Below are 56,844 nucleotides of genomic sequence, written 5' to 3' on the forward strand. Positions count from 1 at the left end.
CGTCCTCGGCCTCGAAGACGATCTGCCAGTCCAGCACCCGCGACCAGAAGCGCGCCTGGGCGGGCAGATCGTGGGCGTCGACGAGGATCTGGTACATGCGAACGGCCATGCCCTCCAGTCTGCCTGGAGGGCATGGCCGTTCGTGTGAGGAAAACGGTCGGACGTCGGAAACGGATCAGACGTTGAACCCGAGCGCGCGCAGCTGCTCGCGGCCGTCGTCCGTGATCTTGTCCGGACCCCACGGCGGCATCCAGACCCAGTTGATCTTCAGCTCGTTGACGATGCCGTCGGTGGCGGCCTTCGCCTGGTCCTCGATCACATCGGTCAGCGGACAGGCCGCCGACGTCAGGGTCATGTCCAGCGTCGCGATGTTCGACTCGTCGATGTGGATGCCGTAGATCAGGCCCAGGTTGACGACGTCGATGCCCAGCTCGGGGTCGACGACGTCGTACAGCGCCTCACGGACTTCTTCCTCGGAGGCCGGCTTCATCGTGGCCTCGGCGTTCTCGGTCATGCCGACTTCCTCTCCGCGTCGCCCAGCGCCTGGGCCGTCGCGTCCTTCCACGCCATCCAGCTGAGCAGCGCGCACTTCACCCGGGCCGGGTACTTGGAGACACCCGCGAACGCGACCGCGTCCTCCAGGATCTCCTCCATCGCGTCGTCCGGCTCGATCTGGCCCTTGGACTGCATCAGCTCCAGGAACGTGCCCTGGATCTTCTGCGCCTCGGCCAGCTCCTTGCCGACGAGCAGCTCGTTCAGGACCGAGGCCGAAGCCTGGCTGATCGAGCAGCCCTGACCCTCGTAACTGACGTCCTCGATCCGCGAGCCGTCGTACTTCACCCGCAGCGTGATCTCGTCGCCGCACGTCGGGTTGACGTGGTGCACCTCGGCGTCGCCGTCCCGAAGACCGCGCCCGTGCGGGTGCTTGTAGTGGTCCAGGATGACGTCCTGGTACATCGAATCCAGCTTCACGAGGTTCCCCTAGCCGAAGAAGTTCCGTACGTGCTCCAGCCCCTCGACCAGCGCGTCGACCTCGCCGGGGGTGGAGTACAGATAGAACGACGCTCGCGTGGTCGCAGGAATTCCGTACCGCAGGCAGACCGGCCGCGCGCAGTGGTGGCCGACCCGGACCGCGATGCCCTGCTCGTCCAGGACCTGGCCCACGTCGTGCGGGTGGATGTCGCCGAGCGTGAAGGAGATCGCCGCGCCGCGGTCCTCGGCCGTGGTGGGGCCGATGATCCGCAGGTCCGGCACCTCCTGGAGGCGGCGGACGGCGTACTCGGTGATCGCGTGCTCGTGGCGCGCGATGTTCTCCATGCCGATCGCCGACAGGTAGTCCACGGCCGCGCCGAGGCCGACGGCCTGGGCGATCGGGGGCGTACCCGCCTCGAACTTGTGCGGAGCCGGCGCGTACGTCGAGGAGTGCATCGAGACGGTCTCGATCATCTCGCCGCCGCCGAGGAACGGAGGCAGGTCCTCCAGGAGCTCCTGCCGTCCCCACAGCACGCCGATGCCGGTCGGACCCACCATCTTGTGGCCGGTGAAGGCCACGAAGTCGGCCTGGAGCGCCTGCACGTCGAGCACCATGTGCGGGGCCGCCTGCGAGGCGTCGATGCAGACCAGCGCACCGACCTCCTGCGCACGCCGGATGATCGTCTCCACCGGGTTGATCGTGCCCAGCAGGTTCGAGACCAGCGTGAACGAGACGATCTTGGTCTTCTCGGTGATGACCTCTTCGATGTTCGAGAGGTCGAGACGGCCGTCGTCGGTGAGGCCGAACCACTTCAGCTTCGCGCCGGTGCGCTGCGAGAGCAGCTGCCACGGCACGATGTTGGAGTGGTGCTCCATCTCCGTGATGGCGATCTCGGTCTCGTGGTCCACGCGGTAGGGCTCGTCGGCCCAGCCCAGCATGTTGGCCACGAGGTTGAGCGACTCGGAGGCGTTCTTGGTGAAGATCACCTCGTCGCGGCTCGGCGCGTTGATGAACGCCGCGACCTTGTCACGGGCGCCCTCGTACAGCGCCGTCGCCTCCTCGGCGACCGTGTAGACGCCGCGGTGGACATTGGCGTTGTGGCGCTCGTAGTAGGTGTTGAGCGCGTCGAGCACCTGGCGCGGCTTCTGCGAGGTCGCCGCGGAGTCCAGGTACACGATCTTCTTGCCGTCGTGGACCACGCGATCCAGGAGCGGGAAGTCCTTGCGGATCGCCTCGGTGTCGAGGAGGCCGGAGAGCCCCTGATGGGCAGATGTCACGCGGATGCGCCACCCTTCACGTACTTGTCGTAGCCCTCGTTCTCCAGCTGGTCGGCGAGCTCGGCGCCGCCGGACTCGGCGATGCGGCCGTTCGCGAAGACGTGCACGAAGTCGGGCTTGATGTAGCGGAGGATCCGCGTGTAGTGCGTGATCAGCAGGGTGCCGACCTCGCCGGTCTCGCGGACGCGGTTGACGCCCTCGGAGACGATGCGAAGGGCGTCGACGTCGAGGCCGGAGTCGGTCTCGTCGAGGATCGCGATCTTCGGCTTCATCAGTTCGAGCTGGAGGATCTCGTGGCGCTTCTTCTCACCGCCGGAGAAGCCCTCGTTGACGTTGCGCTCGGCGAAGGCCGGGTCCATGTGGAGCTTCTCCATGGCCTCCTTGACCTCCTTCACCCAGGTACGCAGCTTGGGCGCCTCGCCGCGGACGGCGGTGGCGGAGGTGCGCAGGAAGTTGGAGACCGAGACGCCGGGGACCTCGACCGGGTACTGCATGGCCAGGAAGACGCCGGCGCGGGCGCGCTCGTCGACCGACATCTCCAGGACGTCCTCGCCGTCCAGGGTCACGGTGCCACCGGTGATCGTGTACTTCGGGTGGCCCGCGAGGGAGTACGCCAGGGTCGACTTGCCGGAGCCGTTGGGGCCCATGATGGCGTGGGTCTCGCCCTGCTTCACGATCAGGTCGACGCCCTTGAGGATCTCCCGGGGGCCGTTCTCGGCCTCGACGGAGACGTGCAGGTCGCGGATTTCAAGCGTTGCCATGGGTGACTCAGGACTCCTGGGTGACGGAGACGAGCACATCGTCCCCTTCGATCTTTACGGGGTATACGGGGACGGGGCGCGTCGCGGGAAGGCCGGACGGCTTGCCGGTGCGGAGGTCGAAGCTGGAGCCGTGCAGCCAGCACTCGATGGAGCAGTCCTCGACCTCGCCCTCCGAGAGGGAGACGTTGGCGTGCGAGCAGATGTCGTTGATCGCGAACACCTCGCCCTCGGTGTGCACGACCGACACCGGCGTGCCGTCGACCTCGACCCGCTTCGGGGTGTCGGCCTCCAGCTCGCTCAGCGCGCAGACGCGGACGAAGTCGGCCATCAGACGGACGCCTCCAGCTCGGCCTCGATCTTGGCGATGAGACGCTCCTGGACGTCCGGCAGACCGATCTGCTGGACCAGTTCGGCGAAGAAGCCACGGACGACGAGGCGGCGGGCCTCGGTCTCCGGGATGCCGCGGGCCATCAGGTAGAACAGCTGCTCGTCGTCGAACCGGCCGGTGGCCGAGGCGTGACCGGCGCCGGCGATCTCGCCGGTCTCGATCTCCAGGTTCGGCACGGAGTCGACCCGGGCGCCGTCCGTCAGGACCAGGTTCCGGTTGAGCTCGTACGTGTCGGTGCCCTCGGCGGCGGCCTGGATCAGGACGTCGCCGATCCAGACGGCGTGCGCGTTCTGGCCCTGCAGCGCGCCCTTGTAGGCCACGTTCGACTTGCAGTGCGGCATGTTGTGGTCGACCAGGAGGCGGTGCTCCTGGTGCTGGCCGCCGTCGGTGAAGTACAGGCCGAAGAGCTCGGCCTCGCCGCCGGTCGCCGCGTACCGGACCCTCGGGTGGAGACGGACGACGTCGCCGCCGAACGTCACCACGACCGACTTGAAGGAGGCGTCGCGGCCGACCAGCGCGTTGTGCTGGGCGACGTGGACGGCCTTCTCGTCCCAGTCCTGGACGGAGACGACGGTGAGCTTGGCGCCGTCGCCGAGCAGGTAGTCGACGTTGGAGGCGAGCACCGCGTCACCGGTGTGGTCGATGACCACGACGGCCTCGGCGAAGGCGCCGAGCTCGATGACCTGGTGGCCGAAGGCGACCCCGCCCTCGCCGTGGACCGCGATGCGGATCGGCTCGCTGAGGACGGTCTCCTTGGCGACGGTGACGACCGAGGCCTTCTCGAAGGAGGAGTACGCCTGGGCGGCTACGCGGTCGACGGGCGTGCCGGCCTTGCCGAGCCGCGCGTCGTCACGGCCGACGGTCTCCACGGTGACGCCCTCGGGGGCCTCGATCTCGACCTTGACGCCCTCGCCGGTCGCGACGGCGGTGCCGTCGTGCAGACCGCGCAGGCGCTCCAGCGGCGTGAACCGCCATTCCTCCTCGCGGCCGTGCGGGACCGGGAAGTCCGCGACGTCGAAGGACGGGGGCGCGCTCATGCGCGTGGCGACGGTGGACTCGGCGGCCACCGCGATCGAGCCGGCGGTGGTGGAGCCCACCGGGATGTTCTGAGCCTCAGCCATGGCTGTCGTCTTGCTCTCTTCCTACGTTTCGATCCTCGGCCCGCCGCGTGGGGCGGGCCGCTAGCTGGTGGTGGGACGTCGGTGCGTCAGCCGACGGACCCTTCCATCTGCAGCTCGATCAGCCGGTTCAGCTCGAGCGCGTACTCCATCGGGAGTTCCTTGGCGATCGGCTCGACGAAGCCGCGCACGATCATCGCCATCGCCTCGAACTCGGTCATGCCGCGGCTCATCAGGTAGAAGAGCTGGTCCTCGGAGACCTTGGAGACCGTGGCCTCGTGACCCATGGAGACGTCGTCCTCGCGGACGTCGACGTACGGGTACGTGTCCGAGCGGGAGATGGTGTCGACGAGCAGCGCGTCGCAGAGCACGTTCGACTTGGCACCCGGGGCGCCCTCGCCGATCTCGATGAGACCGCGGTAGGAGGTGCGGCCGCCGCCTCGCGCCACCGACTTGGAGACGATGTTCGAGGAGGTGTTCGGGGCCATGTGGACCATCTTGGCGCCGGCGTCCTGGTGCTGGCCCTCGCCCGCGAAGGCGATGGAGAGGGTCTCGCCCCTGGCGTGCTCGCCCATCAGGTAGACGGCCGGGTACTTCATCGTGACCTTGGAGCCGATGTTGCCGTCGACCCACTCCATGGTCGCGCCCTCGTAGGCCACAGCGCGCTTGGTGACCAGGTTGTAGACGTTGTTCGACCAGTTCTGGATCGTCGTGTAGCGGCAGCGGCCGCCCTTCTTCACGATGATCTCGACGACCGCGGAGTGCAGCGAGTCGGAGGAGTAGATCGGGGCGGTGCAGCCCTCGACGTAGTGGACGTAGGCGTCCTCGTCGACGATGATCAGCGTCCGCTCGAACTGGCCCATGTTCTCCGTGTTGATACGGAAGTAGGCCTGCAGCGGGATCTCGACGTGCACGCCCTTCGGCACGTAGATGAACGATCCGCCGGACCAGACGGCCGTGTTCAGCGAGGCGAACTTGTTGTCGCCGACCGGGATGACCGTGCCGAAGTACTCGCGGAAGAGCTCCTCGTGCTCCTTCAGCGCGGTGTCGGTGTCGACGAAGATGACGCCCTGCTCCTCCAGGTCCTCGCGGATCTGGTGGTAGACGACCTCGGACTCGTACTGGGCCGCGACACCGGCGACGAGGCGCTGCTTCTCCGCCTCGGGGATGCCGAGCTTGTCGTACGTGTTCTTGATGTCCTCGGGCAGTTCCTCCCAGGAAGCGGCCTGCTTCTCGGTGGAGCGCACGAAGTACTTGATGTTGTCGAAGTCGATGCCCGACAGGTCGGAGCCCCAGCTCGGCATGGGCTTCTTGTCGAAGAGGCGCAGACCCTTCAGCCGCAGCTTCAGCATCCACTCGGGCTCGTTCTTCTTCGAGGAGATGTCGCGGACGACGTCCTCGTTCAGACCGCGCTTGGCGGCGGAGCCTGCCGCGTCGGAGTCGGCCCAGCCGTACTCGTACCGACCCAGGCCCTCGAGCTCGGGGTGGCTGATCTCGGTGGTCATGCGGGGTTCCTCCCGGCCGTACTTGCGGATGCTTCTGATGGGGTGGTCTGTGGGGCGCTGTGCGGGATGAACGTCGTGCAGACGCCGTCACCATGGGCGATGGTGGCGAGACGCTGGACATGCGTTCCCAAGAGGCGGGAGAAGATCTCCGTCTCCGCCTCGCACAGCTGGGGGTACTGCTCGGCCACATGGGCGACCGGGCAGTGGTGCTGGCAGAGCTGCTCGCCGACCGGCGCGTTCCGCGCAGTGGCAGCGTACCCGTCCGCACTCAGCGCCTTGGCAAGCGCCTCGGTGCGGTGCTCGGGGTCCGCCGACTCGACGGCCTCGCGGTACGCCTCCGCCTGGTGTTCGAGACGGTCGCGGGCGAACGCCGCGACGGCGGCTTCCCCTCCCGCATTCTTCTCGATCCAGCGCAGCGCGTCGACGGCGAGGGAGTCGTACGACTGGTCGAAGGCGTCCCGGCCGCAGTCGGTCAGTGCGAAGACCTTGGCGGGGCGGCCGCGGGTGCGCGCTCCGTAGACGCGCTTCTCCCGGGCTTCGACGACATTGTCGCTGACGAGCGAATCCAGATGCCGGCGCACGGCCGCCTGGGTGAGGCCGAGCCGTGTCGCCAGATCGGAGACGGTCGACGGGCCGTGATCCAGGATGGACCGCGCGACACGGTTGCGCGTGGAACGCTCACCGGTCGCGAGTTCCTCCACGGGAGCCTCGCCGACGTTTTTCACAACGCCATTGTTGCGTAATTCCTTCGAGAGTGACAAGCGACCCCCGGGTGGGGTCGCGGTGCCGTGCATCACGTAGGTAAGGCTTACCTGACCTGCGGAAACGATCTCCGGAGCCTCCGACGGCCGCGCCCTGGAAGGGCGCGGCCGCGGTCGTCCGGGAGGGGCTCAGAGACCCTGACCGGCCTCTCCGGAGCCCCTGTGACCTCGCACGATCACCTTCACCGGGAGGTCGATCACGGGCCCGCGGCCGCTGTCCGAACGGACCCGCAATGTCCCTTTCAGTACCGTGCCGGGGGCCACGCCCGTGGTGTCGACGGTGATCGTCACCGCCGTCCGGTCGTGCGGCTCCTGTCCGGCGCCCTCCAGGCCTCCGGCGGCCGGGGAGACGGTGAGCCAGTCCTGCCCGTCCTTCTCGGCCACCGTGTACGCGGTAGGGATGCCGCCCGCGTTGGTCAGGGTGAGCGTCCGGGTGCGCCGGGAGTCCGCCGGGGCCTTCACCGTCAGGGACCGCTTGTCGGCGGTGACACGGCCGGTGCCGAGCTCGCCGTTCACGAGGCGGACCGCGCCGGGGACGGCGGTGACCGTGATCCGGTCGCCCCAGTAGTACGGGGCGTCGAGGACGACGTCGTAGTCCTGCCGGTCCGCCGGGACCTGGAACAGGTAGGCGCCGTCGGCGTCGGCGGAGCCGGACGGCCCCAGGCCCCCGCTGTAGGCGCCGACCCGGGCGCCGGCGACCGGGAGCTGGTCGTTGGCGTCGACGACCCGGCCGAGGATCACGGCGGTCCTCGTCTGGCGCAGGGCGATCACCGTCCCGTCGCGGAGCGTGCCCTCGTCCCGCGAGTAGATCAGGGCGCCCGCCCCGGTGTGGCTCTCCGTGCCGATCGTGGCGGACGAACCGTTCTCCCGTCCGGTACCGGAGAGGTCCCGGTAGTGCAGGGAGGCGGTGCCGTCCTCGCCGATCACGGCGGCGAAGGTGATCCGCTCACCGGTCGCCGGCCCGGCCGTCCTCACGTTCCGCCACTCGACGACGATCTTCCGGTGCGGGGCGGTGCCGGTGGCGGCCCAGTACACACCCGACCGGCCGTCGACGGCGAGGTCGTCCCCGAAGGCGTGGAGCGTGCCGTCGGCCGTCTGCCCGCCGGGCGTGACGAAGGAGAGCGTGCCGTCGACGGAGGCGGTCAGCGAGCGGTACGCGTGGCCGTAGAAGGGCACCGGGAACGGCAGTGCGAGGTCCGCTGTGCCGGAGGCCCGGTCGGCGAAGCGGAGCCGCTGCGTTCCGGCCGGGAACTCGGCGGCGGTGGTGACCGAGCAGGCGGTGCCGAACGCGTCGGTACGGGGTGCGAGCGCGACGTCCTCGACCCCGCCGGAGGCGGTGACCTCGACCTGGACGGTGGCGGGCGAGGCGCAGCGGTGGGCGGGGGCGACGGCGAGTCCGTACCCGCCGGCGGCGGGAAGCCGCAGGGTGTAGCGGCCGTCCGCGCCGGTCGTCGCGGTGGCGCCGGACGGCGAGGCGGTGACGACCGCGCCCGCCTCGGCGCCGGTGGCGCCGGTCACGATGCCGGTGAGGTCGATCGTGGCGGTGTCGGCCTGCGCGGGGGCGGCGGCCAGCGCCAGGGGCAGCGCGAGTGCGGCGGCGGTGAGCGCGGCGAGGGTTCTCCGTCGGTCACGTCGGTGCGATCGGGCCAGGTGCACGGACTCTCCTTCACGGAAGGTGCGACATTTGTTCGCACGATCACCCGATCGTGGAGGAGAGGTGTGCTCGGCGTGGCGCCTTTCGCCCAATGTTTTCGGCCATTCCCGGGGTGTGGAGGCGGCCGGTTCTCCCCGCCGACCGGAGTATCCGGACGGCTCTCTAGACTTCCGGGCATGAAGAACGAGTCCGTCGTCCAGGTCCGGGGCCTGGTCAAGCGGTACGGGAACAAGACCGCCGTCGACGGCCTCGACCTCGACGTCCGGGCGGGCACCGTGACCGCCGTCCTCGGCCCGAACGGGGCCGGGAAGACCACCACGATCGAGACCTGTGAGGGCTACCGGAAGGCCGACGCGGGCACCGTCCGCGTGCTCGGCCTCGACCCGGTCGCCGACGCGGGCCGGCTGCGCCCCCGGATCGGCGTGATGCTCCAGTCGGGCGGCGTCTACTCCGGCGCGCGGGCCGACGAGATGCTCCGCCACATGGCGAGACTGCACGCCCACCCGCTGGACGTGGACGCCCTGATCGAGCGCCTCGGGCTCGGCTCCTGCGGCCGGACCACCTACCGCCGGCTCTCCGGCGGCCAGCAGCAGCGCCTCGCGCTGGCGATGGCCGTCGTCGGCCGTCCCGAGCTGGTCTTCCTCGACGAGCCGACCGCCGGACTTGACCCGCAGGCCCGCCGCGCCACCTGGGACCTCGTCCGCGAGCTGCGCGCCGACGGCGCCACCGTCGTCCTCACCACCCACTTCATGCACGAGGCCGAGGAACTGGCGGACGACGTGGCCATCGTCGACGCCGGCCGGGTCGCCGCCCAGGGCAGCCCCGAGGCGCTCTGCCGCGGCGGCGCCGAGAACACCCTGCGCTTCACCGGCCGCCCCGGTCTCGACCTCGGCTCGCTGCTCAAGGCGCTGCCCGACGGCACCCAGGCCGCCGAGCCGACACCGGGGACGTACCGGATCAGCGGCGAGGTGGGCCCCCAGCTGCTCGCCACCGTGACCACCTGGTGCGCGCAGCACGGTGTGATGCCGGACGGCATCGCGGTCGAGCGCCACACCCTCGAAGACGTCTTTCTTGAGCTCACGGGCAAGGAGCTGCGGTCATGAGCACGGGAACCTATGCCCCGAAGCCGGGAGCCGCCCCCGTCGGCCGGATGATCGCGGCGCAGACCGTCCTGGAGACGAAGATGCTGCTGCGCAACGGCGAGCAGCTGCTCCTGACGGTGATCATCCCGTCCCTGCTGCTCGTGCTGTTCTCGACCGTCGACATCGTCGACACGGGCGCCGACAAGGCCGTGGACTTCCTCGCGCCGGGCGTCCTCGCGCTCGCCGTGATGTCCACCGCCTTCACCGGCCAGGCCATCGCCACCGGCTTCGAGCGGCGCTACGGCGTCCTCAAGCGGCTCGGTGCCTCCCCGCTCCCCCGCTGGGCGCTGATGACCTCCAAGACGCTCTCCGTCCTGGTCACCGAGATCCTCCAGGTGGCGCTCCTGACGGCGATCGCGCTCGGGCTCGGCTGGTCTCCGCGGGGCGGCCCCTTCTCGGTCCTGCTGCTGCTCGTCCTCGGCACGGCCGCCTTCTCGGGCCTGGGGCTGCTGATGGCGGGCACCCTGCGCGCCGAGGCGACGCTGGCCGCCGCGAACCTGGTCTTCCTGCTGCTCCTGGTGGGCGGCGGAGTGATCGTGCCGCTGGACAGGTTCCCCGGCGCGGCCCGTACCGCCTTGGAACTGCTGCCGATCTCGGCGCTCTCGGAGGGCCTGCGGGACGTGCTCCAGGGCGGGGCCCCGATGCCGTGGGGCGCGGCCGCGATCCTCGCGGTGTGGGCGGTCCTCGGGCTCGGCGCGGCGGCGAGGTTCTTCCGCTGGGAGTAGCGGTGGTGTGACGTTCCGGGGTGACTTCACCCGTAACGCACCCCTCGTGAACGCATGCACAAGCCCCGTCCTACGATAGGGCCCGTGCTGACCCCCCTCGCCTCCATCGCCCGGCGCTGGACCCCGTCTCCCCGGACCCTCCGGCGCGCCGCGCTCTCCGCCGTCGTGATGAGCGTCCTCATCATCGTCACGGGCGGCGCGGTCCGGCTGACCGGCTCCGGCCTCGGCTGCGACACGTGGCCCAAGTGCACGGACGACAGCCTCATCGTGACGCCCGAACAGGGTTACCGGGGGGTGATCGAGTTCGGCAACCGGATGCTGACGTACGTCCTGTCGGCCGCGGTCGGCTGGGCGATCATCGCCGCGCGTTCGACCAAGCCGTGGCGGCGCGGTCTGACCCGGCTCGGCTGGGCGCAGTTCTGGATCGTCGCCAGCAACGCGGTCATCGGCGGCATCACCGTGTGGATGGGCCTCAACCCGTGGACCGTCGCCGGCCACTTCCTCGCCGCGAACGCGCTCCTGACCGTCGCCGTGATCACCTGGCACCGCACCGGCGAGGGCGACACGGCGCCCCGGCGACGGGTGCCGGGCCCGGTGCGCAAGCTCTCCTGGGCGATCGTCGCGACGGCCGTCGCGCTGATCGTCCTCGGCACGGGCGTCACGGGCTCGGGCAAGCACGCCGGCGACAGCAGCGACGTCCCGCGCATGCCGTGGGACTGGACCACAGCCGCCCACGTCCACGCCATCGCCGCCTGGGTGGTCTGCGCGCTGGCGCTCGCGATGTGGCTGGTGCTGCGGGTGGTCGACGCCCCCGACGACATCCGGGCGCGCGCCCGCGACCTGCTGATCGTGCTGCTCGCCCAGGGCGGGATCGGCTACCTCCAGTACTTCACCGGCGTCCCCGAGATCCTGGTCGGCGCCCACATGCTCGGCTCCGCGCTGATGTGGATCGCGGTCCTGCGCCTGGCCCTGAGCCTGCGCGAGCGCCCGCTGCCCGCCCCGGAGATCCCGGCCCAGCCCGACGCGGCCCTGGCGAAGGCGTGACCCCGCGGCCCCTGTCGGACCGCGCTCAGGCCAGCCCGTAGATCCTGCGGGCGTTGCCCGAGGCGATCATGGTCGCCACGCGCTGCGCGTCGGCCGGGGACCAGGCACCGTCGGCGACCCATTCGCCGAGCACCCGGCTCAGCGCGCCCCGGAAGACGCTCGCCGCCACCACGTGCAGCTCCGGCAGGGCACGGGCCCCGCTGGAGAAGAGCAGCTTGCCGAAGGGGGCCAGTTCCAGGAGCTCGGCGAGGACGGCCGCCGCCCGGGCGCCGGTCCGGGCGAGGACGGAGCCCAGGTCCGCGTACACATGCGGATGGGCGCCGGTCAGCTGGGCCGTCTGCCGGTGGTACGGATATCCGTGCAGGAGTACGACGTCGGTGCCCAGGCCGCTGGTGGCCGCGGCGAACTCGGCGAGCCCGGCCGGCTCCTCGGCCCCCACGTGGAGCTGGAGCGGCCGCCCCGACGCGACGGCGATCCAGAGCAGATGGCGCAGGAGGACCGGGTCGGTGAGCCGGTCGCCCGCCGCGCGCCGCGTGAGCCAGCGCCCCGCGGCCCCGCGCACCTCGCCGGGCCCCGGCGGCTGCGCGGCCTGGGCGAGGCCCCGGCTCACCCCCGCCACGGAGGTGAAGGCGACAGCGGTCGCGGAGGCGCCGTGGACGGCCTCGGCGAGGTTGGCGAGGAGCGCCTCGACCGAGCCCGAGGTGTCGGCGACCTGCTCGGCGAGCGGTTCGAGCCGGATGACCTCGTGCGCGGCGGCGGCGCCGGCGGAGGCGATCTCGGCGGGTCCCGTCAGATCGCCGGGCAGCCCCGTGTCCACGAGATAGGTGGAGATGCCGGAGGCGCGCAGCAGCCGCCGCCCGGACTCCAGTACGCCCAGTTCGCGGCGGCGGGCGAGGTAGCGGGCCGGCGGGCAGTGCGGCTCCAGGCCGAGCAGCGGCGGACACCAGCGGCGTACCGCGAAGCCGGTCTGGGTGTCGAAGAAGGTGGTGCCGGGCGCGGGCGGCCCGGCCCCTGCGCCGGCGGACCTGCCGAGGTGTGCCTCGAAGGTGCCGAGGCCGAGCTCCGTACGGAGCACCCCGTGGCAGTACTGGTCCACCAGGCTCGGGGTCTCGATCATTCGGGGGGCTCCCTGCGTGGACGTTCTTCCACACGTCCTAACGGGTGAGCCCCGCCCGAGGTTGTTGCCTCGCGCCCCGAAGGGTCAGGCGTTCGAGGGGCCGCCCAGCTGGATGCCGGCCATCCGGGTCCACTCGTACGGGCCGGTGACGACCTTGGCGGCGAACTCGCCGTCGAACTCGTCGTGGAGGGTCAGCTCGGCCTTCTCCGCCGCCTTCTCGGCGATGGAGAAGGTCGGGGCCACCAGGTCGCCCCAGCCGCCGTCCTCGCCGACGAGGACGATCCGGGTGCCTGCCTGTCCGATGTGGGCGATCTGCCCCTCGGCGCCGCCGTGCTCCTTGGAGAACGCCTGGATCTGCTTGGCGAGCTTGGCCGCCTTGCGCTCCGCGTGCTTGTCCGCCTGCTTGGTGTCTGCCATGCGACTGATGCTACCGAGGGGTAGATCCACTGGCGACGGCCGGTGCACGTGGTCTTGCCCACGTGCACCGGCCGTTGGTCAGGGGCTGGAGGGACTACCTCAGGAAGGGGTCGACCGCGACCGCCACGAAGAGCAGCGAGACATAGGTGATCGACCAGTGGAAGAGGCGCATCTCCTTGAGCTTCGCCCCGGTCGCGCCGTTCTTCGCGCGGTTCAGCAGGCCGTGCGCCTCCCAGAGCCACCAGCCGCCGGTGAGCAGGGCCACCGCCATGTAGAACCAGCCGGTGTAGCCGAGCGGCGTCAGCAGCAGCGAGACGGCGACCATCACCCAGCTGTACGCGACGATCTGCTTGGCGACGACCTTGTTGGAGGCGAGGACCGGGAGCATGGGCACGCCCGCGCGGGCGTAGTCGTCCTTCACCTTCATCGACAGCGGCCAGTAGTGCGGCGGCGTCCAGAAGAAGATGACCATGAAGAGGATGATCGCGGCCCAGGACATCGAGTTGGTGACGGACGACCAGCCGATCAGCACCGGCAGGCAGCCGGCGATGCCGCCCCAGACGATGTTCTGCGCGGTGCGGCGCTTCAGGATCATCGTGTAGACCACGACGTAGAAGAGGAGCGCGCCGAGCGAGAGTGCGGCGGAGAGCCAGTTGACCAGGAGGCCGAACCAGAGCGTGGAGACCACGGCGAGGGTGAGGCCGAAGACGAGACCCTCTCGCGGGGTGAGGACCCCGGTGACCAGCGGACGCTGGGACGTGCGGTCCATCAGCGCGTCGATGTCGCGGTCGATGTACATGTTCAGCGCGTTCGCGCCGCCGGCCGAGAGATAGCCTCCGAAACAGGTGGCGAGTACCAGCCACATGTTCGGCACGCCCTGCTCGGCGAGGAACATCACCGGAACGGTCGTGATGAGCAGCAGCTCGATGATCCGCGGCTTGGTCAGCGCCACGAACGCCTTGACGCGGGCCCCGAACGGCCGATGGCCCCCCGGGCTGGGAGTCAAGACGACCCCTGCGGGTCGGGACTCGACGGCCGTCACGCACACCCCTGACAGAGAAATCCCAGCAAGCTCCCCGGAAGAAGACGGGGTGAAGACTTGCGCGTACCACGCCACTGTAGACGTTGCCCAGACGCCGATCTTCGCGGGGGTGGGGTCGTGTTGAGGGGGCTCGTCCCAAGGCGTGGACAGCGCTCGGGAGGCGAAGTGACAGAGTGACCCGCACTCTTGCCGTGTCTTCTGTTTTCCGGGGCGCGCACTCGAAAAGATGGACGTGATGACGGGGGTAGGCTCGACAACGCCGGTACACCCTCAGTCACCGGCTTCCAGTACATGTGGAGAGGAGCCCTGACTCAGGGTGAGCACTAAGCCGACCACCACAGACCTCGAGTGGACCGAATTGGACCAGCGGGCCGTGGACACCGCCCGCATCCTGGCCGCGGACGCCGTACAGAAGGTCGGCAACGGCCATCCCGGTACGGCCATGAGCCTGGCGCCCGCCGCGTACACCCTCTTCCAGAAGGTGATGCGCCACGACCCCGCCGACCCGGAGTGGGTGGGGCGCGACCGATTCGTGCTCTCCGCCGGCCACTCGTCCCTGACCCTCTACACCCAGCTGTACCTGGGGGGCTTCGGGCTCGAGCTGGACGATCTGAAGGCGTTCCGGACCTGGGGCTCGAAGACCCCGGGCCACCCGGAGTACGGTCACACCGCGGGTGTCGAGACGACGACCGGCCCGCTGGGCCAGGGTGTCGCCAACGCCGTGGGCATGGCGATGGCCGCCCGCTTCGAGCGCGGACTGTTCGACCCGGAGGCTGCCCCCGGCACCTCGCCGTTCGACCACCGGATCTACGCGATCGCCGGTGACGGCTGCCTCCAGGAGGGCATCTCCGCCGAGGCGTCCTCGATGGCCGGCCACCAGAAGCTCGGCAACCTGATCCTGCTGTGGGACGACAACCACATCTCGATCGAGGGCGACACCGAGACGGCCGTGTCCGAGGACACGATGAAGCGGTACGAGGCGTACGGCTGGCACGTCCAGCGCGTCGAGCCGCAGGCCAACGGCGACCTGGACCCGGCGGGTCTGTTCGCGGCGATCAAGGCCGCGGAGGCCGAGACCGGGCGTCCGTCGTTCATCGCGATGCGCTCGATCATCGCCTGGCCCGCCCCGAACGCCCAGAACACCGAGGCCGCGCACGGCTCGGCGCTCGGCGACGAGGAGATCGCGGCCACCAAGCGGATCCTCGGCTTCGACCCGGAGCAGACCTTCGAGGTCGCCGACGAGGTCATCGGTCACACCCGCTCGCTGGGCGACCGCGGCCGTGAGTCGCGCGCCGCGTGGGAGAAGTCCCTCGCCGAGTGGCGTACGGCCAACCCGGAGCGGGCGGCCACGTTCGACCGCATCCAGGCGAACGAGCTGCCCGAGGGCTGGGAGTCGAAGATCCCCGTGTTCGAGGCGGGCAAGGGGATCGCCACCCGCGCCGCGTCCGGCAAGGTCCTGCAGTCGCTCGGCGCCGTCATCCCGGAGCTGTGGGGCGGCTCGGCCGACCTGGCCGGCTCGAACAACACGACGATCGACAAGACCTCGTCGTTCCTGCCCGAGGGCAACCCGCTGCCCGAGGCGGACCCGTACGGCCGCACGATCCACTTCGGCATCCGCGAGCACTCCATGGCCGCGGAGATGAACGGCATCGCGCTGCACGGCAACACCCGTGTCTACGGCGGCACCTTCCTGGTGTTCTCCGACTACATGCGCAACGCCGTCCGGCTGTCCGCGCTGATGCACCTGCCGGTGACGTACGTCTGGACCCACGACTCGATCGGTCTGGGCGAGGACGGCCCGACGCACCAGCCGGTGGAGCACCTGGCCTCGCTGCGCGCGATCCCCGGTCTGAACGTCGTCCGCCCGGCGGACGCCAACGAGACGGCCATCGCCTGGCGCGAGATCACCCGGCGCCACACGCGCGTGTTCGGCAAGGGCGCCCCGCACGGCCTCGCGCTGACCCGTCAGGGTGTGCCGACGTACGACTGGAACGACGACGCCGCCAAGGGTGGCTACGTCCTGTTCGAGGCGGACGGCGACGCCCAGGTCGTGCTGATCGGCACCGGCTCCGAGGTGCACGTGGCCGTCGAGGCCCGGGAGCAGCTCCAGGCCGCCGGCATCCCGACCCGTGTGGTCTCGATGCCGTCCGTCGAGTGGTTCGAGGAGCAGGACCAGGCGTACAAGGACTCCGTCCTGCCGCCGTCGGTCAAGGCGCGTGTGGCCGTCGAGGCCGGTGTGGGTCTCACCTGGCACAAGTACGTCGGCGACGCCGGCCGGATCGTCTCGCTGGAGCACTTCGGTGCCTCCGCCGACGCGAAGGTCCTCTTCCGCGAGTTCGGCTTCACGCCGGAGGCCGTCGCGGCCGCCGCGCGGGAATCCGTGACCGCCGCCGCGCGCTGACGTCCATAGACACGAATTTGGAGAACCTCTCATGACAGACGCTCTCAAGCGCCTCTCCGACGAAGGCGTCGCGATCTGGCTCGACGACCTCTCGCGCCAGCGGATCACGTCCGGAAACCTGGCCGAGCTCATCGACCAGCAGCACGTGGTGGGTGTGACCACCAACCCGTCCATCTTCCAGAAGGCGATCTCGGAGGGCCACGGTTACGACCAGCAGCTCGCCGACCTCGCCGCGCGCAAGGTGACCGTGGAAGAAGCCATCCGCATGATCACGACGGCTGACGTGAGGGACGCCGCCGACATCCTGCGCCCGGTCTTCGACTCCACGGACGGCCAGGACGGCCGGGTGTCGATCGAGGTCGACCCCCGTCTGGCGCACAACACGGCGGCCACCATCGCCGAGGCCAAGCAGCTGGCCTGGCTGGTGGACCGTCCCAACACGCTCATCAAGATCCCGGCCACCAAGGCGGGTCTGCCGGCGATCACCGAGGTCATCGGCCTCGGCATCAGCGTCAACGTGACGCTGATCTTCTCGCTGGAGCGCTACCGCGCGGTCATGGACGCCTACCTGGCCGGCCTGGAGAAGGCCCGCGAGCGCGGCCTCGACCTCTCCAAGATCCACTCGGTGGCCTCCTTCTTCGTCTCCCGTGTGGACTCGGAGATCGACAAGCGCCTGAACGCCGTCGGCACGGACGAGGCCAAGGCGCTCAAGGGCAAGGCGGCGCTCGCCAACGCCCGACTGGCCTACGAGGCGTTCGAAGAGGTGTTCTCCGGCGACCGCTGGGCCGCCCTGGACAAGGCGCAGGCCAACAAGCAGCGTCCGCTGTGGGCCTCGACCGGCGTCAAGGACCCGGCGTACAAGGACACCCTGTACGTGGTGGACCTGGTCGCGCCCGGCACGGTCAACACCATGCCCGAGGCGACCATGGAGGCCACCGCCGACCACGGCGAGGTCACCGGCGACACCGTGCGCGGCACCTACGAGCAGTCCCGCGCCGAGCTGGAGGCCGTCGAGAAGCTCGGCATCAGCTACGACGACGTGGTACAGCTGCTTGAGGACGAGGGCGTCGAGAAGTTCGAGGCGTCCTGGAACGACCTGCTCAAGTCGACCGAGGCGGAGCTTCAGCGCCTCGCACCTTCGGAGGCGTAAGCACTTTGAGCGCAGTCCACGGAGCCAACCCGCTCCGTGACGCCGCAGACCGACGGCTCCCGCGTATCGCGGGGCCGTCGGGTCTGGTGATCTTCGGTGTCACGGGCGATTTGTCCCGTAAGAAGCTGATGCCTGCCGTCTACGACCTGGCCAACCGCGGCCTGCTGCCGCCGGGCTTCTCGCTCATCGGCTTCGCCCGCCGCGAGTGGCAGGACGAGGACTTCGCGCAGGAGGTCTACGAGGCCGTCAAGCAGCACGCCCGCACCCCGTTCCGCGAGGAGGTGTGGCAGCAGCTGATCCAGGGGATGCGCTTCGTCCAGGGCGACTTCGACGACGACGACGCCTTCGACCAGCTGAAGACCACCATCGAGGAGCTGGACAAGGCGCAGGGCACGGGCGGAAACTTCGCGTTCTACCTCTCCGTGCCGCCGAAGTTCTTCCCGCTCGTCGTCCAGCAGCTGAAGAAGCACGGCCTGGCCGACCAGAAGAACGGCTCCTGGCGCCGTGCGGTCATCGAGAAGCCCTTCGGGCACGACCTGGTCTCCGCCAAGGAGCTCAACGAGGTCGTCCACGAGGTCTTCCCGCCCGACGCGGTCTTCCGGATCGACCACTACCTGGGCAAGGAGACCGTCCAGAACATCCTGGCGCTCCGCTTCGCCAACACCCTCTTCGAGCCGATCTGGAACCGGTCGTACGTCGACCACGTGCAGATCACCATGGCCGAGGACATCGGCATCGGCGGCCGTGCCGGCTACTACGACGGCATCGGCGCCGCCCGTGACGTCATCCAGAACCACCTCCTCCAGCTGCTCGCGCTGACCGCGATGGAGGAGCCCGCCTCCTTCGACGCGGACGCGCTCGCGGCCGAGAAGACCAAGGTGCTCGGCGCGGTGAAGCTGCCGAAGGACCTGGGTGCCTCGACCGTGCGCGGCCAGTACGCACCGGGATGGCAGGGCGGCGCCAAGGCCGTCGGCTATCTGCAGGAGGACGGGATCGACCCCAAGTCGAAGACCGACACCTTCGCGGCCATCAAGGTGGAGATCGACAACCGCCGCTGGGCGGGCGTCCCCTTCTACCTCCGTACGGGCAAGCGGCTCGGCCGCCGCGTCACCGAGATCGCGGTGGTCTTCCAGCGCGCGCCCCACTCCCCGTTCGACAAGACGGCGACGGAGGAGCTGGGCCAGAACGCCCTGGTCATCCGTGTCCAGCCGGACGAGGGCGTGACCATGCGGTTCGGCTCCAAGGTGCCGGGCACCTCGATGGAGGTCCGGGACGTGTCGATGGACTTCGCCTACGGCGAGTCCTTCACGGAGTCCAGCCCCGAGGCGTACGAGCGGCTCATCCTCGATGTGCTGCTCGGCGACTCGAACCTCTTCCCGCGCGTCGAGGAGGTCGAGCTGTCCTGGAAGATCCTCGACCCGATCGAGCAGTACTGGGACCAGCACGGCAAGCCCGCGCAGTACCAGTCCGGGACCTGGGGTCCGGTCGAGGCGGACGAAATGCTCGCACGAGACGGACGGAGCTGGCGCCGGCCATGAAGACCGACCTCACGGACACCACGTCCAGCAAGATCAACAAGGCGCTGGTGCTCGGGCGGCGTGCCATCGGCACGCCCGCCGTCGGCATGGTGCTCACCCTCGTCATCGTCACCGACGAGGAGAACGCCTACGACGCGCTCAAGGCGGCCAACGACGCGTCCCGCGAGCACCCCTCGCGGACGCTGGTCGTCATCAAGCGGGTCTCGCGTTCGCCGCGCGACCGCGCCAAGGCCAGGCTCGACGCCGAGGTCCGCCTCGGCGCCGACGCCAGCACGGGCGAAACGGTTGTCCTCCGGCTGTACGGCGAGGTCGTCGACCATGCCCAGTCGGTGGTCCTCCCCCTGCTCCTGCCGGACGCGCCCGTCGTCGTCTGGTGGCCGGTCAACGCCCCGTCCGACCCGGCGAACGACCCGCTGGGCGCCCTCGCCCAGCGCCGGGTGACCGACACGTACTCCGCCGAACAGCCGATACACGAGCTGACCGGTCGGGCGGACAACTACACCCCGGGCGACACGGATCTGGCCTGGACCCGGATCACCCCGTGGCGTTCGATGCTCGCCGCCGCGCTCGACCAGGTCGTGTGCGAGGTCACCTCGGCCGAGGTGGAGGGCGAGGAGTTCAACCCGAGCGTCGAACTGCTCGCCATGTGGCTGGCGGACCGGCTGAAGGTTCCGGTGCGCCGGTCCGTGTCGGCGGGTCCCGGGCTCACCTCCGTACGGATGGAGTCCTCGTTCGGACCGATCGTCCTCGACCGGCCCGACGGCTCGCTGGCGACGCTCTCCATCCAGGGGCAGCCGGACCGTGGCGTGGCGCTCAAGCGCCGCGAGACGGCCGAGCTGATCGCGGAGGAGCTGCGTCGGCTCGACCCGGACGACACCTACGCCTCGGCGCTGCGGTACGGGGTCGACCGGCTGGACGAGGAGGCCGCGTTGACGGCCCCCGCGGCGGCGGCCCCGGCCGCCGACGAGGCGAAGGCGGCGCCCGTCGCGGCGGCCGAGCCCGCCGCTCGCGCCCCGAAGAAGGCCCCGGCCAAGAAGGCGGCGGCCAAGTGAGCGCTCCCCAGCTCGTCGTCCACCGCGACAAGGAGCTGATGGCCCAGGCCGCGGCGGCCCGGCTGATCACGCGGATCGTGGACGCCCAGGCCGCCCGCGGCACGGCGTCCGTGGTCCTCACGGGCGGCCGCAACGGCAACGGGCTGCTCGCGGCGCTCCGTTCGGCCCCCGCGCGGGACGCGATCGACTGGTCGCGGCTCGATCTGTGGTGGAGCGACGAGCGTTTCCTGCCCGAGGGCGACCCGGAGCGCAATGTCACCCAGGCCCGCGAGGCGCTGCTCGACAGCGTCCCGCTGGACCCGGCGCGGGTGCACGCGATGCCGGCTTCGGGCGGGCGGTTCGGCAGCGACGTCGACGCAGCCGCGGCCTCCTACGCGGCCGAACTGGCCGCTGCCGCCGGTCCGGAGGACCATGCCGCGGTGCCGAGCTTCGACGTGCTCATGCTGGGCGTCGGGCCGGACACGCACGTGGCCTCGCTCTTCCCGGAGCTCCCGGCCGTCCGCGAGACCGAGCGCACGGTGGTGGGGGTGCACGGCGCGCCCAAGCCGCCGCCGACCCGCGTCTCGCTGACGCTGCCGGCGATCCGTGCCGCGCGTGAGGTCTGGCTGCTCGCGGCCGGCGAGGACAAGGCGAAGGCCGCGGCGATGGCGCTGTCGGGGGCGGGCGAGATCCAGGCCCCGGCGGCGGGCGCCTACGGTCGCTCGCGCACGCTGTGGCTGCTCGACGCCGCGGCGGCCTCGGAGCTGCCGCGCGATCTGTATCCGCCGGCCTCGGCCTGACGGACGCCTGACGAGGCCCGGTTCACCGCACGGTGGACCGGGCCTCCGGCGTCTGCCGTACGCCTTCCAGGAAGGGAGCGAGCAGGTCAGGCACCGCGTCGGCGGCGAAGGTCAGCCCCTCGTCCTGCCCGGCGTCGTGGACGGCGTACGCGCCCGTGCCCGCCGCGGTCGTCGCGGTGAGCGTCAACAGGCCGGCGCGGCGCTGGAAGTACGACTGCTTGACCGTCCATCCGATGACGCCGCCGCGCTGGAGGGCGACCGTGGTCCGGCGGACCGTGCCGGACCGGGCCACCAGGTAGTCGCCGATGACGCCGTGTCCGAGGTTGCGGTGGGCATCGAGCGCGAACACCACGGCGAGCGGGCCGAGGACGAGGGCGCAGCCGGCGGCCACGTACAGCAGGACGGGCGTGAGCAGGGCTCCGAGGAGGGCGAGGACCGCGGTGGGCGTGAGGGCGCTCCACAGCGCCCAGCGCAGCCGCCGGGTGCGGGCGGCGCGGGGGTGGACGGTGAGCGGCGCGCTCGTCGGGGGCTCGGGCTCCCGGAGCACCTGCGCGGCGACCCGGTCGGCGACCTCGCGGGGCGCCGCGGGCAGCAGGGTCTTGTGGTCGGCGTGCTCGTCCTCCTCGCCCTCGGCGATGCCGGTGGCGACGGCGTCGACGCGGGCGGCGCGGCACATCCGTACGCCCAGCGGCTCGACCAGTTCGACACCGCGCAGGCGGCGTTCCTCGATGGAGATCGAGCGGGCGGTGAACAGTCCGCGGCGGACCCTGAGAGTGCCGCCCGGCTCGCGCTCCAGGCGGTAGTTCCACCACATCTCGACCCAGAGGCCGAGCGCGCCGACGGTGCCGGCGAGGGCGGCCAGCGCGGTGAGGACGAGGATCATGGAGAGGATCGAGGTGTCCTCGAAGCGGTCCCCTATCCAGTCGATGACCTCCCGCTGGGCGCCGAACCACTCGCTGACCTGCATCACGGCGCCGGCCGCCGCGCCGCCGAAGACCACGGCGACGAAGGAGACCGGGGCGTAGCGGATCCAGCGCGGGTCGAGTTCGGCGAGCGAGCCGTCGTGGCGGGTGTCCTCGGCGCCGGCCGGCGTCCGGTCGAGCAGTTCGCGGCGGAGCCGTTCCCCCTCGGCCCGGGAGACCGGGTCGAGTTCGAGGGCGGACTCGCCGCCGGCGTGGTGCTCGCCGGTGCCGATGCGGACCTTGACCAGGCCGAGGAGGCGCAGCAGCGGGTGGGCGGTCAGGTCGACGCTGCGGATGCGTTCGCGGGCCAGCGAGCGGCGTTTGACCAGCAGGAGCCCGGTGTGGAGTTCGGCGCGCTCGGCGCCGATGCGGTAGCGGGTGCGCCGCCAGCGGACGTGGTCGGCCGCCGAGCCGCCGCCGATGACGAGGGCCGCCCCGGCGAGGATCCAGCCGGCGGCCCGCACGGCGGGCATGCTGTCGCTCAGGGCGAAGAAGGCGGGCAGGGCGCCGCCCCCGGCGACGCCGGCCAGGACGACGGCGGTGACGAGGACCGTACGGCGGTCCAGGCGACGCCAGTCCTCGCTCATGTGGCGTCGCCCGGGGTGGCCTGGGTGATGCGGGTGAGCTTCTCGGCGAGATCCGCGGCGAGTTCGTGGTCGAGGCCCTCGACGCGGATCGCGCCCTTGGAGGAGGCGGTGGTCACGGTGACCGTGGCGAGCCGGAAGAGCTGCTCCAGCGGCCCCCTGACCGTGTCGACCGTCTGGATCCGGGACATGGGCGCGATCCGCCACTCCTGCCAGAAGACCCCGGTGCGGACGTAGACGGCGTCCTCGGTGACCTCCCAGCGGTGGACCCGGAACCACCAGTGGGGGAAGAACGCGGTACAGGCGAGGCCGCCGGCCGCCAGGACGGCGGCGGGCAGCCAGAGCCAGAAGCGGGCCGGCGCGATGAACGCCCCGAGCACGGCGAGGACCGTCACCGGCACGGCGGTGGTCACCAGCCACTGGGTGCGCCACCAGCCGACGGCCCGTTCGTTCAGCGTGTTGTTCGGCGGCCGCAGCCGCACCGCGTTCTCCCCCGTCATCGGTCAGCGGCCCCGGAGCGCCCGGTACGTGCCGACGAGCGCGGCGGTCGAGCCGTCGAGCTCCTCGCCGCCGCTGCCCTCGGTGAGCACGGGCTCGATCTTCCTGGCGAGGACCTTGCCGAGCTCGACACCCCACTGGTCGAAGGAGTCGATGTTCCAGATGGCGCCCTGGACGAACACCTTGTGCTCGTAGAGCGCGATGAGCTGGCCGAGGACGAAGGGGGTGAGTTCCTTGGCCAGGATCGTCGTCGTGGGGTGGTTGCCCTTGAAGGTCTTGTGCGGGACGAGCTCCTCGGCGACGCCCTCGGCCCGTACCTCCTCGGGCGTCTTGCCGAAGGCCAGCGCCTGCGTCTGGGCGAAGAAGTTGGCCATCAGGAGGTCGTGCTGGGCGACGAGACCCGGGGTCAGGTCGGCGACGGGCTCGGCGAAGCCGATGAAGTCGGCCGGGATGACCTTGGTGCCCTGGTGGATCAACTGGTAGTACGCGTGCTGCCCGTTGGTGCCCGGGGTACCCCAGACGACGGGTCCGGTCTGCCAGTCGACGGGCCTGCCGTCGCGGTCCACGGACTTGCCGTTGGACTCCATGTCGAGCTGCTGGAGGTAGGCGGTGAACTTCGACAGGTAGTGCGAGTACGGCAGGACGGCGTGCGACTGGGCGTCGAAGAACGCGCCGTACCAGACGCCGAGGAGGCCGAGGAGCAGCGGTGCGTTCTCCTCAGCGGGGGCGGTGCGGAAGTGCTCGTCGATCAGGTGGAAGCCGTCGAGCATCTCGCGGAACCGCTCCGGGCCGACGGCGATCATCAGGGAGAGGCCGATGGCGGAGTCGTAGGAGTACCGTCCGCCGACCCAGTCCCAGAACTCGAACATGTTGGCCGTGTCGATGCCGAAGCCCTCCACCTTCTCGGCGTTGGTCGACAGGGCCACGAAGTGCCGGGCGACCGCCTCCTGGCCGGCCCCGAGACCGGCGAGCAGCCAGTCGCGGGCGGAGGTGGCGTTGGTGACGGTCTCGATGGTGGTGAAAGTCTTCGAGGCGACGATGAAGAGCGTCTCGGCCGGGTCGAGGTCGCGGACGGCCTCGTGGAGGTCGGCGCCGTCGACGTTGGAGACGAAGCGGAACGTCAGATCCCGCTGGGTGTAGGCGCGCAGGGCCTCGTACGCCATGGCGGGGCCGAGGTCCGAGCCGCCGATGCCGATGTTCACGACGTTCCTGATCGGCCTGTCGGTGTGACCGGTCCACTCGCCGGCGCGGACCTTGTCCGCGAAGGCGGCCATCTTGTCGAGGACGGCGTGGACGGCCGGGACGACGTTCTCCCCGTCGACCTCGACGACGGCGCCGCGCGGGGCGCGCAGCGCGGTGTGCAGGACCGCGCGGTCCTCGGTGGTGTTGATCTTCTCGCCGCGGAACATGGCGTCGCGCAGCTCGGCCACACCGGTCGCGGCGGCCAGCTCGCGCAGGAGCGCGAGCGTCTCGTCGGTCACCAGGTTCTTGGAGTAGTCCAGGTACAGGTCGCCGACGCGCAGCGTGTACGCGGTGCCGCGATCCGGGTCGGCGGCGAACAGTTCGCGCAGATGGGTCTCCCCCAGCTGCTCGCGGTGCTTGCCGAGGGCGGCCCACTCGGGGAGCTGGTTGAGCCTGGTTCCTGCTGCGTTCATCTCGGACATCGCCTACTTCTTCTCTTCCTGCCTGCTTGCCCCGCTGCGACTCCAACCTAATTGATCGCAGGGGCGGAAGGCGCGCGGCGACTCAGTGGCCGCCGCGATGCAGTCGGCCCGCGTAACGGGCCTCCAGGACGGCGTTGCGCTCATGGCCGCCGGGGACGTTGGCGGAGACGTACACCGGCGGCTCATGGCCCTCGGCAAGGAGCAGGGCGACGGCCTCGGCGACCACCATCTGCACGAGGAGGGAGGACGTGAGGGTGGAGACCCCGCACAGCGCCGCGCCGTCGGGGAGGGGGAGCAGGGCGTCGCCGGTGGGGGCGACGTTGTCGAGGACCGCGTCGGCGATCTCGGCGAGCCGCTTCCCGCTCGTGTGCAGGGCGGGGACGGCGTGGGTGTGTGCGAGCGAGGTGAGCGCGACGAGGGGGTGCCCGGCTCCGGTCACCTTGAGCGCGAGGTCGACGACGGCGTTGTTCACACCGGAGTTGGAGATGATGACGAAGAGGTCCTGCGGGCGGGGCGTGGCCAGGGCGTAGAGCCGGTCGGCCAGGCCCGGGGCGCGCTCCAGGAGGGGGTCGGCGAGGACGGCGGGGTCCTCGCCGCCGCGCAGGACGAGGTCGGCGAGGGCGATCCGGCTGGTGGGCACGAGCCCTCCGGCGCGGCCGGCGATCTCCAGGGCGGCGGCCTGGGAGTGTCCGGTTCCGAAGGCGTGGATCACCCCGTCTGCGGCGACACAGTCGGCGAAGAGCCGGGCGGCCTCGGCGACCGAGCCCTTGTTGGCCGCGACGGCCCGCTCGAAGGACTCCCGTGCATGGTCGGCGAACAGGGCGGCACCGAGGGCGGGTTGGGGCATGGCCGAGCCTCCGTTGGTTCGATGAACCGGATTCTGACGAGCACTCCGATTTAATGAACCAGCCCGCCCGGGATCGGTCAAGGGCGCCGGGGCGGCCGCCTACCGGACCGGTTCCCCCGTGCCCGCCGCAGCGGTCCCGCCGCCGAACACCTCCTCCACGAGCGCCTGCTGCGCCTTCTGGAACGCCGCGGCCGTGGCGGCGAAGTCGAGTTCGGCGTCCCCCGTGGTCAGCGAGGCGGTCAGGGTCCTGCCGCCGTCGGGCGTGCTGTACATCAGCGCCGCCCAGCCGAAGAAGCCGCCGTTGTGATGGAGGAGGGTGCCGTGGTCCGTCTCCTCCACGAACAGCCCGAGGCCGTAGCCGAGCTTGGGGTGCGGCGTACGCATCTCGGCCAGCAGCGGGGCCGGCAGCAGCCTGCCGCTCATCAGCGCGGAGAAGAACGTGTGCAGGTCCCGGGTGGTCGAGATCATGTCGCCTGCGGCGGAGATCCAGGAGACGTCGAAGCGGGTGACGTCGACGAGCTTCCACTGGCCGGCGTGCTCGTACCGGTAGTAGCCGTGAGCGTGCGGCTCGGGAATCTCCGGGGAGGCGCCGGGCACCACGGTGCCCGTCAGTCCCAGCGGCCGCAGGATCAGCCGCTCCGTCTCCTCCGCGAGCGAGCGGCCGGTGACCGCCTCGACCAGCAACTTGGCCAGGACGTAGTTGGTGTTGGAGTAGCTCCAGTCCGCCCCCGGCTCGAACCGTGCCGGCTTGGACAGGGCGAGCCGTACCAACTCCTCCGGCGGGTACGTGTGGAACTGGTTGTCCACGTACTCCTGGCCCTGCCAGGGGATCCCCGGCTCGACCGTCCCGTCGTCGCCGTACTCGCCGGTGTGGTTGAACAGCCCGCTGGTGTGCTGGAGCAGCATCCGCACCGTGATCCGCCGATCGAGGCCGAACCCGGGCAGGTGGTCGTCGACCGGGCCGTCCAGCGCGATCCTGCCCTCGGCGACCAGGCGCAGCACCACGGTCGCGGTGAAGGTCTTGGTGGTGCTGCCGATCCGGAACCGGCCGTCGGTGGCCGGCTCGGCGCTCTCGCCCAGCCTGCTCACCCCGGCACTGCCGACCCACTCGCCCCGCTCGTCGTTCACGCGCAGCTGGATCCCGGCGAAGCCGGAGTCGACGATCTCCTGGATGGCCTTCCGCAGCTCCGGGCGGTCCCGCCCGGCGGCGCGCGCCTCCGGGGCGCCGTCCGCGGCGGTACGCGGGGTGGACTTGTCCTGCTCGGTCGGGGTGAGGGACATGGTGTGGGCTCCTTGGTCTCCGGTGGCGGCGGTGGTTCAGAGGCTGCGGGCGGTGATGTCGCCGTAGGCGGTGGTCGCGTGGATGTTCAGGGCGGCGGCTGCGCCCTCGGTGTTCTGGAGCGCGTTGTGGATCCGGCCGTAGGCGGTACCGGCGTCCAGCGAGGCGGAGACCCCGCGGGCGGCGCCGACCGACACGTCTCCGGCCTCGGTGCGCAGCGTCACGGTGCCGCGCACGGCCTCGGTGACGCGGAGGTCGCCCTTCTGGGTGCTGATCTCCGCCGCACCGCCCAGGCGGCCGACCGAGACGTCACCGGCGAGGAGCGTGAGGCGGGCACTGCCGGTCTCGTCGAGCTTGACCGCGCCCTGCGCGACGTCGAACGTGACGTCACCGAGCCGTCCGACACCACGGAGTTCGGCGTCGGCGCCCCTCGCCTCGACGCGGGAGCCGGCGGGCAGCTGGACGGTGACCTCGACGTATCCGGAAGCGCCGAGGATCTGGTTCTTCGCCGGCGGGGCCTGGACCCTCAGGACGCCCTCGTGGTAGTCGACCGCGGTCCGCTCCGCCGCCTCCACGTCCCGGCCCTTCGAGGGGTTCGCGGGCCGGACCTCGACCGTGGTGTCGGCCCGGTCCGCGGCGATGAGCCGGATGTGGCCCGCGGGGATGTCCAGGACGGCGAGGACCGGGGCGGGGGTCTCGAACTTCTGCATGACACTCTCCTTCTTCAGCAGCGGGCGCTCCGTCGGCCCGCTGTTTCTGATGATGGAAAGCTACGTTGCGTTCATGAAGTTGGCAACATCTTCGTTGCACTCCAACACCATATTCGCAGCTAGAAGCATCGAAATCGTTGCAACGATTCGAAGTGCAACGCAACGCGCCAGGCGCCATTCGTTGCAATGAAGGAGAGATGAACGCTATGCTCGCATCCTCTGCGGACCCTGAAGGAGACCTCGATGCCCGGAGGCAGGCTCACCCAGCCCGAACGCCAGCAGATCGCGCTGGGACTGGCCGACGGCCTCGCCTACGCCGAGATCGCCAGACGCCTCGACCGGCCGACCTCGACGATCACGCGTGAGGTGATGCGCAACGGCGGCCCCACCGCCTACCGCGCCGACCTGGCCCACCGCGCCACCGAACGCCGCGCCCACCGCCGCAGGCAGGCAGCGCCGTCGGAGGCACCCGCCCAGGCCCACGGACGCGACGCCGAGGCCGTGCACGAGTACGAGGAGGTGTTCACCACCGTCATGATGCAGTCGGGCATGCCCAAGATGATGTCCAGGGTGATGACCTGCCTCTGTCTCGCCGACACGGGCAGCCTCACCGCCTCCGAACTCGCCGCGCGGCTCCAGGTCAGCCCGGCGTCCGTCTCCAAGGCGGTCTCGTTCCTCGACGGCCAGGGCATGATCCGCCGGGAACGCGACGAACGCCGGCGCGAGCGCTACGTCGTCGACGACGACGTCTGGTACCAGGCGATGATGGCCAGCGCCCGTTCCACCGCCCACATAAGCGAGATCGCACGGCAGGGCGTCGGCGTCCTCGGCCCCGCCACCCCCGTCGGCACCCGCCTGGAGAACATCGCCCGCTTCCTCGACTTCGTCTCCGAGAGCACCGCCCGCGCCGCGGAGCAGGCCCGCGACATCCTGCACACGAAGCCCGAAGCGGCCCCGGACGGCACCTCCTGAGCCATCCACGGAGCGTCAGTGCGCAAGCCGGGCCAGCGCCACCGCGCCCGAGACGCCGTCCGGCACCGGGGACGGGGTGAGGCCCCACGCCCCGACCCGCTCGGCGAGGCGGGGCAGCAGCGGCCCGCCCGGGCCGATCAGACCGCCGGTGGCGACCAGCGGCTCCCCCGGTCCGGGCGTCAACGCACCGACGATGGCGGCGAGTTCGTCCGTCGCCCGGTCGAGGAGCGAGCGGGCGACCTCGTCCCCGGACCGCTCCGCGTCCACCACGAGCGGGCTGAGCGCCGCGAGCCGGACCGGATGGCCGGTGTATCCGTACCGGACGACGGCCTCCTTGCTCAGACCCCCGCACAGCTCCCCCACCGCACGGGCGAGGCTGGTGGCCGGGCCGCGGCCGTCCAGAGAGCGCAGCACCGCCCGCAGCGCCTCGCGCCCCAGCCAGAACCCGCTGCCCGCGTCGCCGAGGAGCCAGCCGTCCCCGTCCACGACCCGTACCGCCCTGCGCCGCTCCACCCGCGCGCCGGCCGCGCCCGTGCCCGCGATCAGCACGAGCCCGTCCGCCGGGGTGCCCGGGCCGGCGGCGAAGGCGATGTCCGCGTCCCCGAGGACCTCGACCCGGGCCGGTGAGGCGCCGGACCCGGCCAGGGCCTCCACGAGGGCGGCGCGGGCGTTCGCCACGCCACCGCCCGGCCCGCCGCCGGCGAAGCCGGCCACCACGGAGACGAGCGCGCCCGCCCGGCCGCGCGGCACGGCACCCCGCAGGGCGTCCGCCAGATTCCGTACGAGATCGGCGGAGGCGACACTCAGCGCGTTCCCCGGCCCGCCCGCGCCCTCCGCGAGCACGGCGCCCGTCGCCGCGTCGGCCAGCCGCGCCCTGATCCGCGTACCCCCGGCGTCGATCCCGAGCACGCACCTGTGAATCCCGGATTCGCTCATCAGCCCGCATGATGGTTGATAGATTCACCGCGCGACAAGACCCGCGCGTCTGGCAGGGCAGGAGGGAAGGCCACCGTGATCACCGCCCTGATCCGCTCCGAGCTGCCCCGCATGTCCGGTTCCCTGCGCAAGGTCGGCACCTGGGTCCTCGACGATCCGGGCCGCGTGCCCGGGGTCTCCGCCGCGGAGCTGGGACGCCGCACCGGCACGTCCCAGGCCACCGTGACCCGCTTCTGCCGTGCCCTCGGCCTCCACTCGTACCAGGAGCTGCTGCTCGCCCTCGCGCAGGAGCGGGGCGAGAGCGAACGCACCGGTGAGCAGCGGCCCCTCGGGCCGGACATCGGGCCCGACGACCCGCTCGACCAGGTCGTCGCCGCCGTCGCTCAGGCCGATCTGCACGCCCTGCGCCGGACCGCCGAGCAGCTGGACCTCGACGCGCTGGAGCGGGCCGCCCGGGCCCTGGCCGAGGCCCGCCGTATCGACGTCTACGGCGTCGGCGCCTCCGGCGTGGTGGCCCTGGAGACCGAGGCGCGGCTCTTCACCATCGGCTGCGACGCCCGCGGTTGGACGGAGGTGCACGCCGCGGAGACCTCGGCGGCGCTGCTCACCCCCGCGGACGTAGTCGTGGCGCTCTCCCACTCCGGGGCGACCCGCGAGGTGCTCTCCCCGCTGCGGCTCGCGGCCGAACGGGGCGCCCGGACGGTCGCGGTGACCGGTGACCCCCGCTCCCCCGTCGCCCGGGCCGCCTCCGTCCACCTGACGGCGACCTCGGCCGAGACCGGCTTCCGGCGCGGCGGTTTCGGGACCCGGCACTCGGTGCTGCTGATCCTGGACTGCCTCTACGCGCGCGTGGCGCAGCTGACGTACGCGCGGGCGACCGCCACGATGGCGCTCACCGCACACATTCCGGACAACCACCGCTAGGCCGACGGGGTCTGGAGGGGGCGTACGCGAACGGGCCCTGCCCACGAACCGAGTTCGCGGGCAGGGCCCGTTCGTCACACTGTCACACCACGCTCAGATCTCGCCGCGCAGTTTGGCGAGCGCCTCCGCGAGGATCGCCTCGCCGTCCGCGTCGCTGCGCCGCTCCCGTACGTACGCGAGGTGCGTCTTGTACGGCTCGGTGCGCGGCGGGTCCGGCGGGTTGTCCCGGTCCTGACCGGCCGGGAAGCCGCAACGCGGGCAGTCCCACGTCTCCGGAACCTGTGCGTCACTGGCGAAGCTCGGCTGCGTCTCGTGCCCGTTCGAGCACCAGAAGGAGATGCGGAGGCGCGGCGCCGACTCGCCCCGCTCGGCCTCCCCCATCGGCCCCGCTCCGACCCGGCTTCCCCGGATCGCGTTGCCACTTGCCACGGTCGTAACTCCCTGCGTGATGGTGCTCGAAGATGCCCCAGTCTACGTAAGGCCCAACGCGCGTCCAGTGATTGGAGTTACACGTCCAACTTCATCAGAAGCGCAAGTACGACAATGCACGCGAACCAGAGCAGACCGACCACGACGGTGATGCGGTCCAGGTTGCGCTCGGCGACCGAGGAGCCGCCGACGGACGACTGCATACCGCCACCGAACATGTCGGAGAGACCGCCGCCCTTCCCCTTGTGCATCAGCACCAGCAGCATCAGCAGGCCGCTGAAGACGATCAGGGCGATCGAGAACCCCATAACCACGGCTGGACCAACTTCCTCGGATCTCATACGGACGGGGGTCGGGCAGGTCCTGCCCGACCCCCGCAAGGGTACGACGGATCGTCGCTGCCGCCTACTCGCTGATCACATCACTGGTCGCGGAAGCGGACGATCTTGACGAACTCGTCGGAGTCCAGCGCCGCGCCGCCGACCAGGGCACCGTCGACGTCGGGCTGCGCCATGATCGCGGCCACGTTGCCGGCCTTGACCGAGCCGCCGTACTGGATGCGGACCTTGTCGGCCAGCTCCTGCGAGTACAGCTCCGCGAGACGGCCGCGGATCGCCCCGCAGACCTCCTGCGCGTCCTCGGGGGTGGCGACCTCGCCGGTGCCGATGGCCCACACCGGCTCGTAGGCGATGACAATGGACTCGGCCTGCTCGGCCGGGAGGTCCTTCAGGCCGCCGTCGAGCTGGTTCAGGGTGTGCTCGACCTGCCGGCCGGCCTTGCGGACGTCCAGGCCCTCGCCCACGCAGAGGATCGGGGTGATCCCGTGCTTGTAGGCGGCCTTGACCTTGGCGTTGCAGACCTCGTCCGTCTCGGCGTGGTACTGCCGGCGCTCGGAGTGGCCCACGGCGACGTAGGTGCACTTCAGCTTGGACAGCATGAGCCCCGAGATCTCGCCGGTGTACGCACCGGAGTCGTGCGCCGAGATGTCCTGGGCGCCGTACTTGATCTTGAGCTTGTCGCCGTCGACCAGGGTCTGGACGGACCGCAGGTCGGTGAAGGGCGGCAGGACCGCGACCTCGACGGCGTCGTGGTCCTTTTCGGTCAGCGCGAAGGCGAGCTTCTGGACATGGGCGATGGCCTCGAGGTGGTTGAGGTTCATCTTCCAGTTGCCCGCCATCAGCGGGGTGCGGGTGCTGCTCACAGGTGTTCAGTCCTCCAGTGCGGCGAGGCCGGGGAGCGTCTTGCCCTCGAGGTACTCGAGGGAGGCGCCGCCGCCGGTCGAAATGTGGCCGAAGGCATTCTCGTCGAAGCCCAGGATCCGGACGGCGGCGGCACTGTCGCCGCCGCCCACGACGGTGAAGCCGGGGCTGTCGAGCAGGGCCTGCGCGATGGCCTTGGTTCCGTTGGCGTAGTCGGGGTGCTCGAAGACACCCAGGGGGCCGTTCCAGAAGACGGTCTCGGCGTCGGCGAGCTTCGACGCGTACAGCTCACGCGTCCTCGGGCCGATGTCGAGGCCCTCCTTCGTCGACGGGATCTTGTCCGCGTCGACGGTCTCGAAGTCGGCCGGGGCCTTGGTCTTCAGGTCCGGGAACTCCGAGGAGACGAGCACGTCGACCGGGAGGACCAGCTCGACGCCGTTCTCCTCGGCACGCTTCATGTACTCCTTGACGACCTCCACCTGGTCCTTCTGGAGCAGGGAGATGCCGACCTCGTACCCCTTGGCGTAGAGGAAGGTGTACGCCATGCCGCCGCCGATCAGGAGGCGGTCGGCCTTGCCGAGCAGCTCGTCGATGACGGCGAGCTTGTCGGAGACCTTGGCGCCGCCCAGGACGACCACGTACGGACGCTTGACCTCGGCGGTCAGCTTCTTCAGGACGCCGACCTCGGTGGCGATGAGGTAGCCGGCGGCGTGCGGCAGCCGGGCCGGGAGGTCGAAGACCGAGGCGTGCTTGCGGTGCACGGCGCCGAAGCCGTCGCCGACGTAGACGTCGGCGAGGGCGGCGAGCTGGTCGGCGAACGCGCCGCGCTCGGCGTCGTCCTTGGAGGTCTCGCCGGCGTTGAAGCGGAGGTTCTCGATGACGGCCACCTGGCCGTCGGCGAGGCCCGCGACGGTCGCCCGGGCGGACTCGCCGACCGTGTCGGTCGCGAACGCCACGTCGGCGCCGAGCAGTTCACCGAGGCGCGCGGCGGCCGGGGCGAGGGAGAACGCCGGGTCCGGGGCGCCCTTCGGGCGGCCCAGGTGCGAGGCGACGACGACGCGGGCCCCGGCCGCGGCCAGCGCCTCGACCGTGGGGGCGACGGCGCGGATGCGGCCGTCGTCGGTGATGGTGGTGCCGTCCAGCGGCACGTTGAGATCGGCGCGGACGAATACGCGCTTGCCGGCGACGCCTTCGGCGAGAAGCTCGTCGATGGTCTTCATCTTCTACTGACTCCTTGGTACGCGGTGAAGCACACGAGACAGGGCTCGCACAGCGCATCATCGCGCTGTCCGAGCCCTGTACTCACATCGAGGTGCCGGTTCCGGAGGCTTTAGAGCTGGTCGCCGACGAAGACGGTGAGGTCGACGAGGCGGTTGGAGTAGCCCCACTCGTTGTCGTACCAGCCGAGGATCTTCACCGACTTGCCCTCCTGGACCATGGTCAGCGAGGAGTCGAAGGTGCACGACGCCGGGTCGCCGACGATGTCCGAGGAGACGATCGCGTCCTCGGTGTAGGAGAGGAAGCCCTTGAGGGCGCCGTCGTCGGCGGCCTTCTTGAACGCGGCGTTGACCTCGTCCTTGGTGACCTCGCGCTGCAGCTCGACGACCAGGTCGGTGGCCGAACCGGTCGGGACCGGGACGCGCATGGCGATGCCGTCCAGCTTGCCCTTGAGCTGCGGAAGGACCAGGGCGGTGGCCTTGGCGGCACCCGTCGTGGTCGGGATGATGTTCTCCGCGGCGGCGCGGGCGCGGCGCAGGTCGGAGTGCGGGAAGTCCAGGATGCGCTGGTCGTTGGTGTACGCGTGGACCGTCGTCATCAGACCCTTGACGATGCCGAAGTTCTCGTCGAGGACCTTGGCCATCGGCGCCACACAGTTGGTGGTGCAGGAGGCGTTCGAGATGACGTGGTGGTTCGCCGGCTCGTACTTGTCCTGGTTGACGCCCATGACGATGGTGATGTCCTCGTCCTTGGCCGGAGCCGAGATGAGGACCTTCTTCGCGCCACCGGCGATGTGCTTCTCGGCGTCGGCCTTCTTGGTGAAGATGCCGGTCGACTCGATGACGATGTCGACGCCCAGCTCACCCCAGGGGATGTCGGCCGGGTTGCGCTCGGAGAGCACCTTGATGGTGTGGCCGTCGACGGTGATGGTGTCGGCGGTGTGGGTGACCTCGGCCTTGAGGCGTCCCAGGATCGTGTCGTACTTCAGCAGGTGAGCAGTGGTCGCGGTGTCACCCAGGTCGTTGACAGCCACGATCTCGATGTCGGCACCCTGCTCAAGGAGCGCGCGGAAGTAGTTGCGACCGATGCGGCCAAAGCCGTTGATGCCTACGCGGATCGTCACGAACCGATCTCCTCGTTAGGTACGCCGGGTTTCGACGCCGGCGAGATTCTTTTAGGGATGTCCCCGACCGCTTACGACCCTACCTCTCTCATCGGCTCAGAGTGACATCGCGTGCGGCCGGAATGCCTCGTGAATGCACCGTGGCCCGTTATTACCGGCGGGTTCGAGCCACGGTGCCCATTTCGTCCCGATCACTGACTGTGATCAAAGGTGCGGGTGTCCGCTCAGCCGTGCAGCACGCCGAGCGCCTTGCGGATCAGTGACGTGCGCTGCGCCGCGTTCGTGACGTGTTCCAGGCCGAAACCGAGCAGAACGGTGTCACGTGTGGTGACCGCGGCCTGCGAGTGGAAGAGCCCGGCGGACCGGGTCCACTCGGTGCCGTTGCCGGGGCTGCCGGCCGGCGGCCCCGGTACGGACCAGGCGCCCAGCGAGGTCTCGAAGCCCTCGTGCCCGCCCGGCGTGCCGGCGACGACGAGCGCGGTGTCGTCGACGAAGGCACCCATCTCGCCGGTCCCCGGGTCGGAGATGTACGAGATCGACAGCTCGACCTGCCTGCCCGCGTAGGCGCTCAGGTCGACGGAGGCCTGCCGCCAGCCGTTGGAGGGGCCGGTGAAGGCGTTCCAGGAGCCGGTGGTGCCGGTGGTCGCGCAGCCGTCCTCGCCGACGGTCAGGTAGTGGCCGAGGAAGGGGTGGCCCTGGACGTAGTAGCCCTCGCCGCAGTCGGCCGGTGCGGCGGTGGAGGTGCCGCCGTTGGCGTCGGGAAGCGTGGTCCAGTCGTCCTGGCCGACGGTGTGGGCCTCGACGACGAGGTTGTCGTAGCCGGGCTCGGTGTCGTAGCTGACCTGGAAGCGCAGGCTCGGTGCGTCCGCCGCGGCGACGCCGGTGAGGTCGACGGTGCGGCTGAGGCGCGTCCAGGTGTCGTCGGCGTGCCGTACGGCGGCGAAGGACGCGCCCTCGTACGGCTCGAACGGGGTACGGACGCCGGGATAGTCGCCGGCGGAGCGGCTGCTGCCGAACTGCGGGAACCGCCGGGGCTCCAGGGTGTCCGAGGTGACGGTGTACGCACCGGCGTTGTCCAGCGGGTTCCCCGCCGCGGCGCCGAGGGTGCCGGTGGCACCGCCGAAGCCGCCGGATCCGGCGAAGGCGGGCGGGCCGTTCAGCCCGGCACGGTGGTAGGCGCCGAGGTAGTACTGGGCGAAGTCGTTGGACGTCGCCCGGCCGATGTCGACGAGGCCGCCGGACTTCTCACCGGCGTTGACCAGCTTGCCGCCCTCGCTGAGGTAGTCCCGTACGGCCAGCATGACGGGCCCCGAGGGCTCCTCCGCGCCGGTGTACCAGACGACCGTACGGAAGTGGCTCAGCACGCCGAGGGGGTCGGGCACCCCCTGCGTGGCGACGTCCCAGACGGCGGCCCCGCGGCCGTTGTCGGCGAGCGCCTTCCGGTAGACGGCGGTGTGCCGCGCGGCGGCGGTTCCTCCCTCCTCGGCGAGGACGAGCACGTCCCCGCGCGGCCGGTCGGCCACGGTGTAGGTGAAGGGGGCGGACCTGGTCGCCTTGCCCCGGTGGGTACGGGCCGTGAACCAGACCTCGACGGTGTCGCCGGGATCGGCGTCCTCCACCTCCGCCCGGTACTGGTCGAAGTAGAGGTTGTCCTCGCCGCCGTAGGTCTCACCGCCCTTCCAGGCCCGCAGCCGCTCGGAGTGCGTACGTCCGCCGTTGACGCGGTACTTCAGCTCCTTGTCGCGCAGCGACGCGCGGACCGTGACCGAGACCTCCTGGTCTCCGCCGCGGGCGTAGGAGGTGGCGAAGGTGTGCGGGGTGAAGTCGGGAGCCTCCAGGCCGGTGACGGAGACGGGCCGGTCCGGGTGGGCGGCGGTCTCGGCCACGGCGAGCGCGAAGGGGACGTTCTTGGCGAACTCCGCCTGGATCAGCTTCTCGTCGTCGGGGAAGGTGAAGACGGAGGCGCAGTCGGCGGCCTCCCAGGGGTCGTTCGGGTCGACACGGGAGGCGGTGGCACAGGTCGACATCTCGGGGGTGAACATCTGCATCCCGTTGACGTTCGCCGCGTGTCCGTCGGCCTCGCCGTTGGTGGTGTAGAGCTCGGAGGAGACCTGCGGGCGGTAGCCGGGGACGGCGGACTTCTCCGGGGTGCCGGCCAGCGACCTGAGCGCCACGTCGTCGGGGGTGTCGGTGGCGACCTGCCAGCCGACGCCGTAGAGCAGCAGCTGGGCGGCGGAGTGGTAGTTGATGCCGTACCGGAAGCCGATGCGCCTCTGGAAGGCGTCGAGCGCCTTCGTCTCGGGCTCGGACATCGGGCCGGTGCCGCGGTAGGTCTCGTCCGCCGGGTCGGGTGACGAACCCTCGTTGTCGTAGCCCCACTTGTAGGCGAAGTTACGGTTGAGGTCGACACCGTCGCCGGACTCGACGCGGCCGTCGCCGTCGTTGTCACGGAGGTTCTTGCGCCACTGGCGGTTGTCGGGGTCGGCGTGGGTGAAGTCGTAGCCGTCCGGGTTGGCGGAGAGCACGAACCAGAGCTCGGTGGTGTCGACGATCTTCGTGATCCGCGGGTCCGTGCCGTAACCGTCGAGGTAGTGGTGGAGCAGCCGGCGCGTCATCTCGGGGGTGATCCACTCCCGGGCATGCTGGTTGGACATGTACAGCGTGGCGGGCCGGGTGCCGTCCTTGGCCTTCTTGGCGCCCTTGGTGAGCTTGAGGGCGAGGATGTCCTGGCCCTTCACCGTCCTGCCGATGGAGACGACCTTGGTGAGGTCGGGGTGGGCCTGGGCGGTGGCCAGGATCTCCTGCTTGAGCCCGCCCGCGCCGCCGTACGGACGGAAGACGCCGTCCCCGGACCCGGCGACCCGCTGCTCGGCCCGGGCGGTGAGGGTGTGCTCGGCGAGCTCGACGCCCTTGCCGCGCAGCCCGGCGGCCTGCTTGTCGGTGAGGTACAGCTCCAGGGTGGCGGAGCCCTTCTCGGGCACCTGCTCCGTCAGCTCGTGGCCGTCGGTGCCGGCTTCGAGGAGCAGGGGCACCTGGTCCTTGGTGACCTTCGCGCGCCATACGGAGAGGGCGTCGCCACCGGCGTCGCCGCTCCTGCCCTGAGGTTCCGCTCCGGCGACGGGTGCCGCCGCCAGTCCCGCGATCAGCAGTGAAGCCGCGGCGAGGATCGCTCCCGCTCTGCGTCTCATAAGCCCCCCTTGCTGTTGTCTGCCACGAAAGTGAACAGACGCCAGGCTGATCACCGTTCATGATCATGTCAAGGGTGCCATGCGGGCCGAACGGGTGCTGCCGGTGCCTCAGAAAGGCACCGGCAGCGGTGGGTTGGCAGGGTTGGCCGGATCGGGTCAGCCGACGAGGCTGTCGTCCAGCTCCTCCGTCAGGTTGGACTCGGTCCCCGGGATGCCCAGGTCCTGTGCCCGCTTGTCGGCCATGGCGAGCAGACGGCGGATCCGGCCCGCGACCGCGTCCTTGGTCAGCGGCGGCTCCGCGAGCGCGCCCAGCTCCTCCAGGGAGGCCTGCTTGTGCTCCATGCGCAGCCGGCCCGCGGCGGCGAGGTGCTCGGGCACCTCCTCGCCGAGGATCTCCAGGGCGCGCTGCACGCGGGCGCCGGCGGCGACCGCCGCGCGCGCCGAGCGGCGCAGGTTGGCGTCGTCGAAGTTGGCCAGCCGGTTCGCCGTGGCCCGGACCTCGCGGCGCATCCGCCGCTCCTCCCAGGCCAGCACCGACTCGTGGGCGCCGAGCCGGGTCAGCAGGGCGCCGATGGCATCGCCGTCCCGGACGACGACCCGGTCCACGCCCCGTACCTCGCGGGCCTTCGCGGCGATGCTCAGCCGACGCGCGGCACCCACCAGGGCGAGCGCGGCCTCCGGTCCGGGGCAGGTCACCTCCAGGGAGGAGGAGCGCCCGGGCTCGGTGAGCGAGCCGTGCGCGAGGAACGCGCCGCGCCAGGCCGCCTCGGCGTCACAGGTGGCACCCGAGACGACCTGCGGGGGCAGGCCGCGGATCGGGCGGCCCCGGCCGTCGACCAGGCCGGTCTGCCGGGCCAGCTGGTCGCCGCCCGCCACCACCCGTACGACGAAGCGGGAGCCGCGCCGCAGACCGCCGGGGGCCATCACGATCAGCTCCGAGCTGTGCCCGAAGATCTCCAGGATGTCCCGCTTGAGCCGACGCGCCGCCATCGCGGTGTCCAGCTCCGCCTCGATCACGATCCGCCCGCTCACCAGGTGCAGGCCGCCGGCGAACCGCAGGATCGACGAGACCTCTGCCTTCCTGCAGCAGGTCCGGGTGACGGGGAGCCGGGAGATCTCGTCCTTCACCGCTGCCGTCATCGCCATGGGCCGATCCTTCCATGCATCCGAAAAATACGGTCGTACGCGGCGGCCAACAGCTCCGGATCATGCTTCGGGAGCCGGTCGGCACGGGCCACCGGCGCCAGCTCGACCGCCGCGCCGAGCCGCTTGGCGGCGTCGGCGAGAGACTCGCGATCGGGCACGGCGGCCTCGTCGGCCAGCACCACGTCCAGGGCGAGTTTAGGGGCGTGTCGTCCCAAAACCTCCAAATGACGCTGCGGAGAGAACCCCTCGGTTTCTCCCGGCTGCGGCGCGAGGTTGAGAGAGAGGACCTTGCGGGCCTTGGTCTCGGTGAGCGCGTCGAGCAGGTCGGGCACGAGCAGGTGCGGAATCACCGAGGAGAACCACGAGCCCGGGCCGAGCACCACCCAGTCGGCGTCCCGGACCGCGGCGACGGCCTCGGGCACGGCGGGCGGGTCGTGCGGGACGACGTGCACCGACTGCACCTCGCCCGGCGTGAGCGCCACCGTGGCCTGGCCGCGGACGGTGTCCACGTCGTCGGGGCGCTCGGGATCGTGCCCCTTGACCAGGGCCTGGAGCTCCAGCGGCACGGCGGACATCGGCAGCACCCGGCCGTGCGCGCCGAGCAGCTTGCCGACCAGGTCCAGGGCGAGGACATGGTCGCCCAGCTGCTCCCAGAGCGCGACGATCAGCAGATTGCCCACCGCGTGCTCGTGCAGATCGCCCTTGGACTGGAAGCGGTGCTGGATGACCCGGGCCCAGGTCTGCCCCCAGTCGTCGTCCCCGCACAGGGCGGCCAGCGCCTTGCGCAGGTCGCCCGGCGGCAGGACGCCCAGCTCCTCCCGGAGCCGGCCGCTGGAGCCGCCGTCGTCGGCGACGGTGACGACGGCGGTCAGATCGCCGGTGATCCGGCGCAGGGCGGCGAGGGAGGCCGACAGACCCATGCCCCCGCCCAGCGCGACGACCTTGGGCTGGGCGCCGCGCCTGCGGAGCGTACGCACCGAAAGGGTGGACGTACGCCGACGGTACGGCTTCACTCGCGCCCCATGTCCCGGTGGACGACGACGGTCTCGACCCCTTCCGCGGCGAGGCGGGCGGCGAGCTTCTCGGACGTGGCGACGGAGCGGTGCTTGCCGCCCGTGCAGCCGACGGCGATGGTCACGTACCGCTTGCCCTCGCGGCGGTAGCCCGCGGCGATCAGCTGGAGCAGCTCGGTGTAGCGGTCGAGGAACTCCTTGGCCCCCGGCTGGTTGAAGACGTAGGCCGAGACCTCCTCGTTGAGGCCGGTGAAGGGCCTCAGCTCGGGGACCCAGTGCGGGTTGGGCAGGAAGCGCATGTCGACGACGAGGTCGGCGTCGACGGGCAGTCCGTACTTGAAGCCGAAGGACATGACCGTGGCCCGCAGCTCCGGCTCCTCGTCCCCGGCGAACTGGGCGTCCATCTTGGCGCGCAGCTCGTGGACGTTGAGGCTGGAGGTGTCGATCACCAGGTCGGCGTCGCCGCGCAGCTCGCGCAGCAGGTCGCGCTCGGCGGCGATACCGTCGGTGATGCGGCCGTCACCCTGGAGCGGGTGCGGCCGGCGGACCGACTCGAAGCGCCTGACCAGGGCCTCGTCGGAGGACTCCAGGAAGACGATCCGCCGCGTGACCTGCTGGGCGTCGAGCGCGGCGAGGGACTCCCGCAGGGCGTCGAAGAACTGCCGGCCGCGGACGTCGACGACGACGGCGATCCGGGCGACGTTGCCCTGGGAACGGGCGCCGAGCTCCACCATGGTGGGGATCAGCGCGGGCGGCAGATTGTCGACGACGAACCAGCCGAGGTCCTCCAGGCACTTCGCCGCGGTGGACCGGCCGGCGCCTGACATGCCGGAGATGATCACCAGCTCGGGGATGGCCGCCGCGTCGGCGGTCTCGCCGGCCTCCTTCGTGCCCGTACTCACGTGTCCTGCTCCGTCTTCTCGGTGCTCTTCTTGCTCTGCTTGTTCTTCTTGCTCTGGTTGACGGTCATGCTCGGTCATGCCGTGGTGCCCCCGTCGTCTTCCATGATCTCTCCTGTTGCCGTATTCACGGCGGGTGCGGCCGGGACCGCCTGGGCGAGAGCCACGGCGACGGCCTCGGCCGTCTTCCTGCCCATGCCGGGCACCTCGCAGATCTGCTCGATTGTCGCTTGCCGGAGCCGCTTCACCGAGCCGAAATGCTTGATCAACGCCTGTTTGCGGGTGTCGCCGAGGCCGGGGATCGCGTCCAGCGGGCTGGTCCTGATGCGCTTGTTCCGCTTCGAGCGCTGGTAGCGGATGGCGAAGTCGTGAGCCGTGTCACGTACCCGCTGGAGGAGGTAGAGACCCTCGCTGGAGCGGGGCAGCACCACCGGGTCGTCGTCGCCGGGCAGCCAGACCTCCTCCAGCCGCTTGGCGAGACCGCAGACGGCGATGTCGTCGATGCCCAGCTCGTCCAGGGCCCGCCGGGCGGCGGCGACCTGGGGCCGCCCGCCGTCGACGACGACGAGCTGCGGCGGGTACGCGAAGCGCTTGGGGCGGCCGTCGTCCACGGGCACCTCACCGGAGCCGTTCACACCATCGGCGGCCAGGCCGTCACCGTGGGTGTCCACCGCGTCGCCGTCGGCGTCGACGGCCACGCCCTCCTGGCCCCACTCCCCCGTCTTCTCCTTCTCGACGAGATAGCGCCTGAACCGGCGGCTGATCACCTCGTGCATGGAGCGGACGTCGTCCTGCCCCTCGAAGCCCTTGATCTGGAAGCGGCGGTACTCGCTCTTGCGCGGCAGCCCGTCCTCGAAGACGACCATGGACGCCACGACGTCCTGCCCCTGGAGGTGCGAGATGTCGAAGCACTCGATCCGCAGCGGCGCGGAGTCGAGGTCCAGAGCCTCGGCGATCTCCTCCAGGGCCCGGGAGCGGGTGGTCAGATCGCTGGCGCGCTTGGTCTTGTGCAGCACGAGCGCCTGCTGGGCGTTGCGCGCGACCGTCTCCATCAGGTCCTTCTTGTCGCCGCGCTGCGGGACCCGGAGGGATACCTGCGAGCCGCGGCGGCCGCTCAGCCACTGGGTGACGGCGTCGGCGTCCTCGGGCACGGCCGGGACGAGGACCTCCTTGGGGACCGCGTCGCCGCGCTCCTCGCCGTAGAGCTGCTGGAGCGCGTGCTCGACCAGGCCGGCCGTGGAGACGGCCTCCACCTTGTCCGTGACCCAGCCGCGCTGACCGCGCACCCGGCCGCCACGGACGTGGAAGATCTGGACGGCGGCCTCCAGCTCGTCCTCGGCGAGGGCGATGAGGTCGGCGTCGGTGGCGTCGGCGAGGACGACGGCGTTCTTCTCCATGGCGCGCCGCAGCGCCCCTATGTCGTCGCGGAGCCTGGCCGCCTTCTCGTACTCCATCTCCTCGGCCGCCTCCGTCATCTGCTGCTCCAGGCGGCGGATGTACGTGCCGGTGCGGCCGGCCATGAAGTCGCAGAACTCGTCGGCCAGTTCGCGGTGCTCCTCGGGGGTGACCCGGCCCACGCAGGGCGCGGAGCACTTGCCGATGTAGCCGAGGAGGCAGGGGCGTCCGGCGGAGGCGGCGTTGCGGAAGACGCCGGCGGAGCACGTACGGACGGGGAAGACGCGGAGCATCAGGTCGACGGTCTCGCGGATGGCCCAGGCGTGGGCGTACGGACCGAAGTAGCGCACGCCCTTCTTCTTGTGGCCGCGCATGACCTGGACGCGCGGGAACTCCTCGTTCAGGGTCACCGCGAGGTAGGGATAGCTCTTGTCGTCCCGGTACTTGACGTTGAACCGGGGGTCGAACTCCTTGATCCAGGAGTACTCCAGCTGGAGCGCCTCGACCTCGGTCGAGACCACGGTCCACTCGACGGAGGCGGCGGTGGTGACCATCGTGGCCGTGCGCGGGTGCAGGCTCACGAGCGGCTGGAAGTAGTTCGCCAGCCGCTGGCGCAGGGACTTCGCCTTCCCGACGTAGATCACCCGGCGGTGCTCGTCGCGGAACTTGTAGACGCCCGGCGAGTCGGGGATCTGCCCCGGCTCGGGGCGGTAGCTGGAGGGGTCGGCCATGCTCCCCACCCTACTGGCGAGGGCCGACACTCAGGCCGGGTGCGCTCGTTGGCCGGGCATGACGACAGAGGCGACGGGACAGGCGACGGGACGGCTCGCGGGCCGGGTGTGCGTGATCACCGGGGCGGCGAGCGGAATCGGGCGGGCGACGGCGCTGCGCTTCGCCCGGGAGGGGGCGCGGGTGGTGGCCGCCGACGTGGACGCGGACCGGCTCGCGACGCTGCGCGACGCCGCGAGCACAGGCGGCGCGGAGGGCGCAGGGGGCACGGGTGGCGCGGAGGGCGCGGGCGGCGAGGTGGTGGCGGTGGTCGGCGACGTCTCGCGGGACGAGGACGCGCGGCGGATGATCGCGACGGCGGTGGACCGGTTCGGCCGGATCGACGTCCTGGTGGCGAATGCCGGGGTGATCCCGCTCTCCGACGTCACGGAGGCGACCGGGGACGACTGGGACCGGGTCATGGCCGTGGACGGCAAGGGCATGTTCCTGACCTGCAAGTACGCGATCGAGGCGATGGCCGGCCAGGAGGGCGGCGGGGCGGTCGTCTGCACCTCCTCGATCTCCGGTGTGGCGGGCCAGGCCCGCCAGGCGGTCTACGGCCCGGCGAAGTTCGTGGCGTCGGGGCTGACGAAGCACCTGGCCGTCGAGTGGGCGGAGCGCGGGATCCGGATCAACGCGGTGGCGCCGGGCACGATCGAGACGGAACGGGTCGCCGCGGCCCGTACGGAGCCGGGCGGCCCGGAGTACCTGGCGGAGATCGTCGACCTCCATCCGATGCGCCGCTTCGGCACCCCCGAGGAGGTGGCGGCGGCGATCCTCTTCCTGGCCTCGGACGAGGCGTCCTTCATCACGGGCGTGGTCCTGCCCGTGGACGGGGGATATCTGGCGCGATGAGGGGGCGGGCGGCGCGCGGGGACGCACCACCCACCCCCCCCGGGTCATCGCGGCGCGGCGCCCGCGCCCCGTGTCAGGCCGTGCGGCGGCGGCGCAGGGCCCGTGCGCCGATCAGGGCCATGGCCAGGACCGCGCCCGCGCCCGCCGTGGCGGCGGCGGCCGTGACGAGAGGCTCCTCGTGGGCCGGGGACCCGGTGTCGTAGCCGCCCGCCGCGCCCTTCCTCGCGTACGCCGACCCGGGCAGTTTCGCCCCGTACGCCTTCACGACCCGGTCCCGGTAGGCGGCCAGGCTCGTCCCGTTCCTGCCCACCGCCCGCACCGCGTCCTCGTCCAGCGGGAGCACCTTCGCGCCCTTCTGGACGTACCACGCGTCGATCTGGGGCTCGCGGAAGACGATCCCGCCGGGCAGCGCCCGCGCGCCCTGGTCCGCGTACCGGATCTCGTCGTCGCCGGTGGCGATGTTCACCACCTGCCAGTCGCCGTCCGCCCGTCGCGCGGTCCACAGGGAGGCGGTCTGCCCGTCCGATGCGACCGCCTTGCTCGCGTGGAACTCGACGCGGGCGACGGGCGCCCCCGCCTTCCCCGCCACGAACTCCGGGGACAGGACCCGTACGGGGACGGAGGCTTCCTCGATGCGGGGCCGCGCCGCCGAGCGGGCGAGGGCTCCGTCGCGGGCGAAGAACCGGGAGAGCGTGTCCAGGGTCGCGGGGGCCGACGCGGCCTTCTCCGGGGTCTGCGCGCGGGGCGGTGCCTCGGCCGCGGTGGCGGGTACGGCACCGAGGGCGACGAGCGCGGCGGCGCTCAGGAATCCGGCGCCGATGGCGCGTGCGGTGGCGTTCATCGTCGTCACGCCCCTATCCGGTAGAGCGAGTGCGTCCAGGAGAACGAGCCGTTCTCCACGTACCAGGCGTGCGAGGCCCAGTTGTACCGGTCGTTGGAGGGCCAGGGATCGCCCCAGTAGACCCAGCTGTTCGCGTCGTCGTACCCGTAGATCACATGCATGTGGCCGCCGCCGCTCGCCCACTGGATCCGCGTCTCGATCGGGCGGTCGGCGGCGATCTCGGTCTGCACCGTCGGGTAACGCAGCCAGCCCGTCACGTACGAGCCGGGGTTGACGCCCGCCCAGCGCAGACCGGTCTGCACATTGCCGAGCGTGGCCTGGTTGTTGGGGCAGTCGTACCCCTGCTGGCGGTTGAAGGCGGCGTTGCAGAACTGGTTCTGGCTGTAGTTCCTTCCGAACCACGTGGCGATCGTGTTGCCGCCGGCGGCCCAGCACCAGTTGCTCTTCTGCTGCGCCTGCATGGTGATGTTCAGCCGCTTGGACGCGAGGGTGGAGACGTCCTCGGCCGTCGGCGCGGCGGTCGCCGACGACATGGGGAGAAGGAAGAGGGCGGCAGCGGCGAGTGCCGCCGAGGACAGCTTTCTACTGCGCATCGCGTTCCTCCCGAGACGGGGGGTGTGGGGATGTGTGGGGGTGTGGGGGGTGGAGGAGCGCGTCCGGACGCTGTGCAGGAGCATCGAGCGTTGTCCGGAACTGGTCAACACGCTTCAATGCGGGGTGACGGCGGCCTGTGAACGGTGTGACTCCGGGTGTGAACGCACGCCTTCCCGTCACCTGCGGGCCCGCCCCCGGCGGCGCGGTGCCCCGCCCCCTTCGTCGTGAACGTTCACTGAGGAGTCCCCGTGGGGCACACCGAGGCCGATCTGGCGCAGTTGCTGCACACCGGACCGTTCCATCTCGCCCTGCGCACGGCCTTCGCGGTGCGCGGTCTTCCGCTCCAGCGGGTGCAGCACCATCTCGCCCACCGGGGGGTCAAGGTCGGGGTCACCAGCCTCAGTTACTGGCAGCAGGGCGCCCGCCGTCCGCAGCGGCCGGAGTCGATGAAGGCCGTCCGCGCCCTCGAGGAGGTCCTCCAGCTCCCGGGGAACTCGCTGATCCGGCTGTTGACCGAGGACAGGGCGGCGCGCGGTGAGGTGGAGCGGCCGGCCGCCCGCTCGTACCGCTCGCTGGTGGAGGCGTCGGGCGCGGTGGAGGAGCTGCTCGCCGGGCTCGAGTCACCGGTGGACGGCGGGCTGCACACCGTCGGCCACCACGAGCGGGTACGGATCGGGGCGGGGCGCGAGCTGGTGGGGCGGGACTCGCAGCACGTGGTCCGGGCGCACCGGGACGGGATCGACCGCTATCTCGCCATCCACCACGGCGATCCGGGCTGCGATCCCTCGCGGGTGGTGGTGAGGGCGACGGAGAACTGCCGGACGGGGCGGGTGCGGTGGCACGCGGAGACCGGGGTGCTCGTCGCGGAGCTGCTGTTCGACGCGCGGCTGCGGGCCGGGGAGACGTACCTCTTCGGCTACGGCTTCGAGGACGGGACCGGCGGTCCGAGCGGGGAGTACGTCCGCGGCTTCAGCTTCGCGGGCGGGCAGTACGTGCTCCAGGTGCGGTTCGACGAGGCGGCGCTGCCGGTACGGTGCCGGCGCTTCGCCCAGGTCTCGGCGGGCGCGCCGCGCGGTGGCCGGTCGGATCTGACGCTGAGCGGGCGGCACGGCACGGTGCACCTGGTGGAGCAGGGGGTACGGCCCGGGATCCTCGGGATCGACTGGGACTGGGCGTAGACGGTCGCCCGGACTCGCGCCCTGCGGCGTCCTACGCCTCCGGACCCGCCACCCGGACTCGCGCCCTGCGGCGTCCTACGCCTCCGGACCCGCCACCAGCTTGCCGCCCTCGACCCGGACAGGGACCTCGGGAAGCGGGACGGTCGCCGGGCCCTGGAGGGCCTTGCCCGTGGTCACGTCGAAGCGGCTGCCGTGGCAGGGGCAGTTGCCCTCGTTGTTCTCGATCTTGTCGAGGACACAGCCCGCGTGGGTGCACTGGGCGCTGAACGCCTTGTACTGGCCCTCGGCCGGGCAGCTCACCAGGACCCGCTGCTCGCGGTAGAGCCTGGCGCCGCCGACGGGCACGTCCTCGGGGGCGCCGAGGGTCACCGGGGCGGTCGGGGTCGGGACCTGGGCGTGCCCGAGCTTGGACTCCGTGGAGCAGGCGGCGACACCCAGCCCGGCGGCGCCGGCGAGGGCGGCGCCTTTCAGTACGGTGCGGCGGCTGGACTGGCCGGACATGGGCGCTCCACGGTGGAATCGGGGCATGGGGTGACCGAACCGACGATACCGGCGCCCGCTCACGGGCCTGCGAGGGGGCTGTCGTGGCCGGTGGGGCATGGGTTACGTTCACGGCGTGATCGTCGTCGCCGGTGAGTCCCTGATCGATCTGGTCCCCGACGGGGCCGCCGGACCGCTGCCCGCGCTGGTGCCGCGCAGGGGCGGGGGGCCGTACAACACGGCCGTGGCCCTCGGGCGCCTGGGCGCCGGGGTCGCCTTCTGCTCACGGGTCTCGACGGACGCGTTCGGCGAGGCGCTGATGGGCGGTCTGCGGGAGGCCGGGGTGGCGACCGGGCTGGTCCAGCGCGGCCCGGAGCCGACGACGCTGGCGGTCGCCTCGGTCGGCGCGGACGGCTCGGCGGAGTACGGCTTCTACGTCGAGGGCACGGCCGACCGGCTCTTCGCCCTGCCGGAGCGGTTGCCCCAGGGGGTGCGGGCGGTGGCGTTCGGCACGTGCTCGCTGGCCCTTGAGCCGGGCGCGAGCGCGTACGAGGCGCTGCTGCGGCGGGAGGCGGAGCGGGGCGTCCTGACGCTGCTCGATCCCAACATCCGCCCGGGCCTGATCCCGGACGCGGCCGCCTACCGCGAGCGCTTCGAGTCCTGGCTGCCGTACGTCTCGCTCCTGAAGCTCTCGGAGGACGACGCGGACTGGCTGGGCGGTACCCCGGCGCGGTGGCTGGAGCGGGGCCCTTCGGCGGTCGTCCTGACCCGCGGCGGGGCGGGACTGACGGTCCACACCCCGTCGTACGAGGTGTCGGTGCCGGCCGTACGCGTCGAGGTCGCGGACACGATCGGCGCGGGCGACACGGTGAACGCGGCGCTGCTGCACGGCCTGGGCGACCGCCCGGTGCAGGCCCTGGACGCCGGCGCCTGGTCCGAGCTCCTGACGTACGCGGCCCGGGCGGCGGCCCTGACCTGCACGCGCCCGGGCGCCGAACCTCCGTACGCGAGCGAGCTGACGGCCTGATCTCTGCTCCGAGGCCCTGCTTCGGCGCCTCGGAGGCGGGTGCCGGGGCGGTGGCCCCGGCACCCGCTCGGTGTCAGGCCTTGCGGGCCCGCGCCGCCGTCTTCTTGGCGGGCACGGCCTTCTTCGCCGCCGTCTTCTTGGCCGCTGTCTTCTTCGCGGGGGCCCTCTTCGCGCTCCGCGCCGCCGGCACGCCGGCGTCGCTGATGCGGTCGGCGCCCAGGATCTCGCGGAGGAACTTGCCGGTGTGGCTCGTCGGGACCGAGGCGACCTCCTCCGGAGTGCCCTCGGCGATCACCAGACCGCCGCCGTTGCCGCCCTCCGGGCCCATGTCGACGACCCAGTCCGCGGTCTTGATGACATCGAGGTTGTGCTCGATGACGATCACCGAGTTGCCCTTGTCGACCAGACCGGACAGGACCTTGATCAGCTTCGAGATGTCCTCGAAGTGCAGACCCGTCGTGGGCTCGTCCAGGACGTAGACCGTGCGGCCGGTCGAACGCTTCTGGAGCTCGGAGGCGAGCTTCACGCGCTGCGCCTCACCGCCCGAGAGCGTCGGCGCGGACTGGCCGAGCCGGACGTATCCGAGACCGACCTCGTTGAGCGTGCGCAGATGGCGCGCGATCGTCGGGACCGCCTCGAAGAAGTCCAGGGCCTCCTCGATCGGCATGTCCAGGACCTCGGCGATGGACTTGCCCTTGTAGTGGACCTCCAGGGTCTCCCGGTTGTACCGGGCGCCGTGGCAGACCTCGCACGGGACGTAGACGTCCGGCAGGAAGTTCATCTCGATCTTGATCGTGCCGTCGCCGGAGCAGTTCTCGCAGCGGCCGCCCTTGACGTTGAAGGAGAACCGGCCCGGCAGATAGCCGCGGACCTTCGCCTCCATCGTCTCGGCGAAGAGCCTGCGGACGTGGTCGAAGACTCCGGTGTACGTCGCCGGGTTCGACCGCGGGGTGCGGCCGATCGGCGACTGGTCGACGTGCACGACCTTGTCGACGAGGTCGTCGCCGTCCACGCGCGTGTGCCGTCCGGGCACCGACTTGGCGCCGTTCAGCTCGCGCGCCAGGTGGGTGTAGAGGATGTCGTTGACCAGCGTCGACTTGCCGGAGCCCGAGACGCCGGTGACGGCCGTCAGGACGCCCAGCGGAAACGAGACGTCGATGTCCTGGAGGTTGTTCTCCCGGGCGCCGTGCACCGTGAGCCGGCGCGAGGGGTCCACCGGGCGGCGGATGTCCGGCGTCCCGATGGCGCGGCGGCCGGAGAGGTACTGCCCGGTCATCGACTCCTTGTTGGCGAGCAGTTCCTTCAAGGGGCCGGAGTGGACGACCTTGCCGCCGTGCTCACCGGCGCCGGGGCCGATGTCCACGACCCAGTCGGCGACCTTGATGGTGTCCTCGTCGTGCTCGACGACGATGAGCGTGTTGCCCATGTCCCGCAGCCGGACCAGGGTCTCGATGAGCCGGTGGTTGTCCCGCTGGTGGAGGCCGATGGACGGCTCGTCCAGGACGTAGAGCACGCCGACGAGGCCGGAGCCGATCTGGGTGGCGAGCCGGATGCGCTGGGCCTCGCCGCCGGAGAGCGTGCCGGCGGCGCGGTTGAGCGAGAGGTAGTCGAGGCCGACGTCGACCAGGAACCGCAGCCGCTCGTTGACCTCCTTCAGGACCCGCTCGGCGATCTTCTTGTCGCGGGCGTTGAGCTTCAGGCGGCCGAGGAACTCGGCGCACTCGCTGATCGACATCGCGGCGACCTCGGCGATGGAGCGCTCCATGACCGTGACGGCGAGGACGATCGGCTTCAGGCGCGTGCCCTCACAGGTGGGGCAGGGCACCTCGCGCATGTAGCCCTCGAAGCGCTCGCGGCTGGAGTCGCTCTCGGCCTCGCTGTGCCGCCGCTTGACGAAGGAGACGGCGCCCTCGAAGGCCGGGGTGGTGTACGCCCGCTCGCGTCCGTACCGGTTGCGGTAGCGGACCTCGACCTGGGTCTTGTGGCCGTGCATGAGGGCCTTCTTGGCCCGCGCCGGGAGCCCCGCGTAGGGGATGTCCGTACGGAAGCCGAGGGCCTGGGAGAGGCCGCCGATGAGCCGGCCGAAGTACTCCTTGGTGTGGCCGTGGGACCAGGGGTGGATGGCGCCCTCGTCGAGCGAGCGGTCCTCGTCCGGGACGATCAGCTCGGGGTCGACCTCCATGCGCGTGCCGATGCCGGTGCAGTCCGGGCAGGCGCCGAAGGGCGAGTTGAAGGAGAAGGAGCGGGGCTCCAGCTCCTCGAAGGAGAGGTCGTCGTACGGGCAGTAGAGGTGCTCCGAGTACATCCGCTCGCGCTCGGGGTCGTCCTCGGCGAGGTCGACGAAGTCGAGGACGACCATGCCGCCGGAGAGTCCGAGGGCGGTCTCCACGGAGTCGGTGAGCCGGCGCTTGGCGCTGTCCTTCACGGTGAGGCGGTCGACGACCACCTCGATCGTGTGCTTCTCCTGCTTCTTCAGCGTCGGCGGTTCGCTGAGCTGGATGGTCTGACCGTCCACCCGGGCCCGGCTGTAGCCCTTGGTCTGGAGGTCGGCGAAGAGGTCGACGAACTCGCCCTTGCGCTCGCGCACGAGCGGCGAGAGGACCTGGAAGCGGCTGCCCTCGGGGAGCTCCAGGACCCTGTCGACGATGGCCTGCGGCGACTGCCGGGAGATCGGGCGGCGGCACTCGGGACAGTGCGGCTTGCCGATGCGGGCGAAGAGCAGGCGGAGGTAGTCGTAGACCTCGGTGATCGTGCCGACCGTCGAGCGCGGATTGCGCGAGGTCGACTTCTGGTCGATGGAGACGGCGGGCGAGAGGCCCTCGATGAAGTCGACGTCCGGCTTGTCCATCTGGCCGAGGAACTGCCGGGCGTACGAAGAGAGCGACTCGACGTACCGACGCTGCCCCTCGGCGAAGATCGTGTCGAACGCGAGGGAGGACTTGCCCGACCCCGACAGCCCGGTGAAGACGATGAGGGAGTCGCGGGGGAGGTCGAGCGAGACGTTCTTGAGGTTGTGCTCGCGAGCGCCACGAACGATGAGACGGTCGGCCACGCCGGTCCGCACCTTTCTTGAGAGAGCGGAGGCACAGAGTGCGGGTCACAGATATGCCTGGATGTGTCTGGGTACCCAACAACCAAGGATGCCGGATGCTTCCATCGAGCCTATAGCACGCACATTCGATTTCCGGTCCTGCTCCGACCGCTTCACCCGAATGAGTGGCGGCGCTAGGGTCGGCCACATGATCGACCATGTGCGTGACCTGGCCTCTGTACGTGAAGCGACCGAGCGGCTCCTCCACGCAGCCGCCTCCCTGGACAACGCCGCCGTGGCCGAGCCGTCACGGCTTCCCGGCTGGACCCGCGGCCATGTCCTGGCCCACGTCGCCCGCAACGCCGACGCCCTCGTGAACGTCCTCCAGGGCCGGCCGATGTACGCCGACGCCGCCACCCGGGACTCCGACATCGAGCGGGACGCCCCGCGCGCCCTGGCAGCACAGATCGCCGACGTCCGCGAGACGGGCGAGCGCTTCCAGGCCGTGGGCGCGGAGCCCGCCGACTGGCAGCGGACCGTGGAGCTCCGCAACGGCGTCACGGACCGGGCGGCCCGGGTGCCCTTCCGCCGCTGGGTGGAGGTGGAGCTGCACCACGTCGACCTGGGGATCGGCTACGAGCTGGAGGACCTGCCGGAGGAGTTCGTCCTGCGGGAGATCGACTTCCTGGCGGACCGCTGGTCGGGGCGCCCGGAGGTCCCGCCGGTGACGCTCCGTCTCGGGTACGACGAGGACAGCCCCAGCTGGCGCACCGGCGGCGACAAGGGGGACGCCGTCGTCCTCGGGGGCACCCGCGCCGAGCTGCTCGGCTGGCTCTCCGGACGCGGCGACGAGGGCGCCCACCTCGCCGTCCTGGAGGGCGACCACCTCCCCAATCTCCCGCCCCTGTAGCCCCCCTGTGGGACCCACGCCTGTCGGTGCCCGGAGATAGGCTGAGGCCATGACGTACAGCGGAGCGGTGAAGGTCGGCGGGCCCGCCGATGTGCACGAGCTGACGGACCTGATGATCTCCAAGGTCGCGGTCGGCCCGATGGACAACAACGCGTATCTGCTGCGCTGCCGGGCGACCGGCGAGCAGCTCCTGATCGACGCGGCAAACGAGGCCGGCACCCTCCTGACGCTGATCGGTGACGACGGCATCGCGTCCGTCGTCACCACCCACCAGCACGGCGACCACTGGCAGGCGCTCGCCGAGGTGGTCGCGGCGACCGGGGCTCGGACGTACGCCGGGGCGTACGACGCCGAGGGCATCCCCGTCCCGACGGACGTCCCCGTCGAGGACGGCGACACGATCAAGGTCGGCCGGGTCGAGCTGACCGCCCGCCGGCTCGTCGGGCACACGCCCGGCTCGATCGCGCTGATCTACGACGACCCGCACGGCCACCCGCACGTCTTCACGGGCGACTGCCTGTTCCCCGGCGGGGTGGGGAACACCTGGAAGGACCCGAAGGCCTTCGCGAGCCTGATCCAGGACGTGGAGACCAAGCTCTTCGAGGCCCTGCCCGACGAGAGCTGGGTGTATCCGGGCCACGGCAAGGACACCACGCTCGGTGACGAGCGGCCGCACCTGCCCGCGTGGCACGCGCGCGGCTGGTGACGCCTCCCGGACGGCTCTGACCGGCGGAGGCGCGCGGTCCGTGGCCGTGTGCTTCCGCACGCCCCCGTAACCCGGACGGACGCAGGGTAGTTGGCGCGACATGCGCCACAGTCACTCTCCGCATCCGTCGCAGGATCCGGGGTCCCCGCCGCCCACCGCACCCGCGGAGCCCGGAACGGTCCCGGAGCCCACCGCCCTCTCCGTGCCGGCTCCCGCGGGACCCCCGGACTCCTCGGCCGCGCCCCACCCCTCCGGCGCCCCTGCCGCGCCCTCCATGGGGCGGCTGGCCGCCGCCTCGCTCGTCGGGACGGCCATCGAGTTCTTCGACTTCTTCGTGTACGGGACCGCCGCCGCGCTCGTTCTCGGGCCGCTCTTCTTCCCGACCTTCTCCCCCGTCGCCGGGACCCTGGCCGCCTTCGGCACCTTCGCCGTCGGCTTCGTGGCCCGCCCGCTCGGCTCCGTGCTCTTCGGCCATGTCGGCGACCGCTACGGCCGGCGCCCGGTCATGTTCGCCTCGCTGGTGCTCACCGGGTGCGCCACCGTGGCGGTCGGCCTGGTCCCGACGTACGCGACGATCGGGATCACCGCCCCCGTCCTGCTGCTCGTCCTGCGCTTCCTGCAGGGGCTCGGCCTGGGCGGCGAGTGGGGCGGGGCCGTCCTGCTCACGGCCGAGCATGCCCCGGAGCGGCGGCGGGGACTCTGGGCGAGCTTCCCGCAGATCGGCCCGTCGGTCGGCTTCCTGCTGGCGAACGGCGTGATGCTGGCGCTGTCGGCCGCGTTGAGCGAAGCGCAGTTCCGGGAGTGGGGCTGGCGCGTGCCGTTCTGGGCGGCCGGGCTGCTCGCGGTGGGCGGGCTGCTGCTGCGCTCCTCGCTCGCCGAGACCCCGCAGTTCCAGGAGCTCAGCGCGAGCGGGCGGCGGGCGAACGCCCCGCTCGCCGAGGTGGCGCGCGACCACTGGCGGCTGGTCCTGCTCACCGCCGGCGCGCTCGCCGTCGGGTACGCGGTCTTCTACACGGTCTCCACCTGGGCCCTGGCCTACGGCACGGAGCGCCTCGGGGTCAGCCGTACGACCATGCTGGTCTGCATCATGGCGGCGGTGGCGGTCAAGGGTGCCACCACCCCGCTGGCGGCGATGCTGGGCGACCGGTACGGCCGTCGCCCGCTCTGCCTGCTCGGATGCGCGGCCACGGCGGTCTGGATGTTCCCCATGGCCGCCCTGCTGCACACGGCACGGCCGGTGCTGATGTTCCTGGGCTTCCTGGGCGCCCTGCTCTCCTTCATCACGATGTTCGCGGTGGTCGCCGCGTACCTCCCCGAGCTCTACGAGCCAAGGGTGCGGTGCACGGGCGCGGCGGTCGGCTACAACCTGGCGGGCGTCCTGGGCGGGGCGCTGACGCCGATCCTGGCGACGGCGCTGTCCGGGGGCTCCGGGCCGCCCTGGGGCGTGGCGGCGTATCTGACGGTGGTGGCGCTGGTGAGCCTCGGGTGCTTCGCGCTGCTCCCGGAGACGCTCCCGGCCCGGACCGAGGCGCCGGCGAAGGTGCCCGTCTAGAACGCTCCCGCGCGGAAGGCCGCGGGGAACGCGACGCGGCCGGTACGGGCGGTGGTGAGCCGCCCGCACCGGCCGCGGTGCGCTGCTACGTGCCGTACGCGGTCAGGCGCCGACGCTGTCCTTCTCGGACTCTCCGGCCTCCGCCGCGGGGGTCGTCGAGGCCTCGGCGGCCTCGCGCTCCGCCTGCCGCTTCGAGGCGATCAGGCTGGTGATCGTGGTGACGACCAGGACACCGCCGATGACCGCGAGCGAGAACGGGATGGAGATCTCCGGGACGTGCACCCCGGACTCGTGCAGGGCGTGCAGCACGAGCTTGACGCCGATGAAGCCGAGGATCACCGACAGGCCGTAGCTGAGGTGGACCAGCTTCTTGAGCAGGCCGCCGATCAGGAAGTACAGCTGACGCAGACCCATCAGGGCGAAGGCGTTGGCCGTGAAGACGATGTACGGGTCCTGGGTCAGGCCGAAGATCGCCGGGATGGAGTCGAGGGCGAAGAGGATGTCGGTGGTGCCGATGGCGAGCATGACGATCATCAGCGGGGTCATGATCCGCTTGCCGTTGCTCCGGATGAACAGCTTGGTGCCGTGGTACCGGTCGGCGACGCCGAACTTCTTCTCGACACTCTTGAGGAGACGGTTCTCCTCCCAGTCGTCCTCGTCCTCGTCGGCCCGCGCCTCCTGGATGAGCTTCCAGGCGGTGTAGATCAGGAACGCGCCGAAGATGTAGAAGATCCAGGAGAAGTTGGCGATGACCGCGGCGCCCGCGGCGATGAAGATCGCGCGGAGCACCAGGGCGATCAGCACGCCGACGAGCAGCACGCGCTGCTGGAGGTGGGAGGGCACCGAGAACTTCGCCATGATCAGGACGAAGACGAAGAGGTTGTCGACACTGAGCGACTTCTCGGTGATGTAGCCCGCGAAGAACTCGCCGGAGGCCTGGCTGTTGCCCCAGATCAGCAGGCCGATCCCGAAGAGGGCGGCCAGGACGATCCAGACGATCGACCAGATTCCGGCTTCCTTGACCGACACGTCATGGGGCTTGCGCCCGATGAAGAAGTCGATAGCGATGAGGGCGCCCAGACCGAGAATGGTCAGCACCCAGAGAGTCGTCGAAACGTCCACTGCGCCTCCGGCGTCGTACGGCTACTTGATCAGCGTCGTCGCTGCCGGAGGTCTCCTCCACCCGGGGTCCGTGTGTGACGGGCCGGGCCGACGCCCCGGGATCGACCCCGCTCGGGGCCGTCCGTATTGACGGGAACGCCGCACATGGGGAGTACTCCCCTCCGCGCCAAGAAGACTACCCGAAGAACCAAGAAAAGGTAAAGACAAGGGTAAAGAGGCCCCAAAGAGCCTGGTCAGCGGCCCCATTGCCGACGGGCCTCAGCCACCTGGGCGAGGACCTGGGCCAGCACCCGGCTGCCAGGCGGGAACCGCGGCGGCTCGTACGTCCAGGCGTGGCCGACCCACGGGTCGGCCAGGTGATCGTCCGGTACGGGAGTGATCCGCAGGAGCGAGCGCCACAGCGGGTCGAGCACCGGACCGTAGGCGGAGGCGTCCTCACGGTCCGCGACCATCATGAGATGGACCCCGACCGCCGGGCCCTCGTCCGCGAGGTAGCGGAGCTGGGTGACCGCCCGGTCGTCGAAGCCGTGCGGGAAGTCATGGACGATCAGCAGCTGCTCGGCGGTGTCCATGCCGGGCGGCAGCGCGTCGGGTGCGCCCGCCCGCAGCGCCATCTGGACCAGGTCCACGCGCTCGGTGAGCTTGGCCAGGACGGCCGAGACCCCGGCCGCCCCGGCGGCCGGCGGGCCCGCCAGCACACCCGCCTCGACGAGCGGCGCGAGCGCCGTCGCGCCCGAGCCCGCCGGGTCGAGGACATGGACCGTGAACTCGCCGGGCGGGTAGACCGCGAGCAGCCGCGCCGCGTGCGCGACCGCGGTCTCCAGGGCGAGCCGGCGCGTCTCGGTCTCGTCGAGAAGCCCCGCCGCCTCCGAGTGGCCGCGGCCGCTGTCCACCCACAACCCGCGTTCCAGCGGGAGCCGGACCAGCATCGGGATGCGCAGATCGGTGCACTCGGGCAGATGGAGGTCGCCCAGGCGCAGCGCCATGGGGACCTCCATGGGGACGCGGTAGGCGTGCCAGACGGGGTTGTCCCAGCGGGCGTAGGCGGCGGGCAGCGCCGGTTCGACGACCTCGGACTCCGCGGCGAGCTGCGCGAGGTCCCGGTCCAGGGCCTCCTGGGCGCGCGCGGTGAGCTCGTCGTGCTTGGCGCGGGCCGCCTCACGGGCGGCGTCCCCGGCACCGCCGATCCGGCTGCGCGGGTCGGAGAGCACGCTGTCGAGCTCCTTGTCGAGACGGGACTCGGCGAAGTCGCACGCGCTGCGGTACGCGGCGGTGGTGCGGGCCAGGTCCTCGAACATGCCCCACACCTGGTTGTAGAGCCGCTCGTCCATCGACCAGCCGCTCGCGTCGCCCGCGACGGGTACGGGCGGAGCCTGCCGGGGCTCTGGCGCGGCCGGCCGCCGGCGGGGATGGGCGTAGCTGATGGGCCCGCCCGTGCCGGAGGGCTGCGGCGTAGGCGGCGTCGGCGCGGACGGGGCCGGCGCGGACGACGGCGTCGACGGATGCGACGCGGGCGGCGGGGTCACCGGCAGGGTCGGGGACGAGTCCGCGGCGGCCATCGGCTCGCCGGCCGCCGACGGCGCCGAGTGGCGTACGCGCTCCGTCTCCGGGACCCTCGGCGGCGGGGCGGAGACCGAGCGGGCGAGGCCCCTGGCGACGGCCTCCAGGATCGAGGCGGCCAGGTCGGCGGGGCGGTCCAACCCCTGGTCGCCGAGCATGGCGGCGAGGCCGCCCTCGTACCCCTGGCCCATGGCGCGCACCTTCCACGCGCCCTGACGGCGGTACAGCTCCAGGGCGACGACGGCGGATTCGCGGTCCAGGCCGGTCACCGTGTAGGACGCGATCTCGGTGCCGTCGAGGCCGGTGACGGCCACGAAGGGGGCCGCGAGGGCGCCGAAGCGGGTCGGGCCGCCGACGCCGACGGGCAGCGCCAGAAGGACCGAGAGGCGG

The 56,844-nt window shown here is 71.3% G+C and carries 52 protein-coding genes (2 of these 52 cut by a window edge); 16 read left to right on the top strand and 36 right to left on the bottom strand.

The window, feature by feature from the left end:
• The 10 genes from M5362_RS18070 to M5362_RS18115 all read right to left on the bottom strand — a co-directional run.
• Window positions 1-109, bottom strand: the 5' end (the start) of a protein-coding gene (locus M5362_RS18070; protein WP_260228611.1) for a VOC family protein. It extends 257 nt beyond the left edge of the window; 109 of the gene's 366 nt are visible here — the first part of the coding sequence; its start codon is at window positions 107-109; the stop codon falls past the left edge of the window.
• Between the two features lie 66 nt (window positions 110-175).
• Window positions 176-514 carry a metal-sulfur cluster assembly factor gene (locus M5362_RS18075; RefSeq protein ID WP_260228612.1) on the bottom strand — a complete coding sequence of 113 codons (339 nt, stop codon included), beginning with the start codon at window positions 512-514 and terminating at the stop codon, window positions 176-178.
• Window positions 511-972 (bottom strand): Fe-S cluster assembly sulfur transfer protein SufU, encoded by a 462-nt coding sequence (gene sufU / locus M5362_RS18080; RefSeq protein ID WP_017238621.1) that lies wholly within the window; start codon window positions 970-972, stop codon window positions 511-513. The genes M5362_RS18075 and sufU overlap by 4 nt, the downstream gene beginning before the upstream one ends.
• 9 nt (window positions 973-981) lie before the next feature.
• Complete coding sequence (locus tag M5362_RS18085; protein ID WP_260228613.1) at window positions 982-2,250, bottom strand: cysteine desulfurase; 1,269 nt, start codon at window positions 2,248-2,250, stop codon at window positions 982-984.
• Entirely contained in the window at window positions 2,247-3,011 is a 765-nt protein-coding gene (gene sufC, locus M5362_RS18090) for a Fe-S cluster assembly ATPase SufC (protein WP_260228614.1), read from the bottom strand. Before sufC ends, M5362_RS18085 begins: the two co-directional genes overlap by 4 nt.
• Before the next feature lie 7 nt (window positions 3,012-3,018).
• Window positions 3,019-3,339, bottom strand: a complete 321-nt coding sequence (locus M5362_RS18095) for a bifunctional 3-phenylpropionate/cinnamic acid dioxygenase ferredoxin subunit (RefSeq protein WP_260228615.1) — start codon at window positions 3,337-3,339, stop codon at window positions 3,019-3,021.
• Entirely contained in the window at window positions 3,339-4,520 is a 1,182-nt protein-coding gene (gene sufD / locus M5362_RS18100; protein ID WP_260228616.1) for a Fe-S cluster assembly protein SufD, read from the bottom strand. Before sufD ends, M5362_RS18095 begins: the two co-directional genes overlap by 1 nt.
• A gap of 86 nt (window positions 4,521-4,606) precedes the next feature.
• Entirely contained in the window at window positions 4,607-6,022 is a 1,416-nt protein-coding gene (gene sufB, locus M5362_RS18105) for a Fe-S cluster assembly protein SufB (protein ID WP_260228617.1), read from the bottom strand.
• Window positions 6,019-6,747: a metalloregulator ArsR/SmtB family transcription factor gene (locus M5362_RS18110; RefSeq protein WP_260228618.1), complete on the bottom strand. Its 729-nt coding sequence runs from the start codon at window positions 6,745-6,747 to the stop codon at window positions 6,019-6,021. Before M5362_RS18110 ends, sufB begins: the two co-directional genes overlap by 4 nt.
• Before the next feature lie 165 nt (window positions 6,748-6,912).
• Window positions 6,913-8,439, bottom strand: coding sequence for a carboxypeptidase-like regulatory domain-containing protein (locus M5362_RS18115; protein WP_260228619.1), 1,527 nt, complete (start codon window positions 8,437-8,439; stop codon window positions 6,913-6,915).
• 174 nt (window positions 8,440-8,613) lie between these two features.
• Between M5362_RS18115 and M5362_RS18120 the strand changes: the two genes are divergently transcribed.
• From M5362_RS18120 to M5362_RS18130, 3 genes are read left to right on the top strand one after another with little or no spacing between them, the layout of a single operon-like run.
• Window positions 8,614-9,540: an ABC transporter ATP-binding protein gene (locus M5362_RS18120; protein WP_260228620.1), complete on the top strand. Its 927-nt coding sequence runs from the start codon at window positions 8,614-8,616 to the stop codon at window positions 9,538-9,540.
• On the top strand, window positions 9,537-10,304 hold the full coding sequence (locus M5362_RS18125; protein ID WP_260228621.1) for an ABC transporter permease: 768 nt from the start codon (window positions 9,537-9,539) through the stop codon (window positions 10,302-10,304). The genes M5362_RS18120 and M5362_RS18125 overlap by 4 nt, the downstream gene beginning before the upstream one ends.
• A gap of 54 nt (window positions 10,305-10,358) precedes the next feature.
• Window positions 10,359-11,348 (top strand): heme A synthase, encoded by a 990-nt coding sequence (locus M5362_RS18130; protein WP_260228622.1) that lies wholly within the window; start codon window positions 10,359-10,361, stop codon window positions 11,346-11,348.
• 25 nt (window positions 11,349-11,373) lie between these two features.
• Here M5362_RS18130 and M5362_RS18135 read toward each other — a convergent pair whose 3' ends face one another.
• From M5362_RS18135 to M5362_RS18145, 3 genes are all read right to left on the bottom strand, one after another.
• On the bottom strand, window positions 11,374-12,465 hold the full coding sequence (locus M5362_RS18135) for an amidohydrolase family protein (protein ID WP_260228623.1): 1,092 nt from the start codon (window positions 12,463-12,465) through the stop codon (window positions 11,374-11,376).
• Between the two features lie 84 nt (window positions 12,466-12,549).
• The gene (locus tag M5362_RS18140; RefSeq protein ID WP_260228624.1) at window positions 12,550-12,882 is read right to left on the bottom strand and encodes a hypothetical protein; all 333 of its coding nucleotides are present in this window, start codon (window positions 12,880-12,882) and stop codon (window positions 12,550-12,552) included.
• 94 nt (window positions 12,883-12,976) lie between these two features.
• The gene (locus tag M5362_RS18145) at window positions 12,977-13,930 is read right to left on the bottom strand and encodes a heme o synthase (RefSeq protein WP_374214489.1); all 954 of its coding nucleotides are present in this window, start codon (window positions 13,928-13,930) and stop codon (window positions 12,977-12,979) included.
• Between the two features lie 310 nt (window positions 13,931-14,240).
• Here M5362_RS18145 and tkt point away from each other — a divergent pair, with 310 nt between their 5' ends.
• The 5 genes from tkt to pgl are packed head-to-tail and all read left to right on the top strand — an operon-like array spanning window position 14,241 to window position 20,844.
• On the top strand, window positions 14,241-16,325 hold the full coding sequence (gene tkt / locus M5362_RS18150) for a transketolase (protein WP_260228626.1): 2,085 nt from the start codon (window positions 14,241-14,243) through the stop codon (window positions 16,323-16,325).
• A 31-nt stretch (window positions 16,326-16,356) separates the two neighbouring features.
• Window positions 16,357-17,475 (top strand): transaldolase, encoded by a 1,119-nt coding sequence (gene tal, locus M5362_RS18155; protein WP_260228627.1) that lies wholly within the window; start codon window positions 16,357-16,359, stop codon window positions 17,473-17,475.
• A 5-nt stretch (window positions 17,476-17,480) separates the two neighbouring features.
• Window positions 17,481-19,013: a glucose-6-phosphate dehydrogenase gene (gene zwf / locus M5362_RS18160; protein WP_260228628.1), complete on the top strand. Its 1,533-nt coding sequence runs from the start codon at window positions 17,481-17,483 to the stop codon at window positions 19,011-19,013.
• Complete coding sequence (gene opcA / locus M5362_RS18165) at window positions 19,010-20,065, top strand: glucose-6-phosphate dehydrogenase assembly protein OpcA (RefSeq protein ID WP_260228629.1); 1,056 nt, start codon at window positions 19,010-19,012, stop codon at window positions 20,063-20,065. The genes zwf and opcA overlap by 4 nt, the downstream gene beginning before the upstream one ends.
• Entirely contained in the window at window positions 20,062-20,844 is a 783-nt protein-coding gene (gene pgl / locus M5362_RS18170; protein WP_260228630.1) for a 6-phosphogluconolactonase, read from the top strand. Before opcA ends, pgl begins: the two co-directional genes overlap by 4 nt.
• A 22-nt stretch (window positions 20,845-20,866) precedes the next feature.
• Here the strand turns inward: pgl and M5362_RS18175 are convergent, their stop codons facing one another.
• From M5362_RS18175 to M5362_RS18200, 6 genes are all read right to left on the bottom strand, one after another.
• On the bottom strand, window positions 20,867-22,393 hold the full coding sequence (locus tag M5362_RS18175; RefSeq protein ID WP_260228631.1) for a PH domain-containing protein: 1,527 nt from the start codon (window positions 22,391-22,393) through the stop codon (window positions 20,867-20,869).
• Window positions 22,390-22,890, bottom strand: a complete 501-nt coding sequence (locus M5362_RS18180; protein ID WP_260228632.1) for a PH domain-containing protein — start codon at window positions 22,888-22,890, stop codon at window positions 22,390-22,392. The genes M5362_RS18175 and M5362_RS18180 overlap by 4 nt, the downstream gene beginning before the upstream one ends.
• Before the next feature lie 3 nt (window positions 22,891-22,893).
• The gene (gene pgi, locus M5362_RS18185) at window positions 22,894-24,543 is read right to left on the bottom strand and encodes a glucose-6-phosphate isomerase (RefSeq protein WP_260228893.1); all 1,650 of its coding nucleotides are present in this window, start codon (window positions 24,541-24,543) and stop codon (window positions 22,894-22,896) included.
• 91 nt (window positions 24,544-24,634) lie between these two features.
• The gene (locus M5362_RS18190) at window positions 24,635-25,399 is read right to left on the bottom strand and encodes an SIS domain-containing protein (RefSeq protein WP_260228633.1); all 765 of its coding nucleotides are present in this window, start codon (window positions 25,397-25,399) and stop codon (window positions 24,635-24,637) included.
• A gap of 99 nt (window positions 25,400-25,498) precedes the next feature.
• Complete coding sequence (locus tag M5362_RS18195) at window positions 25,499-26,680, bottom strand: serine hydrolase (RefSeq protein ID WP_260228634.1); 1,182 nt, start codon at window positions 26,678-26,680, stop codon at window positions 25,499-25,501.
• Between the two features lie 36 nt (window positions 26,681-26,716).
• A complete protein-coding gene (locus tag M5362_RS18200) occupies window positions 26,717-27,388 on the bottom strand; it encodes a DUF4097 domain-containing protein (RefSeq protein WP_260228635.1) in 672 nt (223 codons plus the stop codon).
• 243 nt (window positions 27,389-27,631) lie between these two features.
• On the opposite strand from M5362_RS18200, the gene M5362_RS18205 reads away from it, so the two are divergent.
• The gene (locus M5362_RS18205) at window positions 27,632-28,360 is read left to right on the top strand and encodes a helix-turn-helix domain-containing protein (RefSeq protein WP_260228636.1); all 729 of its coding nucleotides are present in this window, start codon (window positions 27,632-27,634) and stop codon (window positions 28,358-28,360) included.
• Between the two features lie 15 nt (window positions 28,361-28,375).
• Here the strand turns inward: M5362_RS18205 and M5362_RS18210 are convergent, their stop codons facing one another.
• Window positions 28,376-29,296 carry an N-acetylglucosamine kinase gene (locus tag M5362_RS18210; RefSeq protein ID WP_260228637.1) on the bottom strand — a complete coding sequence of 307 codons (921 nt, stop codon included), beginning with the start codon at window positions 29,294-29,296 and terminating at the stop codon, window positions 28,376-28,378.
• A gap of 75 nt (window positions 29,297-29,371) precedes the next feature.
• On the opposite strand from M5362_RS18210, the gene M5362_RS18215 reads away from it, so the two are divergent.
• Window positions 29,372-30,220, top strand: a complete 849-nt coding sequence (locus M5362_RS18215) for a MurR/RpiR family transcriptional regulator (RefSeq protein ID WP_260228639.1) — start codon at window positions 29,372-29,374, stop codon at window positions 30,218-30,220.
• A 93-nt stretch (window positions 30,221-30,313) separates the two neighbouring features.
• Here M5362_RS18215 and M5362_RS18220 read toward each other — a convergent pair whose 3' ends face one another.
• From M5362_RS18220 to uvrC, 10 genes are all read right to left on the bottom strand, one after another.
• Window positions 30,314-30,649, bottom strand: a complete 336-nt coding sequence (locus M5362_RS18220; RefSeq protein WP_003976875.1) for an RNA polymerase-binding protein RbpA — start codon at window positions 30,647-30,649, stop codon at window positions 30,314-30,316.
• A gap of 77 nt (window positions 30,650-30,726) precedes the next feature.
• The gene (gene secG / locus M5362_RS18225; protein ID WP_260228894.1) at window positions 30,727-30,957 is read right to left on the bottom strand and encodes a preprotein translocase subunit SecG; all 231 of its coding nucleotides are present in this window, start codon (window positions 30,955-30,957) and stop codon (window positions 30,727-30,729) included.
• Window positions 30,958-31,070: 113 nt separating this feature from the next.
• Complete coding sequence (tpiA, locus tag M5362_RS18230) at window positions 31,071-31,826, bottom strand: triose-phosphate isomerase (RefSeq protein ID WP_260228895.1); 756 nt, start codon at window positions 31,824-31,826, stop codon at window positions 31,071-31,073.
• Window positions 31,827-31,856: 30 nt separating this feature from the next.
• On the bottom strand, window positions 31,857-33,068 hold the full coding sequence (gene pgk / locus M5362_RS18235; RefSeq protein WP_260228640.1) for a phosphoglycerate kinase: 1,212 nt from the start codon (window positions 33,066-33,068) through the stop codon (window positions 31,857-31,859).
• Between the two features lie 110 nt (window positions 33,069-33,178).
• Window positions 33,179-34,189, bottom strand: coding sequence for a type I glyceraldehyde-3-phosphate dehydrogenase (gap, locus tag M5362_RS18240; protein ID WP_260228641.1), 1,011 nt, complete (start codon window positions 34,187-34,189; stop codon window positions 33,179-33,181).
• A gap of 224 nt (window positions 34,190-34,413) precedes the next feature.
• Window positions 34,414-37,377: a M14 family metallopeptidase gene (locus M5362_RS18245; RefSeq protein ID WP_260228642.1), complete on the bottom strand. Its 2,964-nt coding sequence runs from the start codon at window positions 37,375-37,377 to the stop codon at window positions 34,414-34,416.
• 156 nt (window positions 37,378-37,533) lie between these two features.
• Entirely contained in the window at window positions 37,534-38,523 is a 990-nt protein-coding gene (gene whiA, locus M5362_RS18250) for a DNA-binding protein WhiA (protein ID WP_260228643.1), read from the bottom strand.
• Window positions 38,514-39,536, bottom strand: coding sequence for a uridine diphosphate-N-acetylglucosamine-binding protein YvcK (gene yvcK, locus M5362_RS18255; protein ID WP_260228644.1), 1,023 nt, complete (start codon window positions 39,534-39,536; stop codon window positions 38,514-38,516). The genes whiA and yvcK overlap by 10 nt, the downstream gene beginning before the upstream one ends.
• A complete protein-coding gene (gene rapZ, locus M5362_RS18260) occupies window positions 39,533-40,516 on the bottom strand; it encodes an RNase adapter RapZ (protein ID WP_260228645.1) in 984 nt (327 codons plus the stop codon). Before rapZ ends, yvcK begins: the two co-directional genes overlap by 4 nt.
• Window positions 40,513-42,561: an excinuclease ABC subunit UvrC gene (gene uvrC / locus M5362_RS18265; protein ID WP_260228646.1), complete on the bottom strand. Its 2,049-nt coding sequence runs from the start codon at window positions 42,559-42,561 to the stop codon at window positions 40,513-40,515. Before uvrC ends, rapZ begins: the two co-directional genes overlap by 4 nt.
• Window positions 42,562-42,619: 58 nt before the next feature.
• Between uvrC and M5362_RS18270 the strand changes: the two genes are divergently transcribed.
• Window positions 42,620-43,453 carry an SDR family NAD(P)-dependent oxidoreductase gene (locus M5362_RS18270; RefSeq protein ID WP_260228647.1) on the top strand — a complete coding sequence of 278 codons (834 nt, stop codon included), beginning with the start codon at window positions 42,620-42,622 and terminating at the stop codon, window positions 43,451-43,453.
• 73 nt (window positions 43,454-43,526) lie between these two features.
• Here M5362_RS18270 and M5362_RS18275 read toward each other — a convergent pair whose 3' ends face one another.
• Complete coding sequence (locus M5362_RS18275; RefSeq protein ID WP_260228896.1) at window positions 43,527-44,294, bottom strand: hypothetical protein; 768 nt, start codon at window positions 44,292-44,294, stop codon at window positions 43,527-43,529.
• A 5-nt stretch (window positions 44,295-44,299) separates the two neighbouring features.
• Complete coding sequence (locus M5362_RS18280; protein ID WP_260228648.1) at window positions 44,300-44,887, bottom strand: papain-like cysteine protease family protein; 588 nt, start codon at window positions 44,885-44,887, stop codon at window positions 44,300-44,302.
• Between the two features lie 249 nt (window positions 44,888-45,136).
• Here M5362_RS18280 and M5362_RS18285 point away from each other — a divergent pair, with 249 nt between their 5' ends.
• Complete coding sequence (locus tag M5362_RS18285; RefSeq protein WP_260228649.1) at window positions 45,137-46,066, top strand: hypothetical protein; 930 nt, start codon at window positions 45,137-45,139, stop codon at window positions 46,064-46,066.
• Window positions 46,067-46,141: 75 nt separating this feature from the next.
• Here the strand turns inward: M5362_RS18285 and M5362_RS18290 are convergent, their stop codons facing one another.
• Window positions 46,142-46,567 (bottom strand): Rieske (2Fe-2S) protein, encoded by a 426-nt coding sequence (locus tag M5362_RS18290; RefSeq protein ID WP_260228650.1) that lies wholly within the window; start codon window positions 46,565-46,567, stop codon window positions 46,142-46,144.
• 115 nt (window positions 46,568-46,682) lie between these two features.
• Between M5362_RS18290 and M5362_RS18295 the strand changes: the two genes are divergently transcribed.
• On the top strand, window positions 46,683-47,573 hold the full coding sequence (locus tag M5362_RS18295; protein WP_260228651.1) for a carbohydrate kinase: 891 nt from the start codon (window positions 46,683-46,685) through the stop codon (window positions 47,571-47,573).
• Between the two features lie 73 nt (window positions 47,574-47,646).
• Here the strand turns inward: M5362_RS18295 and uvrA are convergent, their stop codons facing one another.
• Window positions 47,647-50,625, bottom strand: a complete 2,979-nt coding sequence (gene uvrA / locus M5362_RS18300) for an excinuclease ABC subunit UvrA (protein WP_260228652.1) — start codon at window positions 50,623-50,625, stop codon at window positions 47,647-47,649.
• A 187-nt stretch (window positions 50,626-50,812) separates the two neighbouring features.
• Between uvrA and M5362_RS18305 the strand changes: the two genes are divergently transcribed.
• From M5362_RS18305 to M5362_RS18315, 3 genes are all read left to right on the top strand, one after another.
• On the top strand, window positions 50,813-51,514 hold the full coding sequence (locus M5362_RS18305) for a maleylpyruvate isomerase family mycothiol-dependent enzyme (protein ID WP_260228653.1): 702 nt from the start codon (window positions 50,813-50,815) through the stop codon (window positions 51,512-51,514).
• Window positions 51,515-51,563: 49 nt separating this feature from the next.
• The gene (locus M5362_RS18310) at window positions 51,564-52,220 is read left to right on the top strand and encodes an MBL fold metallo-hydrolase (protein WP_260228654.1); all 657 of its coding nucleotides are present in this window, start codon (window positions 51,564-51,566) and stop codon (window positions 52,218-52,220) included.
• Window positions 52,221-52,494: 274 nt separating this feature from the next.
• Window positions 52,495-53,772, top strand: coding sequence for an MFS transporter (locus M5362_RS18315; protein ID WP_260228898.1), 1,278 nt, complete (start codon window positions 52,495-52,497; stop codon window positions 53,770-53,772).
• 102 nt (window positions 53,773-53,874) lie between these two features.
• On the opposite strand, the gene M5362_RS18320 is transcribed toward M5362_RS18315, so the two are convergent.
• Window positions 53,875-54,894 (bottom strand): TerC family protein, encoded by a 1,020-nt coding sequence (locus M5362_RS18320; protein WP_260228655.1) that lies wholly within the window; start codon window positions 54,892-54,894, stop codon window positions 53,875-53,877.
• Between the two features lie 233 nt (window positions 54,895-55,127).
• Window positions 55,128-56,844, bottom strand: the 3' portion of a protein-coding gene (locus M5362_RS18325) for a TerD family protein (RefSeq protein WP_260228899.1). Its footprint extends 245 nt past the window's final position; 1,717 of the gene's 1,962 nt are visible here — the last part of the coding sequence; the start codon falls outside the window, past its right edge — the gene reads right to left on this strand; it ends in the stop codon at window positions 55,128-55,130.

It is taken from the genome of Streptomyces sp. Je 1-79, from assembly GCF_025195125.1.
Classification (GTDB): domain Bacteria; phylum Actinomycetota; class Actinomycetes; order Streptomycetales; family Streptomycetaceae; genus Streptomyces.

Coding starts and splice junctions, on each gene's coding strand:
- M5362_RS18075 (WP_260228612.1), bottom strand. CDS start 514: ATGACCGAGAACGCCGAGGCCACGATGAAGCCGGCCTCCGAGGAAGAA.
- sufC (WP_260228614.1), bottom strand. CDS start 3,011: ATGGCAACGCTTGAAATCCGCGACCTGCACGTCTCCGTCGAGGCCGAG.
- M5362_RS18095 (WP_260228615.1), bottom strand. CDS start 3,339: ATGGCCGACTTCGTCCGCGTCTGCGCGCTGAGCGAGCTGGAGGCCGAC.
- sufD (WP_260228616.1), bottom strand. CDS start 4,520: ATGGCTGAGGCTCAGAACATCCCGGTGGGCTCCACCACCGCCGGCTCG.
- sufB (WP_260228617.1), bottom strand. CDS start 6,022: ATGACCACCGAGATCAGCCACCCCGAGCTCGAGGGCCTGGGTCGGTAC.
- M5362_RS18120 (WP_260228620.1), top strand. CDS start 8,614: ATGAAGAACGAGTCCGTCGTCCAGGTCCGGGGCCTGGTCAAGCGGTAC.
- M5362_RS18125 (WP_260228621.1), top strand. CDS start 9,537: ATGAGCACGGGAACCTATGCCCCGAAGCCGGGAGCCGCCCCCGTCGGC.
- M5362_RS18130 (WP_260228622.1), top strand. CDS start 10,359: ATGCACAAGCCCCGTCCTACGATAGGGCCCGTGCTGACCCCCCTCGCC.
- M5362_RS18135 (WP_260228623.1), bottom strand. CDS start 12,465: ATGATCGAGACCCCGAGCCTGGTGGACCAGTACTGCCACGGGGTGCTC.
- M5362_RS18140 (WP_260228624.1), bottom strand. CDS start 12,882: ATGGCAGACACCAAGCAGGCGGACAAGCACGCGGAGCGCAAGGCGGCC.
- tal (WP_260228627.1), top strand. CDS start 16,357: ATGACAGACGCTCTCAAGCGCCTCTCCGACGAAGGCGTCGCGATCTGG.
- opcA (WP_260228629.1), top strand. CDS start 19,010: ATGAAGACCGACCTCACGGACACCACGTCCAGCAAGATCAACAAGGCG.
- M5362_RS18175 (WP_260228631.1), bottom strand. CDS start 22,393: ATGAGCGAGGACTGGCGTCGCCTGGACCGCCGTACGGTCCTCGTCACC.
- M5362_RS18180 (WP_260228632.1), bottom strand. CDS start 22,890: ATGACGGGGGAGAACGCGGTGCGGCTGCGGCCGCCGAACAACACGCTG.
- pgi (WP_260228893.1), bottom strand. CDS start 24,543: ATGAACGCAGCAGGAACCAGGCTCAACCAGCTCCCCGAGTGGGCCGCC.
- M5362_RS18190 (WP_260228633.1), bottom strand. CDS start 25,399: ATGCCCCAACCCGCCCTCGGTGCCGCCCTGTTCGCCGACCATGCACGG.
- M5362_RS18195 (WP_260228634.1), bottom strand. CDS start 26,680: ATGTCCCTCACCCCGACCGAGCAGGACAAGTCCACCCCGCGTACCGCC.
- M5362_RS18200 (WP_260228635.1), bottom strand. CDS start 27,388: ATGCAGAAGTTCGAGACCCCCGCCCCGGTCCTCGCCGTCCTGGACATC.
- M5362_RS18205 (WP_260228636.1), top strand. CDS start 27,632: ATGCCCGGAGGCAGGCTCACCCAGCCCGAACGCCAGCAGATCGCGCTG.
- M5362_RS18210 (WP_260228637.1), bottom strand. CDS start 29,296: ATGAGCGAATCCGGGATTCACAGGTGCGTGCTCGGGATCGACGCCGGG.
- secG (WP_260228894.1), bottom strand. CDS start 30,957: ATGGGGTTCTCGATCGCCCTGATCGTCTTCAGCGGCCTGCTGATGCTG.
- tpiA (WP_260228895.1), bottom strand. CDS start 31,826: ATGGCGGGCAACTGGAAGATGAACCTCAACCACCTCGAGGCCATCGCC.
- pgk (WP_260228640.1), bottom strand. CDS start 33,068: ATGAAGACCATCGACGAGCTTCTCGCCGAAGGCGTCGCCGGCAAGCGC.
- M5362_RS18245 (WP_260228642.1), bottom strand. CDS start 37,377: ATGAGACGCAGAGCGGGAGCGATCCTCGCCGCGGCTTCACTGCTGATC.
- whiA (WP_260228643.1), bottom strand. CDS start 38,523: ATGGCGATGACGGCAGCGGTGAAGGACGAGATCTCCCGGCTCCCCGTC.
- rapZ (WP_260228645.1), bottom strand. CDS start 40,516: ATGACCGAGCATGACCGTCAACCAGAGCAAGAAGAACAAGCAGAGCAA.
- uvrC (WP_260228646.1), bottom strand. CDS start 42,561: ATGGCCGACCCCTCCAGCTACCGCCCCGAGCCGGGGCAGATCCCCGAC.
- M5362_RS18270 (WP_260228647.1), top strand. CDS start 42,620: ATGACGACAGAGGCGACGGGACAGGCGACGGGACGGCTCGCGGGCCGG.
- M5362_RS18275 (WP_260228896.1), bottom strand. CDS start 44,294: ATGAACGCCACCGCACGCGCCATCGGCGCCGGATTCCTGAGCGCCGCC.
- M5362_RS18280 (WP_260228648.1), bottom strand. CDS start 44,887: ATGCGCAGTAGAAAGCTGTCCTCGGCGGCACTCGCCGCTGCCGCCCTC.
- M5362_RS18290 (WP_260228650.1), bottom strand. CDS start 46,567: ATGTCCGGCCAGTCCAGCCGCCGCACCGTACTGAAAGGCGCCGCCCTC.
- M5362_RS18305 (WP_260228653.1), top strand. CDS start 50,813: ATGATCGACCATGTGCGTGACCTGGCCTCTGTACGTGAAGCGACCGAG.
- M5362_RS18310 (WP_260228654.1), top strand. CDS start 51,564: ATGACGTACAGCGGAGCGGTGAAGGTCGGCGGGCCCGCCGATGTGCAC.
- M5362_RS18315 (WP_260228898.1), top strand. CDS start 52,495: ATGGGGCGGCTGGCCGCCGCCTCGCTCGTCGGGACGGCCATCGAGTTC.